Source organism: Ensifer sp. YR511, from assembly GCF_900103045.1.
GTDB lineage: Bacteria > Pseudomonadota > Alphaproteobacteria > Rhizobiales > Rhizobiaceae > Ensifer > Ensifer adhaerens.
Genome location: NZ_FNGR01000012.1, coordinates 166,681 through 209,464 on the forward strand (window position 1 = coordinate 166,681; position 42,784 = coordinate 209,464).

The 42,784-nt window shown below is 59.5% G+C and carries 36 protein-coding genes and 3 pseudogenes (1 of these 39 cut by a window edge); 22 read left to right on the forward strand and 17 right to left on the reverse strand.

Annotated elements, in window-relative coordinates; all coding sequences use genetic code 11:
* The 10 genes from BLU15_RS21000 to BLU15_RS21050 form a co-directional block, all read right to left on the reverse strand.
* Positions 1–482, reverse strand: the beginning of a protein-coding gene (locus tag BLU15_RS21000) for an SGNH/GDSL hydrolase family protein (protein ID WP_090297851.1). Its footprint begins 802 nt before the window's first position; only the first 482 of its 1,284 coding nucleotides appear in the window; it begins with the start codon at positions 480–482; its stop codon lies beyond the left edge, outside the window.
* Positions 483–489: 7 nt separating this feature from the next.
* Positions 490–1,239 carry an SDR family NAD(P)-dependent oxidoreductase gene (locus BLU15_RS21005; RefSeq protein WP_090297758.1) on the reverse strand — a complete coding sequence of 250 codons (750 nt, stop codon included), beginning with the start codon at positions 1,237–1,239 and terminating at the stop codon, positions 490–492.
* 16 nt (positions 1,240–1,255) lie between these two features.
* Positions 1,256–3,580: a DUF4962 domain-containing protein gene (locus tag BLU15_RS21010; RefSeq protein WP_090297854.1), complete on the reverse strand. Its 2,325-nt coding sequence runs from the start codon at positions 3,578–3,580 to the stop codon at positions 1,256–1,258.
* A 64-nt stretch (positions 3,581–3,644) separates the two neighbouring features.
* Complete coding sequence (locus BLU15_RS21015; RefSeq protein ID WP_090297760.1) at positions 3,645–5,213, reverse strand: extracellular solute-binding protein; 1,569 nt, start codon at positions 5,211–5,213, stop codon at positions 3,645–3,647.
* Positions 5,214–5,252: 39 nt separating this feature from the next.
* Positions 5,253–6,134: a carbohydrate ABC transporter permease gene (locus BLU15_RS21020; protein ID WP_060520845.1), complete on the reverse strand. Its 882-nt coding sequence runs from the start codon at positions 6,132–6,134 to the stop codon at positions 5,253–5,255.
* A 5-nt stretch (positions 6,135–6,139) separates the two neighbouring features.
* Positions 6,140–7,069: an ABC transporter permease gene (locus BLU15_RS21025; protein ID WP_244496934.1), complete on the reverse strand. Its 930-nt coding sequence runs from the start codon at positions 7,067–7,069 to the stop codon at positions 6,140–6,142.
* Between the two features lie 7 nt (positions 7,070–7,076).
* Positions 7,077–8,192, reverse strand: a complete 1,116-nt coding sequence (locus BLU15_RS21030; RefSeq protein WP_090297763.1) for an ABC transporter ATP-binding protein — start codon at positions 8,190–8,192, stop codon at positions 7,077–7,079.
* 28 nt (positions 8,193–8,220) lie between these two features.
* The gene (locus BLU15_RS21035) at positions 8,221–9,003 is read right to left on the reverse strand and encodes a GntR family transcriptional regulator (protein ID WP_060529962.1); all 783 of its coding nucleotides are present in this window, start codon (positions 9,001–9,003) and stop codon (positions 8,221–8,223) included.
* 1,104 nt (positions 9,004–10,107) lie between these two features.
* Positions 10,108–10,494 (reverse strand): type II toxin-antitoxin system VapC family toxin, encoded by a 387-nt coding sequence (locus BLU15_RS21045; RefSeq protein WP_090297766.1) that lies wholly within the window; start codon positions 10,492–10,494, stop codon positions 10,108–10,110.
* On the reverse strand, positions 10,494–10,748 hold the full coding sequence (locus BLU15_RS21050; RefSeq protein ID WP_034798574.1) for a type II toxin-antitoxin system VapB family antitoxin: 255 nt from the start codon (positions 10,746–10,748) through the stop codon (positions 10,494–10,496). Before BLU15_RS21050 ends, BLU15_RS21045 begins: the two co-directional genes overlap by 1 nt.
* 1,231 nt (positions 10,749–11,979) lie before the next feature.
* Here BLU15_RS21050 and BLU15_RS21055 point away from each other — a divergent pair.
* Entirely contained in the window at positions 11,980–12,231 is a 252-nt protein-coding gene (locus BLU15_RS21055) for a hypothetical protein (RefSeq protein ID WP_090297857.1), read from the forward strand.
* A gap of 606 nt (positions 12,232–12,837) precedes the next feature.
* Positions 12,838–13,182 (forward strand): hypothetical protein, encoded by a 345-nt coding sequence (locus BLU15_RS21060; RefSeq protein WP_143034239.1) that lies wholly within the window; start codon positions 12,838–12,840, stop codon positions 13,180–13,182.
* Between the two features lie 668 nt (positions 13,183–13,850).
* Here BLU15_RS21060 and BLU15_RS21065 read toward each other — a convergent pair.
* The 5 genes from BLU15_RS21065 to BLU15_RS21085 all read right to left on the reverse strand — a co-directional run bounded on the left by BLU15_RS21065 (position 13,851) and on the right by BLU15_RS21085 (position 19,367).
* A complete protein-coding gene (locus tag BLU15_RS21065; RefSeq protein WP_090297772.1) occupies positions 13,851–14,390 on the reverse strand; it encodes a hypothetical protein in 540 nt (179 codons plus the stop codon).
* Positions 14,391–14,868: 478 nt separating this feature from the next.
* Positions 14,869–15,624, reverse strand: a complete 756-nt coding sequence (locus tag BLU15_RS21070; protein ID WP_060521303.1) for an SDR family NAD(P)-dependent oxidoreductase — start codon at positions 15,622–15,624, stop codon at positions 14,869–14,871.
* Positions 15,625–15,790: 166 nt separating this feature from the next.
* Complete coding sequence (locus BLU15_RS21075) at positions 15,791–16,732, reverse strand: LysR family transcriptional regulator (RefSeq protein WP_060608643.1); 942 nt, start codon at positions 16,730–16,732, stop codon at positions 15,791–15,793.
* An 809-nt stretch (positions 16,733–17,541) separates the two neighbouring features.
* Positions 17,542–18,732 (reverse strand): glycosyltransferase family 4 protein, encoded by a 1,191-nt coding sequence (locus BLU15_RS21080; protein ID WP_090297775.1) that lies wholly within the window; start codon positions 18,730–18,732, stop codon positions 17,542–17,544.
* A gap of 272 nt (positions 18,733–19,004) precedes the next feature.
* The gene (locus BLU15_RS21085) at positions 19,005–19,367 is read right to left on the reverse strand and encodes a MarR family winged helix-turn-helix transcriptional regulator (RefSeq protein ID WP_090297860.1); all 363 of its coding nucleotides are present in this window, start codon (positions 19,365–19,367) and stop codon (positions 19,005–19,007) included.
* Positions 19,368–19,588: 221 nt separating this feature from the next.
* On the opposite strand from BLU15_RS21085, the pseudogene BLU15_RS21090 reads away from it, so the two are divergent.
* A pseudogene (locus BLU15_RS21090) lies at positions 19,589–21,344 on the forward strand (chloride channel protein).
* 163 nt (positions 21,345–21,507) lie between these two features.
* On the opposite strand, the gene BLU15_RS21095 reads toward BLU15_RS21090, so the two are convergent.
* Positions 21,508–22,896: a tetratricopeptide repeat protein gene (locus BLU15_RS21095; protein ID WP_090297778.1), complete on the reverse strand. Its 1,389-nt coding sequence runs from the start codon at positions 22,894–22,896 to the stop codon at positions 21,508–21,510.
* Positions 22,897–22,990: 94 nt separating this feature from the next.
* Here BLU15_RS21095 and BLU15_RS21100 point away from each other — a divergent pair, with 94 nt between their 5' ends.
* The 4 genes and pseudogenes from BLU15_RS21100 to BLU15_RS40770 all read left to right on the forward strand — a co-directional run.
* Entirely contained in the window at positions 22,991–23,266 is a 276-nt protein-coding gene (locus tag BLU15_RS21100; protein ID WP_090297863.1) for a DUF4242 domain-containing protein, read from the forward strand.
* A gap of 349 nt (positions 23,267–23,615) precedes the next feature.
* Positions 23,616–26,993, forward strand: coding sequence for an nSTAND1 domain-containing NTPase (locus tag BLU15_RS21110; RefSeq protein ID WP_244546791.1), 3,378 nt, complete (start codon positions 23,616–23,618; stop codon positions 26,991–26,993).
* Positions 26,990–27,214: a hypothetical protein gene (locus BLU15_RS40055; RefSeq protein ID WP_244546792.1), complete on the forward strand. Its 225-nt coding sequence runs from the start codon at positions 26,990–26,992 to the stop codon at positions 27,212–27,214. The genes BLU15_RS21110 and BLU15_RS40055 overlap by 4 nt, the downstream gene beginning before the upstream one ends.
* A 14-nt stretch (positions 27,215–27,228) precedes the next feature.
* Positions 27,229–27,621 (forward strand): annotated as a pseudogene (locus BLU15_RS40770) (MBL fold metallo-hydrolase); the annotation flags it as partial.
* 123 nt (positions 27,622–27,744) lie between these two features.
* Here BLU15_RS40770 and gcvA read toward each other — a convergent pair.
* The gene (gene gcvA / locus BLU15_RS21120) at positions 27,745–28,635 is read right to left on the reverse strand and encodes a transcriptional regulator GcvA (protein WP_162253364.1); all 891 of its coding nucleotides are present in this window, start codon (positions 28,633–28,635) and stop codon (positions 27,745–27,747) included.
* A gap of 154 nt (positions 28,636–28,789) precedes the next feature.
* Between gcvA and BLU15_RS21125 the strand changes: the two genes are divergently transcribed.
* The 15 genes and pseudogenes from BLU15_RS21125 to BLU15_RS21195 form a co-directional block, all read left to right on the forward strand.
* Positions 28,790–29,185, forward strand: coding sequence for a VOC family protein (locus BLU15_RS21125; protein WP_244546793.1), 396 nt, complete (start codon positions 28,790–28,792; stop codon positions 29,183–29,185).
* Between the two features lie 20 nt (positions 29,186–29,205).
* The gene (locus BLU15_RS21130; RefSeq protein ID WP_210187455.1) at positions 29,206–30,420 is read left to right on the forward strand and encodes a hypothetical protein; all 1,215 of its coding nucleotides are present in this window, start codon (positions 29,206–29,208) and stop codon (positions 30,418–30,420) included.
* Positions 30,421–30,423: 3 nt separating this feature from the next.
* Positions 30,424–31,506, forward strand: coding sequence for a ketopantoate reductase family protein (locus BLU15_RS21135; protein WP_060529956.1), 1,083 nt, complete (start codon positions 30,424–30,426; stop codon positions 31,504–31,506).
* Entirely contained in the window at positions 31,503–32,618 is a 1,116-nt protein-coding gene (locus tag BLU15_RS21140) for a Gfo/Idh/MocA family protein (RefSeq protein ID WP_090297790.1), read from the forward strand. The genes BLU15_RS21135 and BLU15_RS21140 overlap by 4 nt, the downstream gene beginning before the upstream one ends.
* 23 nt (positions 32,619–32,641) lie before the next feature.
* Positions 32,642–34,237, forward strand: coding sequence for a DUF885 family protein (locus BLU15_RS21145; protein WP_210187456.1), 1,596 nt, complete (start codon positions 32,642–32,644; stop codon positions 34,235–34,237).
* Complete coding sequence (locus BLU15_RS21150; RefSeq protein WP_200953539.1) at positions 34,234–35,250, forward strand: ABC transporter ATP-binding protein; 1,017 nt, start codon at positions 34,234–34,236, stop codon at positions 35,248–35,250. Before BLU15_RS21145 ends, BLU15_RS21150 begins: the two co-directional genes overlap by 4 nt.
* On the forward strand, positions 35,243–36,226 hold the full coding sequence (locus tag BLU15_RS21155) for an ABC transporter ATP-binding protein (protein ID WP_090297796.1): 984 nt from the start codon (positions 35,243–35,245) through the stop codon (positions 36,224–36,226). Before BLU15_RS21150 ends, BLU15_RS21155 begins: the two co-directional genes overlap by 8 nt.
* A 179-nt stretch (positions 36,227–36,405) precedes the next feature.
* On the forward strand, positions 36,406–37,347 hold the full coding sequence (locus BLU15_RS21160) for a 2-hydroxyacid dehydrogenase (protein WP_090297799.1): 942 nt from the start codon (positions 36,406–36,408) through the stop codon (positions 37,345–37,347).
* 75 nt (positions 37,348–37,422) lie between these two features.
* Positions 37,423–39,033 carry a peptide ABC transporter substrate-binding protein gene (locus tag BLU15_RS21165; RefSeq protein ID WP_090297802.1) on the forward strand — a complete coding sequence of 537 codons (1,611 nt, stop codon included), beginning with the start codon at positions 37,423–37,425 and terminating at the stop codon, positions 39,031–39,033.
* A 62-nt stretch (positions 39,034–39,095) separates the two neighbouring features.
* Positions 39,096–40,049 carry an ABC transporter permease gene (locus BLU15_RS21170; RefSeq protein WP_060529949.1) on the forward strand — a complete coding sequence of 318 codons (954 nt, stop codon included), beginning with the start codon at positions 39,096–39,098 and terminating at the stop codon, positions 40,047–40,049.
* On the forward strand, positions 40,042–40,923 hold the full coding sequence (locus tag BLU15_RS21175) for an ABC transporter permease (protein ID WP_060529948.1): 882 nt from the start codon (positions 40,042–40,044) through the stop codon (positions 40,921–40,923). The genes BLU15_RS21170 and BLU15_RS21175 overlap by 8 nt, the downstream gene beginning before the upstream one ends.
* A gap of 131 nt (positions 40,924–41,054) precedes the next feature.
* Positions 41,055–41,304: pseudogene (locus tag BLU15_RS39030) on the forward strand (type II toxin-antitoxin system RelE/ParE family toxin).
* Positions 41,305–41,355: 51 nt separating this feature from the next.
* On the forward strand, positions 41,356–41,610 hold the full coding sequence (locus BLU15_RS21185; protein WP_090297808.1) for a FitA-like ribbon-helix-helix domain-containing protein: 255 nt from the start codon (positions 41,356–41,358) through the stop codon (positions 41,608–41,610).
* Positions 41,607–42,026, forward strand: a complete 420-nt coding sequence (locus BLU15_RS21190; RefSeq protein WP_090297811.1) for a type II toxin-antitoxin system VapC family toxin — start codon at positions 41,607–41,609, stop codon at positions 42,024–42,026. Before BLU15_RS21185 ends, BLU15_RS21190 begins: the two co-directional genes overlap by 4 nt.
* A 565-nt stretch (positions 42,027–42,591) precedes the next feature.
* On the forward strand, positions 42,592–42,784 hold a 193-nt coding region (locus BLU15_RS21195), incomplete at its 3' end, for a helix-turn-helix domain-containing protein (protein WP_177235794.1).

Here is a 42,784-nt window from a genome sequence, read left to right on the forward strand (position 1 = left end):
CGTTCCGATCCGCCGGCGACCCATTTCTGCGTGCCACGCGCCAGGATCGGCAGCAGGATCACCGTCTTTCCAGCCGCTATCAGTCGATCAACGACCGCTTCGCGGATAGACTGGATGACTTCCTTTGTCTCAACCATCATGTCGTTCGTGCCGGCATCGACGACGATCAGGTCAAAATCGAGCTTCAAGACCTCCTCGAGACGCTGTGCGATGTCCCGGGCCTTCTGGCCCGAAACGCCGGCGTTCAGTCCGCCGAAGCCACGGGTGACGCCGATCCTGCCGCTTGGCTCCCAGCCGGGAAATACGCGCGGATCGTGAAACACCGTAATGTCGAGCTGGCCGGCGGAGAGAACCTCCGCCCATGTCGCCCACCCGCGGGCGCAGGAGTGGATGTGCCTGTCGCCTGCGTGGTGGTTCTGCTGGACAAGCGACGTGCCGATGAGGGCGACGCGCTTGCCATGGATCGGAAATCGCACTGTCATGACCATATCAGGAAAACAGCGTGCCGCCGTTTACATCGTAGCAGGCGCCGGTGATGAACGACGCCTCATCGGAGACAAGGAAGGCGACCAGATTGGCGACCTCGTCCGATCGGCCCTCGCGCCTGACCGGGGTTGCGGCAGCGACACGCTCGCGCACTTCCGGCTTGGTGAACGTGTCGTGGAAGGTCGTAGAGATCATGCCCGGGCAAACCGAATTGACGCGGATCCTTGGTCCGAGTTCTTTTGCAAGACCACGCGTGAAGGTCATGACCGCCCCCTTCGAGGTGGCATAGGCCAACGCACCAGGGCCGCCGCCATCGCGGCCGGCCTGTGAGGCAAAGGTGACGATCGCGCCACCGTCGGCCATCGCCGGAACGGCCGCCTTGGATGCATTGAAGAGTGAAGTGAGATTGACGTCGATCACCTGCCGGAAGAACGCCTCGTCCATGTCCTGCAAGGTCTTGCGCGCCAAAAGTCCGCCGGCGACATGCACCAGCCCATCGAGCCGACCAAACGCGGCAACTGCCCCGTCGACAGCTGCTTGTGCATCGGCGGCCACGGTCATGTCCGCCTTGATGGCGATCGCCTTGCCACCGGAAGCCGTTATCGCCCTCACGCACTCCTCGGCGCCAGGCGCCGAGCCAAGGTAGGTGATTGCGACATTTGCGCCGTCGCTGGCAAGCCTCTCGGCGCAGGCCTTGCCGATGTCGCGGCCGCCGCCAGTTACTAAAATGACCTTGTTCTTCAGTCCGTTCATGACATTTCCTTTCCGATCAGAAGTTCTTGGGGATGATGATGCGCAACTGGTTGTCGTCGACATCGGTGAAATAGAGGTCGGCGCTGAAGCCCTGGTCATCGACGAAGTGAAAGACCCGCCGGGGTTCGCTAAGGGCATAGGGAACGAGAAGCGTCACCAGGGTCTGCTTGGTGGACGCTGGAAGCGTTGCCTCGACGTGATATTGGGTGGCCAGGCCCTCGATTTCGGTTGGATCGACGCCTTCGAAACCTTCGATCATGCGTATCTGCGGCGGCCCTGCGGTTGAAAACACGAACTGCCCGTAGAGCCCCGCCCGTTCGCCGGTCAGACGAAAACTGTTGCTGCCCACGTCCATTTGATGGGAGGAGTGAAATAGCCATTTGAGGGGCTGTGGTTCGACGCATTCGACGCGATCGACGATGACGAGAAAGTCGCTGCTGGCGAAATGGATGTCTCGCTCGACCCTGAGGACCAGCGGATTGTTCGCCCGATAGGCCGCCGTGGCATCGCCGCTGATGAAGACATGCGTCGGCTCCTCGCGCACCGCCGTGATCCGACCTCCCGCCTTCTTGCTGATCGCCTTGTCGCCTTCGGCGTATTGCCCGCTGTCGCCTATGAGGACGGCGTTCTTGGATATGGTCTGCCGGCGCCAGCTGCGATGCATGGTCGAGTTGAAGGCGACATAGTAACCGCTCTGGATCGCCAGATCCTCGCCGAAGGCATAGAGCAGGAATGCGTTCTGGTCGCCGTGACTGTGGCTCAAGGAACCAAAGGGGCTGCTCTTGAACAGGAACTGGATGTGGCGATCGGGATCGTCCATGTGTTTCTGGATCGCAACCCAGCCGATGTCCCTGAACCACTTGACCGGCGGCAGGTCGGCAGGTGCCTTTGCCTCGACTTGCGGGTAATCGTGCCGATAGACAAGCTCGTCGAAATTGAGGTCCCACCAGCCGTAGTTATAGAATTCCATGGCGGTACCGGCGGCATCCGCCTTCAGCCGCTCGAAATACCACTGGTAATGGGCGTTGCCGGTGACGCCGGCAAACTGGCGGACATTGTAGCCAACCTTGAGACCAGGCGGATCGCCGAGGGTGGAGTCGTCTCCGAAGCAGGCCCGCCTCGTACCCGGCGCCTTCGTGTAGAGCGGAAAATCACCTGTTTTCTGGAAGAACGGCCGCCGATAGAGATCGACCTTGAGGAAGTTTCGGATGAGATTGGCGGCTTCCGTCAGATAGGCGATGCCGGTCATCCAGTAGTGTGGACCCTCCGCCCACCCGCCGTCGCTGTCGCCCCATGGCGAATAGAGGGTGAAAAGAAATTCGACCGTATAGTCCAGCCAGCCCTCGGCTTCCTTTTCCTCACCGGCCAGCGCGATACATGCCGCTGTGAGGGCCGCCGAAAGCGAGCGCACCGCGTGACTGTCATAGGGGAAAACATGGATGCGCGCACGCCAGATCACGTGGTCTGCGACTTCGCGTGTCCGCGCAAGGAGCACACGACGCACGCGATCTCGCTCACCGTCATCGAGATGGTCGTATAGCCAATCGTAGCCCCAGGCGAGCGCGGTCACTACGCGGAATGCCGCCTCGTCATTGTAGGAGCGGGCCGTTGCTCCCTGCGGATCCCAGGCCGCGACCGACAGCAGCCAGTCCTTGGCCCGCGCAATCATGTCTGCGTCATCCAGGATGACACCTGCAATCGCCAGGTGCCGGATGGCGTAGATCGCCTCCTGGCAGTCGATGTACATCTGCCGCCAGAGCTTGGCGGTGCGCACATTATCCGGGTAACGTTGCGGTTCGGCGATCAGGCTCCGCGAGAGCCACGGCTCCACCGAGTTCACGTAGAAGGTCTTCCAGCCGCAGCAATCAGGATCCTCCTGCAACCGGCTGCGGAAGTTGGTGATGCCATCCGGATTGAGCCACAGGCGGGGATGGCGAAGATCCATGATGTCGCGCCGCTTTGCCGCGCGCGGCAAGGCCGTCTCGGGAAGGCCCGGCTTGAGCGTAAATTCACGCACGCTGCTCCAATCGGAGGCCGCGCGCTTTTCGGCGTCGTTCCAAAGGGCAAATGACCAGCAGTAGGAACCGGGTTCGAGCACTGTATCCGGGGTGAAGAAGTTCCAGGCGATGTTGTCGAAGACCAGCGTCCGCTCGGGCGCAAAGCCCGCATCGCTCGAGATCCGCACCACATAGCGCGCATCGTCGTTCAGGGCCGGCAGCCAGCTGAAACGGGGCGGATTTTCGACAGAGCTTTCGCCGGCCGGCTGATAGCCGATCGTCAGGGTCCCCGGTTTTGGCTCATCGAGATATTGCAGGCGGGGTGCTTCAGCGGTTTTGGGCATCGAAATGACGTCCTTTGAATACGTGATAGAGGCGAGCGCGAGCCGGTCGCGCCCGATAATCGGGTCAGTTCTTTCCGTATTGGCGGTCATAGGCCGCCTGCATCACCTCGGAGACCTTGGCGTAGCCGAGTTGGTCGAGGCGGGCGAGGTAGCCGTCCCAGGAGGCATCGACATCCTGGGCTCCGAGGACCCAGGTCTGCTGCATTTCCATCATGTAGGTGAGAAGGCTCGGCCAGTACTTGTCGTAAACGGCGCGCTCGTCGCTGTTCATCGAGACGCCGGTAAACTCAGGCTGCAGAAGCCCTGGTTCCTTCTCGTACATGGCGATCCCGTCGAGAGCCATCTTGTTGGTCCATTGCTCCTCGGAGGCATAGGCGGCCCAATAGCCACGCGGCACGCCGGCGCCGATTTCCCACATCTGGGCGTTCACCGGCTTGGGGTTGTGAAGGACGGTCTGCTTGTAGACGGGCTTGCCGTCGACCATGTCATAGGTCTCGCCCTCGATGCCCCAGTTCGACAGGATCCGGCCCTTTTCGGAGAACCAGAAGTCGAAGTACTTGATCGTCTCGACCGGGTGCTGGTTCGAATAGGAGATCGTCCAGCCTGCCGGCTGAACGGTCGCACGCCGGCTGTCCTCGAAGCGCCTCCCGGACACGGTCTTCGGCGGCAGCATCGGCGCGAAGTCGATGCCTGGAACGCTGTCCTTCAGAGCGTCGGTGTAGTTGGACGTGCTTGCGAACCAGTCGTGCGTCATGCCCCCAATATTGTTGCCGAGCATGTACTCACGCACCCGAGCTCCACGCGTGAACACCTCCGTATCGATCAAGCCCTCCTTGAACCACTGCGCAACTTTGGAAATGCCGGTCCTATAGTTCGGTGTTGTCCAGGGATGCACGACCTTGCCGTCTTCGATCATGAAGTCGCCGTAGCGTTCCGAGCCGGACACGCGGGCATCCCACATGTTGATCAGTCGGACTGCTTCGATCGGCTCGCGTGCGAAGTAGGGAACTTCATCCTTCTTGCCGTTGCCGTTCGGGTCTTTCTCGCGGAAAGCCTTGAGAACGGCATAGAGTTCGTCGACGTTTTCCGGAACCTTCAGGCCCAGTTTGTCGAGCCAGTCCCGGCGGATGAACCAGGCACGCGAGAACTCGCCCTCGGGCACATAGGGGATGAAGTAGATGTGACCGTCAGGTGCGCTGATGGCCTGGCGCACGATCGGATGCTCGTCAAAGAACTTCTTGAGGTTGGGGGCGTTCTCCTCGATCAGGTCATCCAGGGGCATGAAGGCGCCCTCCATGCCATAGCGAATGAAGTCGTCCTTCAGCCCGCCGGTGACGTCGCCGCCAACGATGTCCGGCAGGTTGCCCGAGGCCATCAGCAAGTTGAACGCATCCCGGCTGCTGCTGGTCGCAAGCGAGGCGACATTCTTCACGTGGATCCCGGTCCATTCGGCCGCCTTCCTCTCGACGGGCCAGTCTTCCGTATAGACGTATTTGTCACGGAAATGGAAATGGATCGTCAGCTCGAGCGGGTCGTCCGTAATCTTCGTCGAAGCGTCTTGCGCATAGACAGGACCCGATTGCAGCAACGCACAGGTGGCAAGCAGCGCCAACGTGTCTCGAATATATCTCATTCCATTCTCCTCCTTAAACAGAACTGACTGAGACGGCCGTTATTCCTTCACGCCGCCAAGGGTGATGCCCTTGTTGAAGTATTTCTGGATGCTTGGATAAATGAGCAGCACTGGAATGATCGAAGCGATCATGATCGCCGCGGTGACGGTCTCGAACGAATAACGAGACGTCAAAAGGCTGCTTGCGAACTCGTCGTTGGCGGTAAGATCGACGATGATCCGCTTGAGGTAGAGCTGAAGCGGGATCTTCTCCTCGCCGCGCAACAGCACCATGGCCCAGAAGTAGCTGTTCCACCTGGAAACGATGCAGAACAGCGCGACCGTGATGATCGCCGGTTTGGACAAGGGGATGAAAACCTTCCAAAGCAGCTGGAACTCGCTGGCGCCATCCATCTTGGCGGCCTCCTCGAAGGATTTCGGCACGGCCTCGAAGAAGTTGCGCAGCAAGATGACGTTGAAGGCGTTGCAGGCGAAACCGATGATGATGCCCAACCGCGAGTCGAGCAGCCCGAGATCCCGCATGTTGAGGAAGAATGGGATCATGCCGGCGTTGAACCACAGGGTGAACGCGACCATCATGTTGAGGATCTTGCGCCCCCTTAGGCGGGCACGCGAAAGCGCATAGGCGCCGGGGATCATGATCGCGAGGCTGACCGCCGTGCCGCCGAAGGTGTAGATGAAGGTATTGCCGTAGGCGATCCAGAAGAGCCGATCCGAAAGAACGAATTCGTAGGCCGCAAGTGTCAGGTCCTTCGGCAACAGCACGACCTGACCCGAGGTGACTGCGGCACCCGACGAGATCGATACCGACAGGATGTAGATGAACGGGTAGAGCGTGGAAAGGACGAAGAGCCCGATCAGGGTCGCGTTCGCATATCCGAAGATCCGGTCGCCGCGAGAATAGAGATTGAAGCTAGCCATGACGATCACCAGAGCGAGGTTGTCGAAACCTTCCGGCTGATCCGGTTGGCTGCGAAGACGAGAGCGAAGGCGATGACCGCATTGAAGAGGCCGGCGGCGGTGGCAAGGTCGTACTGCGTACCCTGCAGACCCGTCCGGTAGACGTAGGTCGAGACGACGTCGGCGGTGCGGTAGGTTGCCGGCTGGTAGAGCAGGATGATGTATTCGAACCCGACCTCGACGAGGTTGCCGATGCGGATGATCAGCATGATGATGATCGTCGGAAGGATGCACGGAAGCGTGATGCGCCACATCATCTGCCAGCGCGATGCGCCATCGACCCGGGCCGATTCATAGAGCGTCGGGCTGATGCCGGCGATCGCCGCGAGATAGACGATCGATTCGAAGCCTGCTTCCTTCCAGATGTTCGATCCGATGAAAACGGTACGGAACCATTCCGGCTGGGTGAGGAAGTAGACCCGGTCAAGGCCGAGGCTCGACAGGATGAGGTTGACCACGCCTGTCGTGGGAGACAGCAGGTTGATCACAATGCCCGCGACGATCACCACCGAGATGAAGTGGGGCAGATAGACGATGGTCTGGGAAAACCTGCGGCCCAACTCGCTCTGAAGCTCGTTGAACATGATGGCGAGCACGATCGGTACGGGGAAGGCGAAAATCAGCCCGAGGCCACTGATGGTGATCGTATTGACGAATGCGCGGATGAAGATCTGGTCGCCAAGAAGGGTGCGAAAGTTCTCAAGACCCACCCAGGGACTTCCGGCGATACCGCGGAACGGGCTGAAATCCTTGAACGCAATCTGCAGTCCTTCCATGGGCTTGTAGAGGAAGAGCATAAACCAAAGGAGCATCGGAAGGATAAGCAGGTAAAGCTGCCAGTCTTTCCGGAGGTCCTCGCCAAGGCGCTTGAAATATCCGGCGATCATCGATGTCATCCTCGCCTCACGCATGACCGTTGACGGCTTTGCCGCTCTCGGCGTCGAAGACATGGAGACGGCTCACCGGTATCTGCAGCTTGCCGATCTGCGAGAGTGCCTCGACATCGGCGGGCGTTTCGATCTTGGCGACGATCGGCTGGCCGGAAATCCTGGTGTGCACAAGAGCCTCGGACCCAAGCGGCTCCACGAGGTCGACTGTCGCGGCGATTTCCTGGACGTCCCCGCTCGCTTGCTTGCCGACCGCGACGTGCTCGGGCCGGAGGCCGGCGAGGATACGTTGATCGGCGCGCAGGGATGTAACCATTGCCATCGGTAATCTGAGGAGGGCGGCTTCCGCGTCGGCAGCGTCTATGCGCGCCTGCAGTTCACCGTCCACGGAAACGACTGTTGCGCGCAGGAGGTTCATGGGTGGTGAACCGAGAAAGCTTGCAACGAAGGCATTGGCCGGCTTGAGGAAAAGCTCCATCGGTGTGCCGACCTGTTCGACGCGGCCGCCGTTCATGACGACGATGCGGTCTGCCAGCGTCATCGCCTCGATCTGGTCGTGGGTGACGTAGATGCTGGTGACGCCCATGCGTTTGTGAAGCCGCTTGATCTCCGCGCGCATCTGGGTGCGAAGCTTGGCATCGAGGTTCGACAAAGGTTCGTCGAACAGGAAGACTTGCGGCTTGCGGACGATCGCCCGCCCCATGGCAACGCGCTGCCGCTGGCCACCCGACAGGTCCGCGGGCTTGCGTGCAAGGTAGGGCGTGAGGTCGAGGATAGCCGCCGCTTCCTTGACGGCCGCTTCGATTGCGTCCTTCTTTTCACGCCTTACGCGCAGGCCGAAGGCGATGTTTTCAGCGACATTGAGGTGGGGATAAAGCGCGTAGTTCTGGAACACCATCGCTACGTCGCGGTCCTTTGGCGCGACCCGATTGACGAGCCGCCCGCCGATCGAGACCGTTCCGCCGGAAATCTCCTCCAGGCCCGCCACCATCCGCAAGGTCGTTGACTTGCCGCATCCCGACGGCCCGACGAGAACGACGAACTCCCCGCGTTCGACATTCAGGTTTACAGAGTGCACGACTTCGAGTGCGCCGTAGCGTTTCACTACGTCGTTCAATTCCACTGCAGACATTTCAGTTTTCCTCCCGACGGCGCCTACCTCAGGTCAGGCTGCGCCGTGGTTTCCGTTTTTCTGTTGTGGTTGCATTGATCGATTCGATGTAGCTCCACAGTTTCGGATCGCGTGAAAGCTCTGTGATCTTGGCTTCGAGAGAGCCAAGATGCCGGGTCATAGCGGCCACCGCTTCATCCGGAGATGCGGCCCTTATCGCATCGATGATGTCGCGGTGTTCGTGGATGACCTCGCCGGTCCTGCGCACGCCGAACACCATCTTCAGATGGCGCATCCGGTCAATCTCGCCTTTGGCCTGATTGACAAAGGCCCAGACGCCGCTCAGCCGCGCCGTCGAAAAGATCACCCGGTGAAAGTCCTCGTCCAGCTCGAAGAAACGCGTGTAGTCCTCGTTTGCGACAGCCTCGATCTGCTGGTTGAGAGAGAGCTCCAATCGGCCAAGATCTTCCAGCGTATGCCGCTTGGCGGCCTCTGCCGCTGCGCCCGACTCGAGGCGAAAACGAATGAAGCAGGCCTCGATGTAGCGCTGCACCTCGATCGTCGCGACAAAGGTGCCGCCCTGTGGCACGACCTTGACCAGGCCCTCCTCGGATAGCCGGATAATCGCCTCGCGAACCGGGGTCTTGGAGACGTTGAGGATCGCGGCCACTTCCTTTTCCGGCAACGCCCGTCCGGGCAGAAGCCTGACTTCGACGATCAATTGTCGAAGCAGCCGATAGACCTTGGCCGTGGTGTTGCCCGGTCCCTCCTTCGGAAAGGAGCGAAGCAATTCTTCAAGGGGTAAGGCAGGAATTTCGACAATTTGAGACATATCATTCCGCAAACTGATATCTTAGTTGCGAGAGTGATGTCTCATGGCGCGGTTGTCAAGGTGAAATCCACGTTGACAGTCGAGCGCGTTAAACTTGCAGGCACTGGAACTATATTGCGGTCAATGAAGGCGCCTCCGAAGGCCTGACTATGGCTGTCCTTTTCGTTCGACAAAGTGGAAGAGGCGGCGTCGATCGGCCAGATTCAGCTGTGAATAGCGTCGAGACATGCCAAAATATCCAAGGGGAAACCATTGAAATCATTGGCATGTCGCACTTTAAATTAGAATGTACCTATATTTGTCTGAGCGTCATAAGCGTTGGAAGTGAACACCTGCCACGCGTCCGTTCGCAGCGTCGCTCGAATACTCCGCGAATAGCGGACGTTCAAATGTCCCCAACTTGTCTGGACCCGGCATTGCCGAACCGGCTTACTGATTTCGATGGCCGCTCGACCTGATGACCAGCGGCAACGGATCAGGCGGTTTCAGTGCAATCAGGCCGACGGACTCGATCATTCATCGCGGTGGGGCTCCGACCGTTGGATAGGCCATCCCATATTTAAGTTCGGTCCTGCAATTCCTCTACGACTGGCGCCTCAGCGCGTCAGTCGCAGTGCACGCCATCCTGAAGTGGTTTGGCGACAAGGTCCCCAGCTCAAAACCCGGCGAACAAAAGAGTCGTGCTAGTCGGGCAGAGTCTGGGTGGACTAAATGTCCCCGGCCTGTCAAAAGTCCTCGGGGACGCGATCGCCGTTATTTTTGGAACGGGGTCGGGCGACCGATTGACGTCACGTTGCTGCCGCGAGATCACGCTGGCCGTCCTACTATTTATCAGCACCCGAGACTGGTTGAAATCAGCGGCCAATAGCGCGGCGATGGCTACTTTCGGCCGAAAGCGGCTACACTGCAGCTTCGGATTGACGCCCAAGAGAGATCAATCGGGCGAGACCCAAAAAAGTATGGACGGCGGACTTCGATCCTAAGGGCATGGTGAGCCCGGCAGGACTCTAACCTGCGACCCATTGAGCGGGCTCTAACCATCGAGCTACAGGTACGTCTGCGGGCGCTTTTGCTCGGCTGCTTCAAGCCGCCATGACTTCGTCCTCACGCCGCCTCGATGTCGGTTTGCGAAAAATCGTTGCCCTTGTAGAGGAGCGGTTCTCCCGAAAGCGCCGCAAGAGCATAGGAAAAGCAGTCGCCGTAATTGAGGCTGGCCGGATGACGGCCCTTGCCATAGCGCCGCCAGGCGCGCCGCGCGCGATCCGCATGTTCGGCTGTAACTGGGACGATCTCGACTTCTGCCTTGTAGAGCCAGAGGTCGAGATCGGCGCCTGCGGCTTCCCCAAGTCGAGTTTCGATCACCATGGCAGCCTCCAGGACGGTCGCGGCGGAGATGAGCCTGACGGGATCGTCTGCGATGCGCTCGCGGAAAGCCGCCGCTTCCGGCTCATTGAAGGCGATGGCAGCGAGGACGGATGTATCGATGACCATCAGGATGGCAGTCCGTTCTCGTCGTAGCCGAGAATTTCGTCGGCTGTGCGGCTGTCGAGAACGGGCCGAGCGTTCCAGCGTCGCTGGATCGCTTCGAGGTCCTCGAGCAGAGCGGCTTTGCGCAAGTCAGAGCCAAGCCGTCGCAGGCGCTCTTCGAGCGCGCGCTTGGTTGCCAGTGTGATGCTTTCGCCGGTCCGTTCGGCAAGAGTGCGGGCCAGCTGTTCGGTGTCGTGGTCTTTGATGCTCAGCGCCATTTTTGTCGACCAAGGTTCCTAAATGTCTATATTCTACCTATAGCACAGTCGCTCTGCACGGGCAATGCGAGGGGTTGGGCTTAAGCGAAAATGTTCTTTCCCGACGGTCCTCCAGGTGGCTCTGGATACAAGATTTAGCGATTTGCGCCATCAAATCCATCACTATCGATACCTGAACCTCTCGACAGCGATGTAGTGCAAGCGGCGGCCGACGCTGTGGTTTGTGCGGCGCCGGCACGCCCGGGTTTTTGCACGAACACCCGTCGACTACCGGTGGTCGCGAACTGCTGTAGCTGCCCGTTGATGTTCGATCTTGCAATGGCCTGGCAAAAAGTGGCTCACTGAAATCGTTAGCAGAATATCGTACGGCGTTTATCGTTTAAACCCAACGGCGATAAGACAATCTTCGGTTTGAAGCGTTAAAGCAAAACCCACGCCGGGGCAGATTTGGGGGGCGGTACTTGTGGCCGACCCTGTGAAACAACGCGTCCCATCGCGATCTCGAAACGCGGGCTCTGACATCCGGGAACTGCGAGAATGTAAGCGCCATCAATGAAAACGGAAACGGCGAATTCACTGGTTCGGCTTCCGAGGATTATGTGGTCGTGCGCCGTCGCTACTCATCGAGGCCAGGGAATCGCGGTCGGCCTGCCACCATGTCGCTTGGGCAGCCGCCGATCGTCTCGAGTGGAAACTGGATGTCCCCAATCACCCAGCTAAAGGGAAGTCGCGCCAAGTAAGCGGTTATTCGGATCTTCGCCAACCTCATCTCATCGACATCAGGTTCATTATCAGGCCGGCCTTGATGACGAGCTTAGGTCGAGGGGCGTCAGAATGAAGGTGACGTTATTACCGCCGACGGCGCGTTGGCCGATATAAGTGGAGTACGAACCGTTGAGCGGGGTCGTTTGCCCAACCATGCAAGCAATGCGATGTCGTGTTTCGAAGATTGCTGTTAAAAAAGGGGGCTCGGCTTAGCACCGTCGGCCTTATACCTCTGAGGTCAGGAAAGATCTCGCACACAACGGAAGCAGTAGCGCCCGAGTCCAGATTTAACTGTTACGTACTTCCCCTTTTCTCGTGACAAGCAATGATGTTTGCCGACGTCGCAGAAGATTTCGGGTTCGAGGCGGTGTGTTTGGCGCCATCTGCCTCATGCGGGGCGAGGACTTCCGTCGTTAGCAATGCAATGAGTAATCCTGCGTGGGGCCGCGTGGCCATTGGAGGGCGCATGAGCTTGTTGGAACTGGGGCGGGCTCGGCTGGCTATAGTGTTGCCACATCATCGCGAGCAATTGCGGAGTGCTATGGATGATTACAGCCGTGAACTTTTCGAGGCCTACGCCTTGGCGTCGACGACACTCGACAATCTCGAGCGAGAGATGTCGAGGCGTGAGGATTTGATACATGAGTATCATCAAATCTGCCTGGATTTGCAGGCGGAAGTGCTAACGATGCTCACCAAAAAAAAGGATGAGACGTAACCGAAGAAGCGGGGGACCGCTTCCCGCCGTCGTGGCGCGAACGGGCGCGAAGCCCGGCAAGGCAACTGCGAAGATCGAAAGTGAGCGACTTGAAATCTACGTGCATGTCCACTCGCGCTCTCGCTATGCGCCTGGCGACCGCACTCGCTCCACCAATCGTCGTGGCCTCCACCTCAGAAGCGGAACTGGTCGCCAGGCTTCGATCTTGCGCTTCCCGATTGGAAGCAGGCAGTGACTACGGGGGCTATGTCGAAGGGTGTAACGATGCTCAGTTGTGAGGCGCGCGCTCGAGTTCATGCGCGGCCGAGTTGGTCCCAACGCACATGCCGATAGCGCCCAGGTTGCGAAGCAGGAGTTCGCTGCAGATCTCAGACAACCCAATGGAGGCTCGGTCGCGGGTCGCGGCGCTTGTAGAGGAGTGCTTGGTGCACGCGGAGGCGACTGAAGCCATCTTCAATGGCGCGGAGGCAAGTCGCGCCAGCGAGCTTGAAGCTGCGGCGAGCGCACAGCGCCCGTGCCGAAAGCGAATCCGAACGGGCGGACCTGGCGGAACGACGGGCAATCGCAGCAGAAGCGGCGGCAAAACGAGCAAAGGCCGAGATAGCCATGCTCAACGAGGAGCGCCGCAGAGGGGCAGAAGCGAAGTCGTCTTCAAACGAAAACAATGGGCCGCCCAACGGCAATGAGAACTCCGTTACGCTGAACGTGCGGGAAAACGTGCAGCGTGCGCTTCGAGCAAATGGCTACAATATCTTCGAGAGCGCCGAAGAGATGAAATGCGGCTGGACAGGTTCGGCGCAGCTATGCAAGCGGCCGAGCGGCGGGACGACAGTCAGCATTGCGTCCGATCCATATCGGATCCGCATTCTCAACGCGGACGTTACCATCGATTGTTTGAGGCTCCGCAAAGGAGAAATGGTCGCGCAACGCAGTGCTGACGACTGCCAGTGACTAGCCCACTGCCTTAAGCTGAGGGCAACTGGCCAAGTAAATCCTTGCCAACAACGCATGCTATGAAGCCTGCAAGATCGACGCGAGAAGCCTTCCGCCACGGCTTTCATACGTTCCGCTCCAAGCTGTAAGCGAGCGGCCGGCATGGCTGCCGGCCGCCCGATCGGCTAGCTGTCCTTGCTCTCATTGCATATCTGTTGCGAGCCGCCTCAGTTCCTCCGGAAATAGAGTAGCTTCTATCGCCACCAGCGCACACGCGTACCGTCTCACGAAGTCAGAAACGTCGAGATTCCTTATCGGCTCCATGGCACCGTGAGGAATGGCTATGCGGCGCGTCACCCACGAACTGCGTGCGGCGCAGGCCGGACCAAAGCGATCGCAGGTCCGGCGTCACCCCAGTCGATCAATTCAATTGATTCGGAGGTCGGCGCAGATGATTGAGCCCCCGCAGGGGGCGGAGGCTCAATCAAGGTGCGCGTTCGTAAATTGAGGAATTGCGCGGCAATAAAAACCAGCACGAATCTCATTTTTAACGTGTGCTTTGTGGGTGCGCAATTACAGGTATATTGTTGCAAGTGAAACGCTGAATAGCAATGAATTTATAGGGGTTCTGGCTAATCAATTCGAGTTACGCAGCAACCGCCGGGCTATTTCAAGGATCCTCGATTTCAACCGGCGTCCAGCGGAGGCGGGATCATCGGCGAACCCGGGGATGGAGAGGGGCCTCTGACTTCGGAGACATACACCTCGTGGCCGAAGTGGGGGTCCTGGCTCAGGTCCTGACCATCAAACCGATCTATGAATTCTTCAAGGTCGGTCTGGTGCGAGAAGCCCATCGCAACGGCAGACATGCTTTCGACTTCGCCGCCCTGGTCCTCATAAGTCGCACTCACTTCGAGGACACCTAGCCGATCGAAGTTTGCTTGCATGTGAAATGAAAGCCAAACCAGATATTCTAGCGGATAGCCGGGATTGCCTGCATATGTCACGACATAGGGGTAAGCCAAACGAAATCGTTCGGCCAACGCTTCGCCTTCGGAGGCAAAGACAAGAAGATCGCTATCCTCCTCGACGTCATGAAGTTCGATCGTCAGATCATGCTTGCGCAAAGCGACGTACGCGCCAAGTCGGTCGGATGGCAAGGATGCGAATATGATGTCGCGCCATCGTTGGATGGCTTCATCGAGATCGGTGCGGACCAAAAACATGAAGCATCCTCAGCAAAGCCATCCCATGATCAAAAGCTTGGAGCGGTGCACAGTGCAATTACAGCTAGTAGATATTAGGTGGATCTAAATTTCAAGCTCGGCATAAGGTGTTTGCGGAGTGACATTCAACGGTCACTGGCAAGGTCGTGAAGCGTATAACCCGTTACGCCGCCATTAGTCCGGATGGAGGATGAACTGCGCGAGCCGTCTTCAGTCAGGCAAGAACAAGGCCCGGGCTCGCGCTACCTGCCCCGAGCGGTAAACGCCGGCGACCCAGGTGCGAAGGGCCTTGGTTGACCTCTGTGCACCCTAGTTGCGGTACTCTTCACGTTCTGGGCTAAAATGTTTGCGTAAATATCGACTGGAAGAGGATAGCGCCCGGCATATGGTTAGGCTTGAAACTCACCATACGCCGCGCGTCTTTTGCGTCACTTGGTCCTTCGTCGAAAGTCCTTGCGGTCCCCCAAAACGCGGCCGATCAGACTTGGGCCTGGCCACCGTCGGCGAAGAGTTCGGAGCCGTTGACGAAGCTTGCGTCGTCGGAGGCAAGGAACAGGGTGGCCTTAGCGATCTCCTCGGACTCGCCGACCCGGCCGAGCGGAATACGCGAAGCGAGATAATCGAGGAGACCCTGCTGCTGTTCCTTGTCGTTGCCAGCCAGTTCAACGAGGCCGGGGGTGCGTGTGGCGCCCGGGGAAACCACGTTGACGCGAATGCCGGTGCCCTTGAGGTCAAGCGCCCAGGAGCGAGCCAGGTTGCGGACTGCGGCCTTGGAAGCGGAATAGACCGAGAAGGCGGCGGTACCCTCGGTACCGGCGGTCGAACCGGTTAGCACGACCGACGAGCCGTGACCCAGCAGCGGAAGCGCTTTTTGCACGGTAAAGATGACGGCCTTCACGTTGCGACTGAAGGTATCGTCGACCTGCTCCTCGGTGATCTGCCCAAGCGGGAGCATGCTACCTCCACCGGCGTTTACGACAAGGACGTCAAGGCGTCCGTGTTCCGACTTCACCTGGGCAAAAAGCTTGTCCAGGTCTTCGTTGCTCGATGAGTCGGCCTGCACGCCAACGGCAGCCTCGCCGATCTCCGCAATTACCTTGTCCAAGGAGTCCTTGCGGCGGCCCGTAATGTAGACGCGGGCGCCTTCGGCTGCAAAGAGCTTGGCAGTCGAAAGTCCGATGCCGCTGGTTGCTCCAGTTACCACGGCAATCTTGTTTGCAAGTCTGTTCGTCATCTTATTCTCCTAATGCTGCACGCGCGAAAGGATCCAGTCCGAATGCGCGGGCTGTGGAAGTTTTTGAAATGTTCGTAGGGGGCTTTGGCCTTCGCCCGCGTCGCCTTCCGATGGGACGAACGTAGTTGGTCTCCCCGTCGGCGAGAAGCCGCTCGGGATGGAGACATTATCCATCTGGATGGATGGTCTCGGTCGCAGAACTGCGCCTGGCATCGACGCGCTCGAAAACTCCCGTCACCCAATCGGCGAAGGCCCGCAGCCTCGGGTTGGGAAACCTATCTCCCGGATAAACGAGATGCAGTGAGTGGTTTTCCGGCTTCCATTTGGGGAGGAGCTCGACGAGAGCGCCGCGCTCGATATGCGGCTTTGCCAGAAAGCCGAAGCTCTGACCGATGCCCAGCCCGGCCACGAGCGAATTCAAGTGAGCAGTGCTTTCGTTGACCGAAATGCCGTTGGATGTCGGTACATATTCAGTTCGCTCATTTCCTCGCAGGAACCGCAACGGAAAACGCTTTCCTGACGATGCTGAGAAATAGCTGACGACTCGATGCGCCTCGATCTCGTCTGGACGCGTCGGTAGCTCTCGACCTTCCAGGTAGGTAGGTGCCGCGCAAAGAATGTAATCGAGTTCGCATAGTTTGCGGGCCTTTAGGCTTGAGTCTGCAAGAGAGCCGCCGCGGATTACACAATCTATCCCTTCCCCAATCAGATCGGCGGAGCGATCACTGACGCCGAGCATGAGATCGATGTCCGGGTATTGCCGTTGGAAATCCGAAAGAGAGGGTATGATAATGTGGTTCGCAAGCACAGAGCCGACGTCCACACGCAGTCTTCCCTTGGGGGTGCTGCGCGAGCCGGCGACAGTGCCGTCCATGTCATCGAGATCCGCGAGCAGGCGAAGTGCGCGCTCATGATAGGCGGCGCCTTCCGTGGTCACAGTCACAGCTCGGGTCGTTCGTTCTACGAGCTTCGTCCCGAGATGCGCTTCGAGATCTTGTACGAGTTTGCTGACGGAGGACCGGGGCAAGTTCAGCGTGTCTGCGGCTTTTGCGAAGGAACCCGCTTCGGCAACGCGGACGAAGGTTCGTATGGCGAGTATCTGATCCAATTTGATGGCCTTGGTGATCGGAACTTCGACAATATACCGAGGGCGACTCTTGACGCCATGGATGTTTCTTCGACGGGCCTTGCTTCCGGTCTAAGGCGTTTGGGAGGGCTTCGAGGGTGCCTGGAGCCGCCAAGTCCGCCTAGACCTCAGCTCCCTGCCAGGTGACAGCCGCCACCATTGATCGAGTCCTCGCCTCGGTGAACCGCACTACCGCGCGCGTGCCAGCGCTGATCTTCCTGAATTCAGGGCGCGGTGGCGTACGTGCGTCGCAAGTTCAAGGTTGGGTGTCTCGTTTGAAGCGGGCCCTAAGGCTGATCGACTTCACTAGTTCTCCCTCATGCTGATCGGCTTTGCCGTCGAAGGATACGCCGTATACGACGATTTCTAAAGTCATCGCGCTGTGGTCAAACGCACTCGTTAGCGCATTTCTAGTAACTGATCCCTTCGAAACGAGCGTCGATAGACGCTCTCACGACCAAATTCGCCCTTTCGCGCGCGACTTGCCTCATTCCCTGGCTGTGGGGGCGCGAGCTTTACGAGGCGGTCCTATGAGCGGGCGAGAAGCTCTGTGCGCGCCATAACGATGGCAGCCGTGCGCACATGCGGGAGACGCAGCTCTGAAGCTGGTCGAGGCCGGTCGCGAGTTGCCTAGATGCATAAACGAAAAACGGCTAGCCGCGGCGATCCTTTCGCTGATCGAAACCGCCTGCCGCGCGTGGCATAAGGCGCCAAGCTCAATGACATCGATCCATAAGCGTGGTTCGCCGACGTGCTCGCTTGCATCGCCGACTGCGCAATCACCAGGCTGTCTAACCCGCCGCCTTGGCCGGATAGGGCTTTACCGGCATTTTGCGCGCGCTTGAGTGTTCCAGCGCCGATAGCGCAACGACGTCCCATTGAGACAGGATGTGAGCCGCATCATAGCGCCGGACGTTGGCCTCGGCGTTCGCTGCAAGGCGGGCGCGCAAGGCTTCGTCGGCCATCAGGTTGGACAGCGCATCGGCGAGCGCGGCGATGTCGCCGTTCGGCACGAGGATGCCGTCCTCGCCGTCGGCGATCATGTCGGTCGGGCCCCAGTCGCAGGCAAACGAGACGACGGGGAGGCCGGCGGCCATGGCTTCGAGCAGCACGATGCCCCAGCCCTCGTAGCGGGATGAGAGAACGAAGGCCTCGGCGGTTTCGAGCCAGAGGCCGGGTTTTGCGGTGAGGCCCGGCATCTCCACCCGGTTGCTGAGGCCGAGCGCGTCGCGCTGGGCTTCCAGTTCTGTCCTCGCTTCGCCTTCCCCCCAGATGACGAGCTTCCAGTCGGGATGGGTGTCGGCGATCCTCGCGAAGGCCTCCAGCAGCAGATCAAAGCCTTTTTGTCGGGTCAGCCGTCCGACGGCCGTGAGCATCTTGTTGCCGCGTCTGTTTTCCCAGCCGGCGGGCAGGTTGATGGCGTTGGGGATTACTCTTCCGTGGCGGCGGACCTCAGGCGAGAAGTAGTCGAGCGCCCCTTTGGTCATCGTCACGAGAGCGAATGCGCGCGGATAAAGGCGAAGCTGCAGCCATTTCCAAAGGGGGCCGAAGGGCTGTACCGCCGGGTTGTTGCGCTCGGAGACGATCACGGGAAGCCCGAGACCGCGTGTCGCGACCAGCGTCAGGACATTCGTCCGGGTCAGGAAGCTCAATACGAAGTCGGGACGGGAGCGGGTGATCGTCGAGCGCAGACGATGGAGCCGTCGTGCCACCAGCCATGCGGCGCGCAACTTTGTGGCCTTCTCAGTCGGCACGTCGAGCCGCTCGATGGCGACGCGCGGATCGAACTTGTAGTAAGGTTCGGAGGCAGGCGCTTCGAGGGTAATCACGGTGACGGCGCAGCCGAGCCGCGCCCAGTGACTGGCGACAAGGCTGACGACGTGTTCAGTGCCGCCGGCGCCGAGTGCTGAAACAATGATGGTTATGCGCGCACCGGCGATGCCGGCTGCTCCGACGATGTCGGCACCCTTACCCGTATCCAATTTGGCTTGCCACCTCGCATTCCCAACTACTTTTGTTAACAACACCTTAAATTCGGGCGATCGGACTTTCGCAGCGTAGTAAACGCGCTACTGGAATAAGCGGTCGCGACGGGTCAGTGCCCGGGAGAAACACCAAAACTATCCCGCACGGGATAAGATATATCGTGACGCGATATAAATAAAGCGGCGTTCGCTCCCTTGTACCCGTGGTCACGAGGCGGAACGGTCCAAATCTGGTCGCTGGAATGAGCAAGCTGTCGGCGGACGAGCGGTCAAGCCTCGGAAAAAGGGCCTTTCGTCTGCAGATTGCCGAGCAACTCTATCAGGCGCGGGGCCATATGACGGATTTCGGTCAGATGAATGGCGCTCAAACGGTTAAGGACGTCTTCGGCCTTGGCGGTAAGCGCCAACGTCTGACGGCGCTTGTCGGACGGATCGGGCTCGCGCGTCACATAGCCTGCCCCCACGAGCCGCTCGACGAGCTCGGAAGCAGTGTGCCGAGCAACGACCAGGCGCTCGGACAAGACCCCGACTGTCATGGGCACTTCGCCGCGATGGCCTTTGATGGACAGCAGGGCCTGGTGTTGTTGACTGGGGAGCCCCTCCTGCTGCGCTGCGGACGTCGAGAAGTCCATAAAACGACGCAGGATGTAGCGCAGGTTAGCCAGCGCCTCGTAGTCGGCATCCGTAGGTGCGTCTTGTTTCTTGGCCACAGACTTTGACACCAGTACTGTTTCAGCTGGCTACGTCCATACCCGTCTAGGCACCGTCTGCCAACTCCGTCTTGATTTATATCGTATTACGACATATTAGCACTGCGGTCGATCACACCCACCGTTCCGCCGGCTCAGCAGGTATACCGATGTCATCGAAATCTTCCCGTCCGCATCATCACGATTTCATGGGCGGCCTTGCACGCCGCGAAGCCGGCGACTTCACCACCGATAGGCGCGTGCTCCTGTTGATTGGAATGGCGCTCATCGTCGGAACCGGCGGCGCGTTTGCGGCTTGGTTCCTCGTCAATCTGATTGCGCTCGTCACCAACATCGTCTGGTTTGGACGGGTGAGCACGCAGGAGGCGCGCATCGCCGACGTGATCTTCTCACCCTGGATGGCGTTGATCCCGGTGGCAGGTGGGCTCGTCATCGGCCTGATGGCGCGCTTCGGCTCGGAGAAGATCCGCGGGCACGGTATACCTGAAGCGATAGAGGCCATCCTGATCGGCGGCAGCCGTATGTCGGCAAAGGTCGCCGTGTTGAAGCCGCTGTCTTCAGCCCTTTCTATCGGCACGGGAGGACCGTTCGGAGCCGAGGGGCCAATCATCATGACCGGTGGCGCCATCGGTTCGCTGTTTCCACATGAGTGCGGCAGAGCGAAAGACACTGTTGGTGGCAGGGGCGGCGGCCGGCATGACGACGATCTTCGGCTCTCCAATCGCTGCCGTGATGCTCGCGGTCGAGCTTCTCCTGTTTGAATGGAAACCCCGAAGCTTCATTCCCGTCGCGGTCTCGGCCTGCGTCGCCATCTCCTGGCGCCCGCTGCTGTTCGGAAGTGGACCGCTGTTCCCGACGCATTTCCAGATCGATTTTCCGTGGTGGGGTATTCTGCTTTGTGCCGGAGTGGGGATTATTGCCGGCCTTCAGTCCGGGCTGCTCACGACTCTCCTCTACAAGATTGAAGATCTGTTCGAGCGCCTGCCGATCCACTGGATGTGGTGGCCGGCGCTCGGGGGACTTGCCGTTGGGCTTGGTGGCCTGATCGAACCCCGTGCTCTTGGTGTCGGCTACGATGTCATTGAAGGGTTGCTGAAAAACAGCCTGCCGACATCGACGGTGGGCGCCATCCTCTTGGTGAAGGCCACGATCTGGCTGATCGCTCTCTCGTCCGGTACATCAGGCGGTGTGCTGGCTCCCTTACTGATCCTTGGAGGCGCCCTTGGATGGCTGACGGGCTTGGTGCTTCCCGGAGATCCGGGATTCTGGGCGTTGCTCGGCATGGCGGCGATGATGGGTGGCACCATGCGCGCGCCGTTGACGGGAACGTTTTTCGCGATCGAGATCACCGGTGATCTCAACACGCTCATTCCCTTGCTGGCCGCCACGGTTGCCGCTTATGCGGTGACTGTTCTTCTCCTGCGACGGTCAATCCTGACGGAGAAAATTGCGCGGAGAGGCCAGCACATCAGCCGAGAATATGGTGTCGATCCATTCGAATTCGCGCGCGCTCGCGACATTATGGTCAGCACCGTCGACACATTACCGGCGACAATGTCGGTGACCGAGGTCTGTGCGCATTTCGCCGCGGCGGACGATTCACACCGGACCTATCCGGTGGTTAACGAAGCCGGTGCGCTTGTCGGTATGGTTTCGCGTGCAGACGCGCTTCGGTGGCAGCGAGGTCCGGACATCGGGGCCGACATCCTGGCTGACAAGGTATCGGACACCGCGATCCCGATCGGGCACCCCGACGATACCGTTGGTCACATCGCGGACATCATGATTGCGACCGATGTTGCGAGGATCCCCATCACCGATCCGCTATTGGGGACCTTGGTCGGTCTTGTCACCCGCAAGGACCTGCTTCGCCTGAGGCAATCCCATAAATCCACTTAGCTGGAACGGCGGCCCTATCTTGGAAGGGTGCGGGGTCGTTGACTGATGTGGTCCGGCGGGGCGCTTGCACCCTGCTTGCCTGCGGCTAGCGGAAGGCCCCGGCTTTTTTTGGTGACCGGTTTGCGTATGAAACGCGGCCCCTTGCGCGGCCAGTTGCTCGCCCTCAATGCCGCGTTCCCAACTCCTTAGCGCGACGAAAGAGCTGGTCGGCGAGCTCCAAGTCGCCCTTGAGCTGCGCCAGCAAGCCGAGATTGTAGTTTGCTTCCGGATCGTCCGGGCGGAGGCGGAGGGCAGTCAGGTAATGTTGCTCCGCAGCAGCAAGTTCGCCGTTTTCGTGCAGCAGAACTGCCAGATTGTTGTGTGCCTCGGCATAGTCCGGACACGCACGAATAGCGGCGCGGTAATGCTCCTTGGCCTTGGCCCCGTCTTCGCGTTCAAGCAGCATCGCGTAGTTGTAATGCGCTTCGGCGTAGTCAGGACGTAAATTGAGAGCTTGAGCGTAGTGGCGCTCCGCGCCCGACGCGTCTCCGTGTTTCTCCAGAAAGATACCGTAATTGTTGTGCGCCTCGGCAAAGCCAGGTCGAAGGCGGATGGATTCATTGTAGTGTTGTTCGGCTCCAAACCTGTCACCAGCGATATCGAGGAGGCCGGCATACCGCAGCAATGCATCCACATAGTCGGGACGAAGTTTGATCGCCTGACGGTAATGGTTCGCAGCCTCGGCTCGGTTTCCCATGGTTTCAAGGAGAATGGCTAGATTGTAGTGTGCCTCGGGGTACTGCGACCAAAGGCGAAGCGCCTCGTGATAGTGCTGGATGGCCGCGTTTGGATCTCCGTTCGCCTTGAAGAGGATACCCAGATTGTTGTGAGGTTCCGGATAGTTGCTACGAAGCCGAAGGGCTTCTTGGTAGCATCGCAGTTCCTCTTGCGAAACGCTGCCCTGTGGATCCGAAAGACTGACCCCTTTCAGAAACCAGTCCTCAGCCGTCAGCCTGTCTTCGGGCCGCGCTGCAAGCGCCGCCCTGTCTACTGATGACAGCCGATAGAGCAGTCTTGCCGGAAGAAAATCCCCTCTCAACTCAAAGAACCCAGCCTCGCTGAACTCGTAGGTGGGCAGGTCGATGAGTTCGAGGATCGTCTGTGTGACGAAAAGCGAATCCGGCTCTGCGCTGGATTCCACACGTTTGGCGAGGTTGATCGCCCGTCCTACCCAGGCATCTTCTTCTTCCATCTGGGAGCATTCGCCGAAATGACAGCCAACTCTGACCGGCAGATCTTGCGCACCCGGGACAGAGAACAGTGAGCGGCGGCGCTGCTTCCAGTAGGCGATGAGCTTCAACGCGAAATGGACGGCCACATCCGCAGACTCAAACAGATAGAGATGACCGTCACCGGTGAAGTTCTCGTGTCGGCGGCCATACTGGCCCGCGAGAGAGCGCGATAGATACCGATACTCGGTGATGACGTGGGTGACGGTGTCGCGAGATACCTTATTCCACACGGCGGAGTGTCGAACCAGGTCCGTGAATACAGCGGCGAAGTAGATACTCATACCGTTCACCAGCGGAGCGCGCTATTATTTAGAGGATGCGCATATTGACGAGGGTTTGACAACGCCTTCGCTGAAGCTGAAAGGGAGCCTCATCATGCCACAATATATGGTCGAGCGACACTTGCCGGGCATCACACCAGAGCAGCTCATGGCCGCCGCTGGGCGCGCAAAGGCGGTGACCGCCGAGATGACACAGCAGGGAAAGCCCGTGCGCTATCTGCGCTCGACGTTCGTGCCGTCGGAGGAAAAGTCCTTCTGCCTCTTTGAGGCGCCCTCAGCCGAGCGAGTGCAGGAGGCGAATGAGGTTGCGCAAATTCCGCTGTTGAAGATCACCGAAGTGGCGCACATCGCCTCAGAAGATTTGGCCTGAAACCGAGGTTGGCGGCGGGCGAGCATATGACGGTTTGGTTCAACCGCACAACTATCTACGAAGCGCCGGTTGCCGAGGCAATGGCAGAATTCAAGGTCGCCGCGATTGAGCGCCGAGCGCAGAGTTCGTTGATCGAGGGCCGGTCGCAACCGCGACCGGCCCTTATTACTGCTATTGCGTCGGCATGTATGTCGCCGCAAGACTCGAAGGCTGATCCGGGAGGCGTGGTCCTGAGGCTTTGTTTGGACACTCTCCCTACACAGCCGTAAAATGTGACAAGATATTTGGCGGAGAGCAGGCACCAGCCATGGACCTTCGGCGAAGATTAGCTGCTATCGTAGTGGCCGACGTGGCTGGTTATAGTCGGCTGACCGGCCAGAACGAAGAGCTTACTCTTGCCACCTTGAAGGCTTATCGTGAGATCATTGATGGCCTGATCGCACGTCATGAAGGCCGCGTCTTTGGCAGCGCTGGCGACAGTGTTCTTGCGGAGTTTGCGAGCCCTGTCGAGGCAGTGCGCTGTGCCACCGAAATCCAACTGGAGATCGACACCCGGAACACCAACCTGCCCGAGCCGAGCCGTATGCGATTTCGTATCGGCATCAACCTCGGTGACGTGGTGGCGGACGGCGACAATCTTCTGGGCGACGGAGTAAACGTCGCTGCACGCTTGGAGGCGCTTGCACCGGCCGGCGGGATATGCGTCTCCGAGGCGATCCATGCCCAGGTTCGCGATCGGGTCGCCCTGGATTTTGTGGACCTTGGTGAGCACAAGGTGAAGAACATCGCTCGGCCTGTGCGTGCTTATCGTGTGCCTCTTGTGTCGGAGGAGCGTATCAATTCACCCTTCCGTGGCCTTGACGCCTTTGAGTTCGAACACGCCGATCTCTTCTTCGGCCGTACACACGCTATCTGCCTCTGCATCGACCGGCTGGAACAGCTAGCGGCGAACGGCAAGTCTTTCTTGCTGATCTATGGAATGAGCGGGTCAGGCAAATCCTCTCTCCTGCGTGCGGGGCTACTCCCTACGATCACACGACCTGGCGCGGTGGCGGGCATCGCTCTGTGGCGGCGTTGCCTGTTCCGGCCGTCAGAAGGAACCGACGCGATCGCGTCATTGGCCGCCGCATTGCTTCGTGAAGATGCGTTGCCGGAATTGGCGCAAGAGACAACGGTGACGGATTTGACGCAGTACCTTCGTAGCGCACCCGAGCGCGCCCTTGGGATGATCCGCGCCGCACTTGCCAAAGCTACTATGCCTGCGCACGCCAGTGCGCAGGCGCGGTTGGTGGTCGCTTTAGATCAAATGGAGGAGTTGTTCACGACTGAGGTGGAGCCGATGTCCCACACGGAACTAGTGCGAGCGCTCGCGACGTTTGCAGGAAGCGGGTTCGTTTGGGTGATTGGCACGATCCGGTCTGATTTTTTTCACCGCTGCAGCGAGGTTCCCGGTTTCTGGACGCTGAAGGATGGGCTCAGCAGCTATGAACTGTTGCCCCCGACTGGCCCGGAAATCGCTCAGATCATCCGCGAGCCGGCACGCGCAGCCGGTTTGCGTTTTGAGGAGGACGCAGATCAGGGGCGGCTCGAGGACGTGCTGCAGGAGGCAGCGGTTGCAGATGCCAGATCATTGCCCCTTCTCGAATTCATGCTGGAAGCGCTCTTCCAGGCAGGCCGAGAGCGCCGTCTGCTCACATTCGCGGCGTATAGAGCGTTTGGCGGCCTTGAAGGCGCGATTGCACGTCGCGCCGACGAGGTAGTCGGGTCGCTTCCCCCTGACGTACAGGATGCCTTGCCTGCCGTGCTCACCGCTCTGACTACAGTACGCCTCGACGAAGAGGCGATCACGGCGCGTCCTGCCTCGCTCTTGCAATGGAGCGGCCGGCCGGCGCAAATCGTTCTCGTCAACGCCATGATGGCCGCCCGGCTCCTGGCCAGCGACGAAAATCCTGCGGGCGATGCAGTTGTGCGCGTAACACATGAAGCGCTTCTCACTCGCTGGCCGCGAGCGCGGGACATTGCGTATGCGAACCGGAATTTCCTCGAGACACGTGCGCGCGTGCAGGCGGATGCTCGCCTATGGCTTTTTGACAACAAGAACCCAGACCTTCTGCTGCCCCCCGGCAAGCGGTTAGCAGAGGGCGAAGAACTTCTGTCGAGACGTGACGAGGTCGAAGACGAGATCGTCGCCTACGTCGAAGCCTCGTTGCAGATGCACCAGACCAGGCTGGCGAAAGAGCGTCAAGTTGAGCGCATGCGCATAGAGGTGGAAGAGACCACGAAGCGAGAGCGTTTGGAAAGTGAGGCTGAACGCCGAAGCTTGGCGGCCGAGGCCGCGATACGCCTTGCGCGGCGCACGCGTTACGCAGCCATCATCGCGATAAGTTTGGGCGTCATCGCCGGTGCTGGTGCGATCGCCGGATTCCATGGGCAACACGAGGCGAGACGACAGGCTATGGTGGCGCAAGTCAATGCAGACCAAGCCCGTGCAGCGGAGCGGAAGGCCATTGAGGCGCGTAACCAGGCGCTCCGCAATCAATCCCTTTCCCTCTCGCTTCTTTCTCAGCAGACCGCTATGACCGGCGACACCGAAGCCGCCATTCTGTTGGCGCTGGAGGCGTTACCGAAGGACGTTGCTGCCCCGGAACGGCCCTATGTGAAAGAAGCGGAATTTGCCCTTTACCAGGCGCTGTTCCAGCACCATCCGACCATGATATTCCGCCATGATGCTGGCGTGACATATGCCGCTTTCAATGCAGGCGGAGACCGTATCGTAACGTCTTCTTACGACCGGACCGCGCGCATCTGGAACGTTGCAAACGGGACGGAAATGGCCGTCTTGAGGGGCCACCAGGGCGCGGTCGAAAGCACTTCCTTCAATCCGGACGGTAGTCGTGTCGTGACGGCCAGCCGCGACGGCACGGCGAGAATCTGGGACGTTGCGGCGGGCAAACAGATCTTCGTCCTTCCCCAGCCTGGCCACGTTCACACCGCGATGTTCAGCCCTGCCGGCACGCGGGTGCTCACCGGATCGGATCAAGGAGCTTTGACTATCTGGGATACAAAGACCGGCGGAAGAACTGAAATCGCTGAGAGCTTCGGGACAACGTCGGCTGCGTTCAGCCCTGATGGTCTGAGTGTCGCGGCCGGCAACGGGCATGAACGTTCTGTTCGCATCTGGAGGATTGAGAACCGTCAGTTAATCAGAAGCCTGGACAACCAGTTTTGGCCCGATGAGGTCGTATTCAGTCCCGATGGCAGCAAGATCCTGGCAGCCTCATGGGGCACAATAACATGGACCATGGCGTCCCGCCTTTGGGATGTGCCGAGCGGAACCCTGATTGCGTCACTCCTCGGTCACACCAGCGATATTCATGGTGGCACCTTCAGCCATGACGGCCGCTATATTGCGACGGTCTCCCTCGATGGCACGGCGCGTCTTTGGGATGGCATATCCGGCAATATGCGTCGCGCGCTGGGGCAGGAAACCGGTGGTCTCAAGCTGTCTGCTTTCCAAGCCGCGGATGGCGATGAATTCGCGACTATCAGAGGACATCGTGGGCCAGTCACACACGTGGCTTTCCGTCCCGACGGTAGTGGTCTCCTTACGGCCTCGTACGACGGTACAGTCCGACTGTGGGACATCGATGGTGTCCTGGCGACTACTTACGACACCAACACCGACCGGCGTTTGCTGTATTCAGCCCGGATGGAAAGCGCGTCATGACCGGGGATACCATCGCCCGCATTTGGGATGTGGCGAGCAGCCGCGAGACTACGAGACTTGAAACCGATGGCGATGCGGTCGAGTACGGGACCTTCAGTCCGGATGGCCGCGGGGAGCTCATCGCTTTTGCCCACAGCATCGTACTGCGCGACCTGACCCCCTGCGAGCGAAAGCGCTTCTTCTTGCCGGTTGACGGTCAACGGGCAGAATGCCGGAGCTAGGGGAACCGGGAGCAATGCAAGAAAGTTCCCGGTCGGAAAACAGATCGCTGCCGCTCATTAAATCCGGAACGACGCTCGGCGCAGCTGCAAAGATATTGACGAATTGCACCTCAGACACGGCTTTCGTCACCAACACGAACGGTCGCCGCATCGGTGAGCTCGTGTCTGCCAATCTGGGTGAAAAGCCGATCGTCACGGTTGTCTACAGCCACTCGCACGTCGACCATTACGGCAGCGTCCGGGGCATCGTCGGTGAGGCCGACGTGAAGGCTGGCAGGGTTCAGATCATCGCACCCGAGCATTTCACGGAGCATGCGGTCAGCGAGAATGTTATTGCGGGCAACACCAGCTTGCTCCGCCTCGCCATCGTCCCCCACGAAGACAGGTGGTTCGTCTTCAACCCGTATCGAAACGATTCTCGCCTTCGGCTCGTCCGGCCATTGGTGATGCACCCAACGTCCGGCCCTCCCGACTTTGCGAAACTCCTACGTCGTCTGTTTCCCACGAGAATGTCAGGCTGGCAGCGGAATCTATGCCAGTTGGCTCAGCAACCAGCTTCGGAACGTTTTAACGCGCGGGAGTTCGCTCTTGGCTGCGGACGTGACGAGATAGTAGGCTCCTGGTCCAGAAATTCGGTCACTGAATGGCGCAATCAGGTTGCCGGCGCGAATATCCTCTTCGATCAAAAAGGTTGGCAAGAGAGCGACGCCGAGACCCGCGATAGCTGCCTGGATGATCATGAAGAAATGCTCGATGCTTGGCCCCCACTGCAGGTCGTCGCGATGTGCGCCGACCGAGCGAAACCAGTGCTCCCAGCTGTTGGGTCGCGTCGAGTGACGGATCAGGCGATGAAAGCGCAGTGCCTCATAGCTGGTGATAGGATGTTTGCCCGCCATGAGCTTGGGACTGCAGACGACCTGTATCTCCTCGCTCATCAAAGGATCGATAATTGCATCCGTCCAATTGCCGTGGCCGAAGCGGATAGCGACATCGATCCGCTCCTTTGTGAAATCCAGTTCGCCATCACTGGAGACGATGTTCAGGTCTATCTCTGGATGCTGTTCCTGGAAGGTAGGTAGGCGTGGCAACAGCCAACGGGTGCCGAAGGTCGGCAACATGCCGATCGACAGGGTCCCCTTGCCCTCCTTCGACGAGATCAGCTCGACAGTGCCCGCCTCGATCAGATCGAGCGCGTCGCGCAGCAGTGTATTGTAGAAGCGCCCCTGATCAGTCAGTTCGATCCGGCGGCTTTGGCGCGTGAACAGCGCCACCTGCAGATATTCTTCAAGACTGCGAACGAGCCGGCTGGCGGCGCTCTGGGTGACGTTCAACTCCTCCGCGGCGCGGGTGAAGCTATTGTGTCGGGCGACGGCTTCAAACGTTCTTATAGCGTTGAGTGAAGGCAAAAGGCGGCCACGCACGATTTTACATTCCTTCAAGTCATGGAATTGCGATCTTTATGCGCCTTGCGGACTCCGGTCAAGAAGATAGCTTTTCTGCCAGAGCCGCCCGCAAGAGCATCGGCTACCCCATAGGCCAATCACCGAAAAGGTGTTCAGCATGATCCCTTTCCATATGGCATTCGCCATCGACGACAAGGAAGCCGCCCGTCGCTTTTACGGCGAAATCATTGGCTGCAAGGTCGGCCGCGAAGCTGAAAACTGGATCGATTTCGATTTTTTCGGGCACCAGATTTCAGCGCATCTCAACAGAGATCCCAAGTCGACGGCAACGTCCAAGGTCGGCAATGACATGGTGCCGTTGCATCATTTTGGCGCGGTGCTTCCCTGGAACACCTGGAATGGTCTGATCGCGCGTTTACGCACGGACGGCTACCCCTTTGTCATGGAGCCTAAAGTGCGCTTCCAGGACGAACCGGGCGAGCAGGGAACATTCTTTCTGAAGGACCCGGCTGGCAACGCCCTGGAGTTCAAGTCCTTCAAGAACCCCGACGCCATCTTTGAACACTGATATTCCCGGCCGCGGCGGCTGTGACTGAGATCGAGATACAAATGAATTCTTTTGAAATCGGCAGAGAGCTGACCGCGATCACGATGGGTATCGATGCGCTTGAACGCAGCATGCCCGCTCAGGGCAGCCTGCTCGGCGGCGACGGCCTTGTTCCTATCTATCTGGGCGATGGCCTAGTTGACGCCCGACACTACGATGACCGCGAAGCCATTCGCGCCGACCTCGCCCGGCTCGACCCGGAGGTCGCCGCCTTGCCCGCTGGACCACGCAGGGTCTTTCTGCAGGGCATGCTCAAGTCGGTGCGGGTTGCCGTAAAGATGCTGTCAGGCGCGAGCCCATCCTTCGAGGAAAAGGTTACCGATCTGGTCGGCGCGCCCGCCGGACGCGAGGACGCGGCGTTGATCGAGGATGCCCGTGCCAGGGCCGATGCGCTGCTGCGCAAGGCGGGATTCGTCCGGGGTTCGCTGGCTGAACGGGTCCAGAGTTGGGAGGAGGCGCGCGCCGTACCGACAGATCAGATCGAAACGGTGTTTCGGGATCTGATGGCCGAAGCGAAAGCGCGAACCGATAGCCTGGTCTTCGACACTGGGGACTACGACATGGTGCTCAATCCCGTGCGCGGCATGTTCTACACGGCGCGTTGTTCTTTCAACGAAGGGAAGATGGATCTCAATTTCGATTTGAGCTTCACGCGGGCCGCCCTCAAGCATCTTGTCTGCCATGAGGTCTATCCGGGCCATTCGACCCAATTGCTGTCCACCAAGGCAGCGTTCGATGCCGGCAAAGCGCCGGCCGATGCGCTGCTGATCACAACCGATGCGATCACCGGCTGCGTGCAGGAAGGCATCGGCGATCAGGGTATCCACCTCATCGATTTCATCGAGGACGAGGATGACGAAATTCATATGGAGCTTCGTCGCGTCCGCTCCGCCGCCCAGACGAGTGCAGCCTGGATGCTGATGGTCGAGGGGCTGCCGCGTGAGTACGTGGCGGGGTATCTGCGTAGTACCGCCATGGGGCAGGAAGCCTGGGTTCAAGGAAGGCTGCGCATGGCGGCCCACCCGTTCCGTGGACCGTTCATCGCATCCTATTGGGCCGGCAACGAAAGTGTTCGCCGCGTGCGCGAACGGGTCAGCAAGGACCAGTGGCCGTTGTTCCTGGAGGCGCTTTATAGCCATGCCAACAGCCCACAGAGCCTCGAAATGTTTCCGCAAACCGTAATTGAAAAGGGTTGATCCATGAAGATCACCATTCTCGGATCCGGCGCCATCGGCGGTCTTGCCGGAGCGTATATGACAAAGGCCGGGCACGAGGTGCTTCTGGTCGATCGTTGGGTCGAACATGTTGCTGCACTCGATGAGAAGGGCCTGTTCATCGACGGCGTACGCGGCGAGATGACCGTTCCCGTCAAGGCTGCGACGCCGGACCAACTGACGGGCGAACTCGGAACAGTGTTGATTGCGACCAAGTCGCAGCACGCTGTTGAGGCGCTGAAGCAGATCATTCCTCTACTCAACGCCGACAGCTGCGTTGTCTCCTTCCAGAACGGCTTCAACGAGCCGGACATGATCGCCGCGCTCAACGAGGCGGGATTGCCCGGGGAGAGGATCGTCATGGGATCGATCCCGAACTATGGCGGCGCGCTGGTCGATCCCGGTTATGTGGAATTCGTGCATGAGGGCCCTATCCAGCTCGGTGAGCTGAATGGCGAGATGACACCGCGCCTCAAGGCTCTTGGCAAAGCGTTGAGTGCTTTGACCGAGGTGCAATATTCAACCCACATCTGGGGTCAGATCTGGGCCAAGGAAGTCTATGCCTCGCAGGTGGTGTTCTCCGCCCTTGCTGACGCGAAAATCCGGGACACACTCGGCGTCGAGCGCTATGCGCGCATTGCCGGCGCAGTCGTCAAGGAAGCGCTGGAGATTGCCGATGCCAACGGCATCGATGTACAGGCCTTCGATTTCTTCGATCCGTCAAACTATCGGGTGAAGACGGCCGCGGATACCCAGAGGCTTCTGGCCAACATCAATCATGCCATCTGGCTGTTGAAGAAGGATCAGGACACCAAGCCCGCACACAACTTCAAGAAGAAGGGTTCGGGCATCTGGTGGGACATTGTCTATCGCAAACGCCCTTCGGAAACCCGCTCGTCCAGCGGCAAGCTCATCGACTTCGGCAAGAAGACGGGCGCCGACACAAGGCTGAATGAGAAACTGTTTTCGATGATCTACGAGATCGAGGACGGCAAGCGAGACCTTGGTTTCCACAATTTCGATGAACTCGAAGCTTATATTGCCTCAATCGGAAAGACCCTCCCATGACCACCAAGCTCGGCGTCGGACTGATCGGCGCACATACCTGGGCCGACAAGGCCCATCTCCCCGGTTACAACGCGCATGAGCGCGTCGACCTGATCGCGGTTTGCGACGTGGATGGCGACCGCGCCAAGGCGATGGCCGAAAAATACGGGGCGCGGAAAATCTATACCGACCCTGAAAAGCTCATCGCCGATCCGGACGTGCAGATGGTGGACGTCTGCACACCGACGCATACGCATCTGCCGCTGAGCCTCGCTGCCATCGCAGGCGGCAAGCATGTGCTCTCGGAAAAGCCGCTCCATACGCTTGCTGCTCCAGCGTTCGAGGCTGCTGCCAAGGCCGATGCGGCTGGTGTGCGCACCAAGCTCGGCTTTACCTTCCGCTATTCGCCGGCGATCCGCCAGATCAAGGCATGGATCGACGACGGCACGCTGGGCGAGATTTTTCATATCCACGGTTTCGAGCAGAACAGCCAATGGCTGGATCCGCACGAGCCACTGCGTCAGATCACGCCGGGTATCGATCGCAACTCGCTCATTCCGGCCTCTATTGTCGGATACGGTTCCCATCTTATCGATCTGATGCGTTGGTTGGGAGGCGAGTTCGCCTCAGTGGCCTCCACCATGAAGAATTTCATTCCCGAACGTATCGTACGGGGAGAAGAGGGGCTGCAGAAGATCAAGGTTGAAGACGGTGCTGTCGCACTTGTCGAATATGCGAGCGGTGCGCAGGGTCTGTTGCAGACGAGCTATGTCGCGGTCGGCAATTATCCCGGCGTGGAACTTCGCGTCTATGGTTCCAAAGGGGCGGCCGTCGCCCGGTTGATCTCCGAGTTCGGCACGGCGGAGACGCTGAAGTTGGCTAAGGCAGAAGCCGTCGAGTTCATTCCCTACGATGTCGGCGCCTCGGCCCTACCGCCCGGCACCACGCTCAGTATGCCGTGGCCCGAGCTTTACTATCGCAACCTCGTGCGCTTCTTCGTCGATGAAATCCTCGAAGATCGGCCTCAGGAATGCACATTCTATGATGGCGCCAAGAGCCAGGAAATCGTGGACGCGATCATTCAGGCCCACTTTGAACGCCGCTGGGTTAATCTGCCGGGTAACGGCGCATGACGCAGTGTCGTTACGATCCGTCGGTGGTCGACGCCTTCCTTAGGCACCACTGGACCTATCACCCTGTGGATGCGACGTTCATGGGCAATAGGAACCATGACGACCGTATGCCGCCCTGTGGGCCGGAAACGCTGACTGAGGAATTGGCGGGTATCGCCTCTCTTGAGCGCCGGCTTGCCGACACGGCCGAACCTGAGGCCTTGGGCGATCGTCTGGACCGCAGAATGATCCTGGCGGAGCTCGCCTTGCAGAAGGCAGCCGCGACATCTCGTCCACGTTTTTCCAATCCGGCCTGGTTTTCCGGCGAGGCAGCTTTCGCGATTGTTTCCCTGCTACTTCCCCAGTCGGCGCCGGTCCGGCAGGATGGACTGATTGCCCGCCTCAATTCTCTGCCGGCATTCCTGACGTCAGCCCTGGAACGGCTGAAGGGAAAAACTGCTCCATTTGGGTGGACGGCGCGCGCCCGGCGCGAGGCGCGCGCGATGGCGGAATTCCTGCGTATTGAGATTCGACTGCACGACGAATTCTCCGCACAATGGGCCGCGCCCGCTGATACCGCAGCAGCAGCGTTCGACACCTTCGCATCTGGCCTCACGGATATTGTCGATGACGATCCGGCTTGCGGCGGAGACTATCTGTCGCTTTTGATGAATACGGTCCATGGCCTCGATTTCGGTCCGCGCGAAGCGGTGAAAAGGGCCGAAGAGGCCTTCGATCGAATCGGCGACGAACTGGTTGAAATGGCAAAGTCCATCGATCCGGAAAAAAGCTGGCAGGAATTGATTGCCGGCCTGTCCGACGATCATCCAGCCGACGCTGAAGCCGTAATCGAAAGCTATCGGCACCACGACGCCGCCGCGCGAAAAGATGGCGCAGCGCTGGTGACGCCGGCACAGGAGTATGGGCTCGAGTACCGTTGGATGGCGCCGTGCTTCCGCAAGATCAATCAGTCCCTCTATTTCCTATTCTACAGATCTCCGCCCGGCCTCAACCCCGGTCAGGGCAGCGTCTATTGGGTGACGCCCCCAGGTGACGATTTCGACACCTTTCTGCGCGGAAGCAACACGGCCATGGTCAAGACGATCCACTCCGTGCATCATGGCAGCGTCGGCCACCACACGCAGAACACCCGCGCCCGCTCCGCCCAGTCGCACCTCGCACGCATTGCCGGTACCGATTGCGCTCTGGGGCTTGCGTTTCTCGGTTCCGGTACGCTGATTGAAGGATGGGCATGCTACGTTGAAGACCTTTTGATGGAAGCGCCGGACTTTTATGAACCGGCCGAAATCTTGCTCCTCAAGCAGTACGAGCGCAGAAACGCGGCGAGCGTCCTTGTCGATGTCAAATTGCATCTCGGGGACTGGAGCATGGCGGAGGCCATGGCCTTCTACCGCGACAAGGCGGGCTTCGCACCGGCTCGTGTCGAGGGCGAGGTGGTTCGTAATTCCATGCTGCCTGGCTCGCGGCTGATGTACTGGATCGGCGTCGAAGGCATCAAAACGCTGCGCGGCCGATGGAAAGGGGATACGATTGGCTTTCATGATGCGCTGCTGAGCTACGGCCATGTGCCGCTTGCGTGGATCGCTGAAGAGATGCAACGCGCGGGGCAATTGAACTGATGGCTGAACCCCTGCTGGAGATACGCAACCTCGTCACCGAATTTCGCACGGAGAGCGGCATCGTGCAGGCGGTCAAGGGCGTCGACCTGAAGATTGAGCAGGGGCAGACCGTTGCCGTCGTGGGCGAAAGCGGGTCGGGAAAATCCGTGACCAGCCTCTCTGTCATGCGGCTGATCCCGCCTGCGATCGGCGGCATCGCGTCTGGCGAAATCCTGTTCCGCGGGCGCGACGGCGTGGTGCGCGATCTGGCCCAACTGCCGGAAAAAACCATGCGGGGCGTTCGCGGCAACGAAATTTCGATGATCTTTCAGGAGCCGATGACCAGCCTCAACCCCACCCAAAAAGTCGGAACGCAGGTCGCTGAGGCGGCGCTACTGCATCAAGGACTGACCCGTTCGCAGGCATGGAAGCGGGCGATAGAGATGCTGATGCTGGTGGAAATTCCCGAACCGGCGCGACGCGCCGACATCTATCCGCACCAGATGTCCGGTGGCATGCGCCAGCGTGTGATGATCGCGATGGCGCTAGCTTGCAATCCGGCGCTGCTGATTGCGGACGAGCCCACCACGGCGCTGGATGTCACCGTTCAACTGCAGATTCTGGAGCTGATGCGCCGCCTGCAGCGAGAGATTGGCATGGGTATCCTGTTCATCACCCACAATCTGGGCGTCGTCGCCGAAATCGCCGATCGCGTCGCTGTCATGTATGGCGGACGCATTGTCGAAAGCGCCGACGTCAACGAATTGTTCGACCGGCCGAGCCACCCTTACACCAAAGGCCTGCTGGCCAGCATGCCGCAGGTCGATCACGCGGCACGCGCGGCAGGGCAGGTTGCCCGCTTGAAAGCCATTCCCGGCAGTGTCGTCGACCCGCGCAATCCACCAACCGGCTGCGATTTCAATCCGCGCTGTCACTGGGCGCTCGATGCGTGCCGAGCCGCGGTCCCTCCGGTTTTCATGGTGAGCCCGGATCACGGCGCGCGCTGTCTGAGATGGAGCGAAATGAATGGCTGAAGCCCTGCTCCAGGTTTCCGATCTGAAAGTGCATTTCGAGATCGGCAAGTCAATGTTCAAACCGGGCGTCGTCATCCGCGCCGTCGATGGCGTCAGCTTCGAGGTCGCGAAAGGAGAGGTTGTCGGGCTGGTCGGAGAGTCTGGCTCCGGAAAGTCAACGCTCGGCCGTTCGATCCTGCGACTGGTCGAGCCGACCGGCGGTTCTGTCAGCTTCGATGGTGGCAACGTGACGGGTCTTGCGCCCGCACAGCTCAAAGCGCTGCGCAGTCAGATGCAGATCATTTTCCAGGACCCCTATGCCAGTCTCAATCCGCGCATGAGCGTGGGCCAGATCATTGGCGAGGCGCTTCTGCTCCACAACATCGGCACCCGGAAGGAGCGTCCGGACCGGGTCGGCGACCTGCTGGAAAAAGTCGGCTTGCCTCGTTCGGCGGCAGCACGGTTTCCGCATGAGTTTTCCGGAGGGCAACGTCAGCGTATCGGCATTGCGCGCGCGCTTGCCGTCAATCCGCAATTCATCGTCGCCGATGAACCGGTTTCCGCGCTTGACGTTTCGATCCAGGCGCAGATCATCAACCTGCTGCAGGATCTGAGGCAAGAGCTTGGGCTGTCGATCCTGTTTATCGGCCACGATCTGTCCGTTATCGAGTTTCTCTGCGATCGCGTCATCGTCATGTACCTCGGCAAGATCATGGAAACTGCGACGGCCGCAGATCTCTATGCTAAACCCCTCCACCCCTATACGCGTGCGTTGCTGGATGCGGCGCCGGTGCCGGATCCGCGCGTGCGCCGAAGCCGCATCACGCTGAAAGGTGACTTGCCCAGTCCGATCAACCCACCCTCCGGCTGCGTGTTTCGCACCCGATGTCCTTTCGCCATCGAAAAATGCGCTGGGGCCGTGCCGGCTCTGGAGGCGCGCGGTGATCGCCACTCGGTGGCCTGCCTTCGAGCGGACGAACTTAACTTGAGAGAATAGATCAGCCTTATTTTTCGCGCCGATCCCCCGGCTATTTTTAGCCAGCCTACCCCGTAATTGCTCAGGAAATTGGCAATTCGGGGTATTTTTTTGCCCATTGTCGCCCAGACTCATGCATGAGTTAAAATGCGGTCAAAGTGGATTTTTTCGGGCATTGCACGATGCCTTCATGACGCACCATGCTGTGGCCCATGAAACGGATATTTATCGCCTCTCGCGGCAACCCTGAGCACATGGCAACCCTGTTTCGGAAAGAGCTTCCGAGCCACGTCGTCACGACCGAACAACCCAAGACGGACGACGGTCCTGTGCCCTATATCGTCGTTGGACGACCCCTGCCGGGCGTCATTGCTGCGGTGCCGGGGCTTGAGCTGGTGTTAAGCCTCAATGCCGGGATCGAACACCTGCTGGCCAGCGGCGAAGTGCCCGGGCATTTGCCGATCGTTCGCCTGGTCGATGATGGCCTTGCCGAGGGCATGTGCGAATGGGTTTTGGCGCAGGCGCTGGCATGGCATCGCAATTTGTTGGTCTACAAGGATCTTCAGGCAAAGGGCGAATGGGCACCCTGCGCGGAGAAACTGGCCCGCGAGCGCACGGTGACGATCCTGGGCGCGGGCGCACTTGGTTCCGAGGTTGCCCGGCATTTCGTTCGTTTCGGCTTCAAGACCCGTAGCTGGAGCCGGTCCGGCCGGGCGATCGAGGGAGCGCGGAGCTTCGCCGGCCGCGACAAACTCATGGATGCGGTCAGCGGCGCCGATATTCTCGTCAATCTCCTGCCGATGACCGCCGAAACCGCCGATATTGTGGATGCAAAGGTGCTGGCGGCGTTGGCCAAGGGCGCGTTCTTCATCAACGGTGCCCGTGGTGGCCACGTCGTGGATGCGGACCTGATCGGAGCCCTTGACGGCGGACATATCAGCGGCGCGGCTCTCGATGTTTTCCGCATCGAGCCGCTGCCAGCTGAAGACACGCTGTGGCGGCATCCGAAAGTCCTGCTCTCGCCGCACGTCGCCGCTCCCACGCATGCAGATGCTGCCGTGAAGGAGATGGCCGAAAACATCCGACGCTTCGAACGCGGTGAAAAATTGCCACACATTGTCGATCGCACGCTGGGCTACTGAAAACTTAACGACCGGCCGATCCAACACAGCCGGCGAATAGGGAACGCCCGCAAGGGCAAAAGAGAGGACGATCCCATGACATTTGAACTGACCCGTCGCGCAGCACTTCAGGCGATACTTGCTGGTACTGCGACCCTTGCCACGATGCATGCGTTTCCGGCCTTCGCGCAGCAGAAGGGCGGTACGTTGACGGTGGGCCTGACCTACGAGATCGACACGATGAACGTGTACTCGACCGGCTTTCTGGGGGATGCACAGGCGGCCGTCGTCGAGGGACTTCTCGCGCCGGATCAGCATGCGAAATATGTGCCGGTGCTCGCAACCGAAGTGCCGACCATCGAGAATGGCGGCATTGTCGTGGCGGCCGACGGCAAGACGATGACGGTGACCTACAAGCTCCGTCCCGGTGTGAAGTGGCACGACGGCAAACCCTTTACGTCAGCCGACGTGAAATACACCTGGGAAGCGGTCAAGGACCCGGCGTTCAAAGCTGAATCCAAGGACGGTTCCGCCGAGGTGGCCAGCATCGAAACCCCGGACGACCTGACCGTCGTGGTTCACTACAACTCCATACTGCCGACCTTTGCCTCCACTCTCTTCACCTTCGGCATCTTCCCCAAGCACCTGCTGGAAGGCACCGATCTCAACACGTCCTCCTACAACGAAACTCCTGTGGGCACCGGCCCGTTCAAGGTGACGGAGTTCGTGCGCGGCCAATACGTGGTGACCGAGCGTTTCGATGACTATTGGGCAAAGAGCGAGAAGGGTGATGCGCTGCCTTATCTCGACAAGATCATTTTCAAGATGATCCCGGACACCAACACGCTGATTACCCAGCTGAAATCCGGCGAAGTCAACCTGGTCGTATCGACACCCTACAGCCAGGCCAAGCAGGTCGAGGGCATTTCCGGCATCGAAATGGTCAAGGGGCCGCTCTTGTCCTGGCAGCATCTCGATTTCAATTTCAAGCGCCCGTCGCTGGCCGACATCAATGTTCGCAAGGCCATCGCGGCTGCTATCGACCGCACCGTGCTAAGCAAGGCGCAGGGCGGCTTCCCGGAACCGATCAAATCGCCGGTGGTGCCGGTGTTCGAATTCTATGATCCGAACACGCCGGAAATTGCCTACAATGTCGCAGCCGCCAACAAGATCCTCGACGAGGCGGGCTATGCTCCGGGCTCCGACGGCGTGCGCGAAAAGAACGGCGAGCGCTTGTCCTATGCCTTCATGGTCCAGGCGGGCCGGGCGGACGACGAGCTGGCCCAACAGGTGATCATCGCCCAGCTCAAGGCGATTGGCATTGAAGCCGTTGCCAACAACCAGACCGGCGTCGCCTATCGCGAAGCGCGCTACAAGGGTGGCTACGACCTGATCTACGGTCGCTGGATCACCTCTGCCGATCCGGTCTACTCGGTGTTCTGGGGCACCGGCGGTGCCAACAACGGCCAGTCCTATTCCAACCCCGCTCTCGATGCGGCCCTGTCGAAATTCGAAACGACGCTGGACCCCGCCGCCCGCAAGCAGGCTGCGGCGGAATTCCAGAAAATTCTGGCCGAGGACCTGCCTTCGATCCCCTTGACCACCAACGTCGCCTTGATTGCCAAGACCGCGGCGCTCAAGAACTTCGTGCCGAACCCGACGAACATGACCAATTTCGTGCATACGGCCGAATGGTACATGGGCTAACATGAACGGAGGCGCCCGGTCTCAATGGCCGGACGCCTCGTTCCTTTTGACCAGGAGACGGCATGAATTTCGGTTACATTTTACGCCGTCTGCTCGGCGCCATCCCGCTGCTCCTCGGCATTTCGCTGATTTTGTTTGCTATCGTGCATCTGGCCCCCGGCGGCCCGCTCGACATGTACGCCGAGAATCCGGCTGTCAGCAAAGAGGCGCTGCAACAGATCGCGGTCGCCTACGGCCTCGACAAGCCCGCGCCTGTGCAATACGTCATGTGGCTGAAATCGATGCTGGTTGGCGACTGGGGCTACTCCATCCGCACCGGACGTCCAGTCCTGACCGAAATTGTCCTGCGGCTGGGGCCAACCCTCGAACTTGGCGGTCTCGCCCTTCTGATTTCGCTGTTGCTCGCCGTCCCTCTTGGAATCATCAGTGCTGCCCGGCGCGGCTCGAAGCTCGACAGCGGGCTGACGATGCTGTCGTTTGCCGGCATTTCCACCCCGGTCTTCTGGTTGGCGCTGCTGCTTCAGCTTCTCTTCTCCGTGCAACTCGGCTGGCTCCCGTCTGCCGGCTACAAGTCAATCGGTGATGGCTCGTTCCTCGATCGGCTCGCCCATATCATTATGCCGGCCACCGTGCTGTCGCTTGCGACCATCGCCAGTTGGAGCCGGTTCATCCGCTCCGGCATGATCGACGTGCTCAACCAGGATTACATCCGCACCGCCTATGCGAAGGGGCGTTCCGAGCGGGGCGTCATCATCCTGCACGCATTGCGCAACGCGATGATCCCGGCCGTCACCGTCATCGCGGTGGACTTCGCCACCGTCATTTCAGGCGCCGTCATCACCGAAACGGTGTTTGCATGGCCGGGCATCGGACGTCTGTTCATGGAAAGCATGGATGGTCGCGACTATCCCATGCTGATGGGCCTAATGATGATGGGGTCTGTCGGCATTGTCGTGGCCAATATCATCGCCGATGTGACCTATGCCGCTCTCGACCCAAGGATTCGCTATGGTTGACGCAACGATGCAACTGGCTCACTTGGCGCCGCCGCAGAGCTACAGCCGCCGCGTTGTCAGGCGCTTTCTTAAACATCGGCTGGCGGTCGCCAGTCTCGCCTTTCTGTTGTTGATGACGATTGTTATTGTCATTGGGCCATTCCTGTCGCCCTACAGTTTTGATGGTCAGGATTTCACCTTGATCGGTTCACCCGGCCCGATGACTGCAGAGCACTGGCTTGGAACCGATGAACTCGGTCGCGATGTCATGACCCGCTTAATATACGGAGGGCGGGTTTCCCTTGCTGTCGGCCTTGCTGGCGCGATTATCGCAACCATCGCAGGCACGCTGGTTGGTGCACTATCGGGCTTCTATCGCGGTTTGTCCGATATGCTGCTAATGCGGTTTACGGATGTGATGCTGTCGATCCCGACGCTGCCGCTTGTCCTGCTGCTCTCAGGGCTTTTCCGCCCGAACCCGCCTCTGCTTGTGGCTATCGTCGGCATGCTGATCTGGATGGGAACTGCACGACTGGTGCGCAGCCAGTTCCTCGCGTTGCGCGAACGCGAATTCGTAGAGGCCGCCCGCGCACTTGGGGCAGGGGGTGCACGGCTGATGTTCCGGCATATCTTGCCCAATGCCATCGGCCCGATCACCGTGGCGGCAACGCTTGCCGTTGGAAGCGCCATCATGCTTGAATCGGCGCTCTCGTTTCTGGGCTTTGGCATTCAGCCACCAGTTCCCACATGGGGAAACTTGCTGAACAGTGCATCACCCTGGCTCAGTGTTGCGCCATGGCTTGCTATACCGCCCGGCCTGCTAATTCTCTGCACCGTGCTGGCCGTCAATTTCCTTGGCGACGGTTTGCGCGACGCAATGGAACCGAAAGAGTGATTTCCCAGCTGATTTCTGTTTGACGTTTTCTCCAACAAACATTTGCTGGCGGGTATTGGGCAGCCCCGGCCAGAATGGCCGGTAGACGCCCTTCCCGACCGAGAAGGCTTCAAGGCCGCGGCTGGCGACCGATGAGTCTTGTCTGGGCGCACTATGCGCTTGACGATCGAGACGCGATCTTCAGCTACATTGAAAGTGAAAACCCGAAAGCGTCAGTGTACGTCTACGAGGAGATTGCGCGTGCAGTTCGGCGTCTCCTCGACTTTCCCGGAAAGCGGCCGCCCGGATCGAATTGAGGGAACGCGGGAGTTGGTAATTCCGCGCACACCCTGCATCGCCGTATACACGTTGACAGTCGACCGCGGTAAACTTGCGGAATGACTGCATCGGAACTATATTGCAGTCATTGAAGGCGCCTGCGAGGGTCTGACTATGGCTATCCTGACAGTACGAAATGTACCTGATGAAGTGCACCGCGCTTTGCGCGTGCGGGCGGCAAATCACGGCCGTAGCACAGAGGCGGAAGTCCGCGAGATTCTGGAACGTGCGGTAAAGCCCGAACAGCGTATTCGCATCGGGGATGCCTTGGCTGAGTTGAGCGGGCGGATTGGCTTGACCAATGATGATTTTGAAGTGTTCGACCAGATGCGAGACAAAGCGCCGTCAGAGCCAATGAGGTTTGAATGATCGTCCTGGACACGAATGTCGTCTCGGAGGCGATGAAGCCGGCCCCGGATTTGGCTGTGCGCAATTGGTTGAATGACCAGGTAGCCGAAACCTTGTATCTGTCCAGTGTAACGCTGGCGGAACTGCTGTTTGGCATCGCTGCGCTCACGGAAGGCCGGCGCAAAAAAGCGTTGGCCGACACGCTTGATGGCCTGCTCGAACTGTTCGACGATCGCGTGTTGTCATTCGACACTGCGGCGGCTCGGCACTATGCCGACCTTGCGGCCACCGCGCGAGCAGGGGGGAAGGGATTCCCGACACCTGATGGATATATTGCGGCTATTGCAGCCTCCAAGGGATTTGCAATCGCGACACGCGATACAAGCCCCTTTGAGGCGGCAGGAGTCCCCGTCGTCAATCCTTGGAACCACCTATAGACTCGCCATGGGGGGCTCTCGGGTTCAAATGGGTTCAAGGCGAGGGAAAGCCGGCGTGCTGCCGACTTACGTCGTCTAGTGGAGAGTTTGCGTCGCTTCCAATGATCTGAACGTCCGAGGCGTCAGTGCGCAGGTCTGGGATCAGCCCATGCCCAACACTTTTCGAATGCTGTGATATCCGCCCGCCGCACACGACCTATGGCACGTGTTGCATTATGATTTGCGTGTGCAGCATCGGCGCTTCGCCTCCTGGACAAGTTGGCACCCGCCGATCGACCTCGTGCTTGCTATTATTTTTTTCGCATATGGATTTGCGTTGTTGCGTCTTGGGATCAGCGGGGCAGACGGTTTCGGCGCGGCACGCCTTGCTGACGCAGATAGGACCCGCAACGCGGCAATCGTTGCAGGATTGGTGCTGCTTCTGACAGGCTTGGTGTGTCAGGCGACATGTAAAACTGGTCCGGTAGCGACACCTAAAACTGGTCCCCCTTTCAGACCTTAGGAGGGACTAATGGACGTTGAGACAGGTACGAAGATCTCCGCGAGATTGGCGCGGAGAGAAGCGATGCTCGAACCGGACGAGGTGACTGCGATGCTGCGGCTCAAGAAGCTGGGGTGGGGCACGCGGCGGATCGCGGCGGAGCTGGGATGCTCGCGCACGACGGTACAGCGATACATCGAGACGGGTGGCTGGCGCGGGTATCGGCGAGCCCGCCGGGAAACGCAGCTCTCGAAGCATGAAGCGTGGGTCCGTGAGC

What these genes read in the sequence shown, in the direction of transcription:
- BLU15_RS21005 (WP_090297758.1), bottom strand. Translation starts at nt 1,239, where the DNA reads ATGAACGGACTGAAGAACAAGGTCATTTTAGTAACTGGCGGCGGCCGC.
- BLU15_RS21010 (WP_090297854.1), bottom strand. Translation starts at nt 3,580, where the DNA reads ATGCCCAAAACCGCTGAAGCACCCCGCCTGCAATATCTCGATGAGCCA.
- BLU15_RS21015 (WP_090297760.1), bottom strand. Translation starts at nt 5,213, where the DNA reads ATGAGATATATTCGAGACACGTTGGCGCTGCTTGCCACCTGTGCGTTG.
- BLU15_RS21020 (WP_060520845.1), bottom strand. Translation starts at nt 6,134, where the DNA reads ATGGCTAGCTTCAATCTCTATTCTCGCGGCGACCGGATCTTCGGATAT.
- BLU15_RS21025 (WP_244496934.1), bottom strand. Translation starts at nt 7,069, where the DNA reads ATGACATCGATGATCGCCGGATATTTCAAGCGCCTTGGCGAGGACCTC.
- BLU15_RS21030 (WP_090297763.1), bottom strand. Translation starts at nt 8,192, where the DNA reads ATGTCTGCAGTGGAATTGAACGACGTAGTGAAACGCTACGGCGCACTC.
- BLU15_RS21035 (WP_060529962.1), bottom strand. Translation starts at nt 9,003, where the DNA reads ATGTCTCAAATTGTCGAAATTCCTGCCTTACCCCTTGAAGAATTGCTT.
- BLU15_RS21045 (WP_090297766.1), bottom strand. Translation starts at nt 10,494, where the DNA reads ATGGTCATCGATACATCCGTCCTCGCTGCCATCGCCTTCAATGAGCCG.
- BLU15_RS21050 (WP_034798574.1), bottom strand. Translation starts at nt 10,748, where the DNA reads ATGGCGCTGAGCATCAAAGACCACGACACCGAACAGCTGGCCCGCACT.
- BLU15_RS21055 (WP_090297857.1), top strand. Translation starts at nt 11,980, where the DNA reads ATGAGCTTGTTGGAACTGGGGCGGGCTCGGCTGGCTATAGTGTTGCCA.
- BLU15_RS21060 (WP_143034239.1), top strand. Translation starts at nt 12,838, where the DNA reads ATGCTCAACGAGGAGCGCCGCAGAGGGGCAGAAGCGAAGTCGTCTTCA.
- BLU15_RS21065 (WP_090297772.1), bottom strand. Translation starts at nt 14,390, where the DNA reads ATGTTTTTGGTCCGCACCGATCTCGATGAAGCCATCCAACGATGGCGC.
- BLU15_RS21070 (WP_060521303.1), bottom strand. Translation starts at nt 15,624, where the DNA reads ATGACGAACAGACTTGCAAACAAGATTGCCGTGGTAACTGGAGCAACC.
- BLU15_RS21085 (WP_090297860.1), bottom strand. Translation starts at nt 19,367, where the DNA reads ATGGACTTCTCGACGTCCGCAGCGCAGCAGGAGGGGCTCCCCAGTCAA.
- BLU15_RS21095 (WP_090297778.1), bottom strand. Translation starts at nt 22,896, where the DNA reads ATGAGTATCTACTTCGCCGCTGTATTCACGGACCTGGTTCGACACTCC.
- BLU15_RS21100 (WP_090297863.1), top strand. Translation starts at nt 22,991, where the DNA reads ATGCCACAATATATGGTCGAGCGACACTTGCCGGGCATCACACCAGAG.
- BLU15_RS40055 (WP_244546792.1), top strand. Translation starts at nt 26,990, where the DNA reads ATGACCGGGGATACCATCGCCCGCATTTGGGATGTGGCGAGCAGCCGC.
- BLU15_RS21125 (WP_244546793.1), top strand. Translation starts at nt 28,790, where the DNA reads ATGGCATTCGCCATCGACGACAAGGAAGCCGCCCGTCGCTTTTACGGC.
- BLU15_RS21135 (WP_060529956.1), top strand. Translation starts at nt 30,424, where the DNA reads ATGAAGATCACCATTCTCGGATCCGGCGCCATCGGCGGTCTTGCCGGA.
- BLU15_RS21140 (WP_090297790.1), top strand. Translation starts at nt 31,503, where the DNA reads ATGACCACCAAGCTCGGCGTCGGACTGATCGGCGCACATACCTGGGCC.
- BLU15_RS21155 (WP_090297796.1), top strand. Translation starts at nt 35,243, where the DNA reads ATGGCTGAAGCCCTGCTCCAGGTTTCCGATCTGAAAGTGCATTTCGAG.
- BLU15_RS21160 (WP_090297799.1), top strand. Translation starts at nt 36,406, where the DNA reads ATGCTGTGGCCCATGAAACGGATATTTATCGCCTCTCGCGGCAACCCT.
- BLU15_RS21165 (WP_090297802.1), top strand. Translation starts at nt 37,423, where the DNA reads ATGACATTTGAACTGACCCGTCGCGCAGCACTTCAGGCGATACTTGCT.
- BLU15_RS21170 (WP_060529949.1), top strand. Translation starts at nt 39,096, where the DNA reads ATGAATTTCGGTTACATTTTACGCCGTCTGCTCGGCGCCATCCCGCTG.
- BLU15_RS21175 (WP_060529948.1), top strand. Translation starts at nt 40,042, where the DNA reads ATGGTTGACGCAACGATGCAACTGGCTCACTTGGCGCCGCCGCAGAGC.
- BLU15_RS21185 (WP_090297808.1), top strand. Translation starts at nt 41,356, where the DNA reads ATGGCTATCCTGACAGTACGAAATGTACCTGATGAAGTGCACCGCGCT.
- BLU15_RS21190 (WP_090297811.1), top strand. Translation starts at nt 41,607, where the DNA reads ATGATCGTCCTGGACACGAATGTCGTCTCGGAGGCGATGAAGCCGGCC.